The following is a 50,954-nucleotide window of genomic DNA, read 5'->3' as shown; positions in this document are numbered from 1 at the left end:
GGGAAGCCGAAGGAGTAGCCCTGCTCCTTGAGCCACGGCAGGACTTCGCGCAGGGCGGCCACGGTCTGGGAGCGGTCTCCGCCCGCGTCGTGGAAGAGGAGGGTCGGGCCGTTGGAGATCTCGTTCTTGACGGTGGCGACCATGGCCTCGGTGCCGGGGAGTTCGAAGTCCTTGGAGTCGATGTTCCAGCCGAGCGGGCGCATTCCGTGGGACGCGGCGAGGTGGCGGCTGTAGGGGGTGAAGGCCCCGCCGGGGGCCCGGTAGTACATCGGCCGTACGCCCCCGGACGCCTTGGTGATCATGCGCTCGGCGTCCAGGATCTGCTGCGACTGGTAGGCCTCGGACTTGCGGTCCATGGTGGTGTCGTGCGACACCGAGTGGTCGCACAGCCGGTGCCCGGCCGCCACCACGTCCTTGACCAGGTCCGGGTGTGCCTGGGCCTGCGTACCCACCATGCAGAACGTGGCCTTCACCCCGTACTCTCGCAGCACGTCGAGCACTTGCGGGGTCCACACGGGGTCGGGCCCGTCGTCGATGGTGATGTTGACGCCGCGCGCCCCCGCGTCCGACGCGTGCACGATGCTCACGTCGACCGGCTTGACGTCACCGCCCGGCGTGGCCGACGCGGTCGCCTTCGACGGCGAGCCGACCACGGCACCGGCCTGCGCGGTCCACGCCGCGGCACCGGCGGCGAGCAGGGTCACCCCGAGCGCCGCCCCGACCACCTTGCCGTACCAGCCCCGCCCGCCGCCGTGCCGTGCCATGTCCGCCCCGCCTTCGCGCAGTTCCGCACCGAACCTCGGCCGCCTTGCGACCACCTGGCAGGACGAGGGACGGCGGCCACCGGATCCGTCCGTTACCGATCACGGACAATCCCGGGGGAGTTCGCGGACAACTCGGCGAGCGACGGGCGGGATCGGACCGGTCAGCCGGGCCCGTCCGGGCTCCGGGAGAAGGCTGTGTCGCCGGCCGTCGCCACGATCGCGTCCTTGACGAGCAGCACGCGCGGCGGGGTGCCCTGCGCCCTGTCCCCGGGGTCGTCCAGCGCGGAGGTGCGCCACACCTCCGCTCCGGTGCGGCTGTTCAGCGCCAGCAGGCGGCCGAAGCGGTTGGAGAAATAGACCCGCTTGTACGTCGCCGACACCACGGGCGCGGACAGGCTCTCCATGTCCGTCGTCTTCTGCCAGAGCTGTTTGCCGCTGTCCGCCGACACCGCGGTGACCGACCCGTCGGACCGGACGAAGTAGACGACGCCGTCCACCAGGGTGGCCGCGCCGGTCAGCGGACGTGCCAGCGGTATCCGCCTGACCTGCCCGGTCTTCGGGTCCACGCGCAACAGCGCGTTGTACGGCCGTTCGTACCCGGCTTCGTAGACGTCCTTCGCGGTCTGGGGGGCGAGGAACAGGGGTTGCCCGCCGACGGCACCGAGCGCCAGCGCCTTCCGGGGCAGTGTGGCGGTCTCGGCCAGGTCGTCGGGTTCGAGCCTCATCAGGTCGATCGGGGCCTGGCCGGGCTCGGTGCCGGCCGAGCACAGGGCGTAGGGGACGCCTCCCAGCGCCGACGGAGTGCAGATTTCGTCCAGCGAAGGCGCCTGCCACAGTTCCTTGCCGGACTGCCCGTAGGCGATGAACCGCGAGTAGTCCGGAGACAGGGTCAGCAGTCCGCCGTCGTACAGGACCGGGTCCGCGGCCTTGTTGATGTCCCTCTGCCAGCGCCGCTCGCCGGTGGCGGCGTCGAGGGCCACCACGCGCCTGACCGTGTCGTCCGGATCCTCGTACGCATAGACCAGCCCGTCGCGAACGCCGATCGGCTGCACCCCCTGCGGACGGGTGCCGATCCGCCACAGGGTGCGGCCGGAGGCCGGGTCGATCCTGGCGACCGTGAAGCCCGTACCACCGCAGAACAGGGCGCCTCCGTCCGCCACGCACCCGAGGGTCCCGTAGTCGAGAGGGACCCCCTTCACGTCGTACCGCAGGGCAGCGCGCCACGGCCGCCAGCCGTCGGGCAGGGACGCGGCACGGGCGGTGGTCTCGGCGTCGGCGGTGGCGCCGGCGTTGGAGGCGGTGGTCGTGTCCCTGCCCGACACGAAGACACCCACCCCGATACTCAGCCCCGTGATGGCCAGCGCCGCGCCGAGGGCGGTGAGCGACATCCGGGTTCGGCGTCCCTTGCCGGTGCCGGACGCGGCGCCCGCGGAGACGGTGGCCGCGCCCCAAGGGGCGGGGCGGGGCCGGGGTTTCGCGGACTCCCTGGCCTTCGGGGCCGCGGTGGCGTCTGACTCCGGCAGTTCCGGCAGCGCCTGGAGCAGGCGATGCAGATCCGCCAGTTCCGGCCGTGCGGCCGGGTCCTTGTCGAGGCAGCGCTCGACGATGCGCAGGAACGCGTCGGGCACCCCGTCGAGGTCCGGGGACTCATACATCACCTGATAGCCGGTCATGTACGGGCTGTCGGCGTCGAACGGTCCCGTGCCGACGGCCGCGAACACCATCAGCGACCCCAGCGAGAACACGTCCGAGGCCGGGGTGACGTCCCGGGGAGAGCCGAGCTGTTCCGGCGACATGAAGGGCGGAGTGCCGATCACCCGCCCCGTCATGGTGAGGCTCTGGTTGTCGGCAGCGCGCGATATGCCGAAGTCGATGACGCGCGGCCCGTCCTCGGTCATCAGGACGTTGGCCGGTTTGAGGTCCCGGTGCACCAGTCCCGCCCGGTGGATGTCGCGCAGCGCCTCGGTCAGCCCCAGTCCCAGCGCGCGCAGTTCCCGCCGGTTCAACGGGCCGTTCTTCTTCACGACTTCGGCAAGGCTGAGCCCCGGCACGTAGAGCGTCGCCATCCACGGCTGGTCGGCGTCCGGATCGGCGTCCACGACGGGCGCGGTGAAGGCGCCGCTCACCCTGCGCGCTGCCGCGATCTCCTGCCGGAAGCGCGTGCGGAACTCCTCGTCCTGGGCGTACGCCCCGTGCACGAGCTTGACCGCGACCTGCCGTCCGGAGGCGGAGACTCCCAGATAGACGACGCCCATGCCGCCTGCCCCGAGCCGACCGAGAAGGGTGTACTCGCCTATGGACTCCGGGTCCCCGGTGCTCAGGGACGTCATCGCAGATCATCCTTCCCAGCGGCTGACAGCCTCACGGGGGTCAGCGTAGGGCCTGCCCCTGAGCGGTGTGTGGCAGGATCCGCTGCCATGTCGTCGATACGCACACACGCGTGGTGGTCAAGGGCCGGTCGCCGTCTGCTGGTTGTCCCGCTCGCCTTGCTCGTGGCGGCGGGCGCCACCGGAGCCGAAGCCGTCACGGCACCGGCACCCACACAGGCACCCGAGGCCGAGGCTCCGACTCCCGACCGGCTTCGCTACGACGTGTCCCTGCGCGGCGACTCCGACGGCTCCCACTGGACGGGCCGGCAGCGGGTGTCGTTCCGCAACGCCTCCGATCAGCCCCTGCGCGAGGTGTACGTACGTCTGTGGGGCAACGGCGACGACAAGTGCGGCACGCCGGGCAAGCCGTCCCCGGTCAAGGTGTCCCAGGTGCGCGGTGGCACCGCGGGCCGCCTCACCGTGAACTGCACCGCGCTGCGCATCACCCTGCCGAAGCCGCTCGCGCGCGGCGAGCGGACGGCCGTCTCCTTCGACGTGTCCATCAACGTGCCCCAGCGCAGCGACCGCTTCGGCCGCGAGGGCGCCTTCCGCTTCCTGGGCAACGCCCTGCCGGTGCTCGCCGTGCACGACGCGAAGGGCTGGCACCTCGATCCGTACGTGTCGATCGGCGAGAGCTTCTACGCCCTGGCGAGCGACTTCCGGGTGCGCATCGACCACCCGTCGACCCTCAAGGTTCCGGCGACCGGCCGCACTTGGACCAGCCACGGCACGTCCGGGCGCACGATCACGCACAGCGTCGCGCACCGGGTGCGGGACTTCGCGTGGGCGGCGGGCCCGTTCCGCACGGCGACCGAGACCTCGCCCGGTGGTGTGCGCGTGAAGTCGTACTGGGCGCCGAACACACCTGCGGCGGGTGTACGCCTCAACCGCAAGGACGGCGTCGCCGCCGTCGACCGTTTCGGCAAGGAGTTCGGCCGCTATCCGTACGGCGAGATCGACCTCGTGATGACCAAGGAGTTCGGCGGCGGTATGGAGTACCCCGGCCTGGTCATCCTCGGCACCACCGAGGAGGGCAGCGCCGTCGTCCACGAGGTGGCCCACCAGTGGTGGTACGGCATCGTGGGCAATGACGAGTACGGCGCGCCCTGGCTGGACGAGAGCTTCGCCCAGTACGCCAACGCGCGCTTCTACGGCTGGGACACACGCGACTGCTGGTCGGACGACGACTGGCCGAGCGAGGACACCGCGCTCACCAACTCGATGGCCTACTGGGCCAAGCACCCAGGTGAGTACCACCTCGTCTACACGGCCGGATCCTGCGCCCTGGCGAACCTGGAGCGCACCATCGGCGCCGACCCGATGGCCCGACTCCTCAAGCGGTACGCCCGCGACCACTGGTACGGCGTCTCCACCACCGCCGACTTCAAGAGGGCCGCACAGTCCATGACGGACATCGACCTGGATCCCTTCTGGAAGAAGCACCGCATCCGCTGACTTGTCGATTATCGATATGCTCCGCTACGGTGGACTTATCGAAAATCGATACGGGGAGATGAGATGAACACGCGACTCACGAGGGCCCTGGCCTCGGTGACCTGGGCGCTGGCGGTGCTCTGCGGGCTGGCCTTCCTCGGCACGGGGGTCACGCACATGCTCGACGACGGGGCGGTCTGTGTGCAGACGGACTTCTGGCGCAACGCCACACTGGCGGACTCGCTGCCGGTGCGCGCGGGCGTGGAGGCGTCCAGCAGTGCAGCGCGCCTGTGCCAGGACAGTCCCTCCGTGGGGCAGCGTGCCGCAGACCTCGGGGGCGAACTGCCCTGGCTGCTGTTCGGTGCGCTCGCGCTGCTGCTCTTCTCCCGCCTGCTGAAGGCCGTCATGGTGCAGGGCCCGTTCACCGAGGCGGTGGCACAACGGCTCTCCGTCCTCGGCTGGTTCGTCGCCGTGGGCACGCCGCTGGCCGGCCTACTTGAGGGCTGGTCGCGATCCTGGCTCGTCGGGAGCATGGCGCCGATCGTCGGTTCCGGGCCGACGATCTCCGGGCCGCTGGTGCTCGTCCTCGCCGGCCTCGCGGCAGTGATCATGGGGAAGATCATGCGTGAGGGCGTGCGCATGCGAGAGGACCTCGAAGGGACCATCTGATGTCCGAAGAGGAACCTCACGCGATCCGGATCCACCTCGACCGCCTTCTCGCCGACCGCGGCATGACCCTCACCGAGCTGGCCGCGCAAGTGGGCATCACCGTCGTCAACCTGTCCGTGCTGAAGAACGGACGGGCCAAGGCGATCCGCTTCTCGACCCTGTCGAGGATCTGCGATGTCCTCCGGTGCCAGCCGGGGGACCTGATCACCCACGATCCGGCCAAGCCGGGGCCGTAGCTGACCCGCGGCGCGCACGAGAAGGTCCCCTGCCCGCCGGTGTCGCGGGCAGGGGAGGGTCACTTCAGGGTCACTTCACCGGTCCGGGCTCACTTCACATCGACGAAGTCGGCCAGGCCGGACCTGGCCTGGGTGAGGGACGTACCCGCGAAGTCGTAGCGGTACTGGCCGTCCACGGTCGCCTTCACGGTGGTCGTGGCCCAGCCGTCCCGGTCGGTCTTGACCTTCTTCAGCGTGGTCCAGGCACCGCTCGTGCCCTTGCGGAACTGGAGCAGCACCTGGTGCCCGATGAGGGGCACGTCCTTGTGCTTCTCCCAGCTGGCGACGATCATCCGTGCCTTGACCGTGACGTCCTTGCCCTTCTTCACCGGCTCCGGGGTGGCGTTGGCCAGGGACAGGTGGGTCTTGCGCTTGATGCGTGCCAGGGGCATGTAATCCTCGCGGGTGACGTTGCCCTCGCCGTCGACGGCCACGAAGTTGATGCCCCAGGCACCGGCGAGGGCGTTGCTCTTGAGGTTCGTGTACGGGTCGGCGTACAGGAAGGCCTCGCACTTGGACCAGTACTCGTCGACCTTCACGCAGTGGCTGGAACCGACCTGCGCGATGCGCCCGTCGACTTCCGCCTCGGTCGCTCCGTGCTGCAGCTCGAACGACACGCTCTGGATGCCCGACGGGTCGCGGACCATCGCGGAGATCGGGAACTTGATCTTCCGTGCGGCCTCGACGACAACGGTGTAGTCGCGGTTCTGGTTGACCTCGATGTTCCTGATCTCTGTGGGCGTGTCGTCCTGCTCGGCCCCGGCGGCCGGGACGGCGAGAGCGGTGACGGCCAGCGCGGCGCTGAGAGCAGCGGCGGTGGCGGTGGCGACAGTGGCGCGTATGCGCATGGTCTGGTTTCCCCCACGCTTGATGAATTGGGTGGTGACTTCACCCGCATCAGACAGAGGGGGCGGGTGGGGGGTTGTGCACTCTTGCCGACCCGGAACATCACTTAACCCTGGCTTCTCCTTGGGTTGGTGGAATCATCGACCGCTGGCCAACTTCTCTACGCGCGAGATGAATTCGGGAGCACAAGCAGAAGCGAGGGACCTTGGCCGCATCGGTCTCAGTCCGCCACGGGCCGCTCGGGCGGCGCTGTGCCGTCGTCGCGTCGTTGTTCCAGTAGACGCTGCCCGGTGGGGATCTCGTCGAAGATCTTGCGGACCTCCTCCATGATGGGCAGCCCGTACGAGGCAAGTCCCTTGATCAGAGCGGGCAGGCCCTCCTTGTCGGAGCCACCGATGTACGTGCGCAGCTCGGGGAGGAGCTTGCCCTGCGCCTCCAGGACCTGCGGCAGCCTCTCCACGAGCGTGGTCCGCAGGATGATCTGCTCGTACTCGCTGCGCACCGCGTACTCCTGCTGAAGCTGCTCGGCGGCGAGCCTGGCCTGCGCCGCCTGGTGCTCCCGGTCCGCCTCGCGCTGGTGGCGGTCCACGTCGACCCGTTCGATCGACGTCTGGATGCGCTGCCGCTCCTCGTACCTCCACTGATCCGCGCGGGCCTGCGCCTCGCGATTCTCGCGCTCCACCTGGGCCGTGTGCAGCAGGTCCTGCTGGTGGATGTCGAGGCGGGTGGTCTCGATCTGTTGCCGCAGCGTCAGTTGCCGGGCACGGGCGGTCTCGTAGCCGTCCGGTAGGACCACGTCCACGCCCAGGGACACCAGACTCAATCCCACGCCGGCGAAGTCGGCGGCGACCGGCCCGCCCGTCCGCTCGATGATCAGGGCCGAGCCCAGCTCGGCCTGCTCGGTCGACAGCGTCTCCAGCACGGCCTGGAGATGCCGGGTGAGGACCGCGTCGACCTGCGGCGTCAGCTCGTTGCCGTCCTGGCCGAAGTTCCGGAAGAACTCCAGTACGTCCCGCTCCTCCCGGCCCACCTGGAAGGTGAGCCGGACCATGACGTGCAGCACCGCTCTGTCCTGAGTACGACACTGCACCTTGCACTCGGCGGAGCGGATGCCCAGCGAGATCAGATGCAGCCGCTCGCCGGGCAGGACCATCACCCGACCCCCCAGGACGGCCCGGTCGGGGCGACCGCCCCAGCGTCCGGAGATCACGGCCGCCTCTCCCGACCCCAGCGCTTGCGACAAACTGGCCAAGACCACCGACCCCCCGGTGAGTAGAAGTACGACGAAGAGCAGCAGGACGACGAACTGCTGGGTCATGCCGTCACCGCGCTCAGGACGGCGTGGGCCACCTCGTGTCCTGCCACATCGTGGTGACCGCTGACGAATGCGTCGGCGCGCAGGTTGTGCACCCGACCTGAGCGCCAGGTGTAGGGCTCGCCCACCCCCAGCAGCGTGAGACCGTCGGCCTCCGGAGTGCGCCGTGCCCCGTTGCGCCCGAGAGCTCCATAGGCACTGTCGGGGCCACCGAGGCCGACGCCGACATGCCCCAGCAGCAGGGAGGCCACTGCATACGGATAGCCGACGGCCCGGTCGTTGACCGTATGGGTGACCAGGAGCGGCCCGCTCACGAGCTGTTGGCCGATCAGGCCGCGGAATTCCCCGTCTGCGGTTCCGTCCCAGCGGTGGGCCAGTCCGTAGTGGGAGAACGCGGCCTGGAGCAGGCACAGGGAGCGCACCTGCCCCGGCCTGGCTGTGGCGAGGGCCGCCGTGGCGGCCAGCCGCGCCCCGAAGCTGTGCCCCACCAGGTGGACGGCGCAGTGGGGCACGAGGTCGTGGAGGCGGTCCAGCACCGGCGCCAACCCCCGGGCCCCGATCCGCCCGGCCCGGTCCCGCATGACGGCATACGTTCCGAAGTCCAGCAGCCTTACCGCGGCGCGGGAGTGACGGCCGGTCACCCCGCCGCCGGCGCCGACCGTACCGTCTCCCTCCTGGTCGGCGGGCGCGACCACGTCCGAGGACAGTCTGCGCACCACGTCCTCGGGGTCGGCGGCCAGGAGTCCGTTCTCGTCGTCGGGCTCGGATGCCCCGTCCAAGGCGCCGGCAGGTGCCTGCCTGCCGGGCAGCACGGTCTGGACCCAGCGCACCAGACGTACCCGGGCCGATGGCGACCGCTCGATCTCGAACGCCAGCGTCGTGCCGTCCGGCGCGTCCGCCCGGGCCTTGGGATCGAGCGCGCCGATGAACCGCTCGTACCCGTCGCGTACCTCTGCGGGGCGAGCGCCTCTGGTGCGCGGGACCCATCCCGCGGACGCGTCGGACGAGGGCTCCGTCAACGGGTCGGTCACCGGTGCGAAGTGCTGCGAGGGCCAGTGCACGCCGACGAGGTGGATGCGGCGGCCCCCCGCCCCGGGCACCCGGGGCAGCACGGCCCGCGCGGAGGCTGCCAGAGTGTCGTACAGCCGGTGCGCGGTGGGGGCGTCGTTGCGCCAGCCGTGCGACAGCAGCACCGCGTCGGTGGCCTGCCCGGCCGCCAGCCACGCCGCCAGGCCGTCGGCGTTCAGGCCGGTGCCGCCCGGCCCCAGGGCACCAGCGGCGTCGAACCGCAGCGGCGTGTAGGGAAAACCGCTCAGTGTCGCCGTCATCGGTCGCGCACCCCCTCCGCGTTTCGGCCGTGACTCAGACGGACTGGAGCGCCCTCATCAGGTCGACCAGGCCGCGCCCTTGGAACTCCGGCAGCCGACCCAGGTCCACCGCCGAATCGGTGAAGATCTCCCGCACCCGGTCGACCTGTCCGATGAACTCCCGTCGCACGGACAGGAAGGCCGCGATGGCGCCGGAGACGTGGGGCGCCGCGAAGCTCGTGCCGCTGAACTCCGTGTACGCGGGGTTGTCCCACTCCTCCTCGTCGGGCTGGGGGCGCAGACTCGCGGCGGACAGCACCCGCTCCCCCGGCGCGACGAGGTCGGGTTTGAGGCGGCCGTCGCCGGTCGGGCCCTTCGCGGAGAAGCAGGAGACGCCGTAGGTGTGCGGTGCCTCGCGGTGGGTGGAGCCGACGGTGAGGGCGTAGCGCGCGTTCCCGGGATCGGTGATCGTCAGCTGCGCCCCGAAGGCGCCCTGCGCGCCCGCCACGCCGCCGCCGACCGAGTTGAGCCGTACCAGGCCCGTGTTGCCCGCTGCGGCCACCACGACGACCCCGGACCGGGTGAGCCGGTCCACCTCGGTGCACAGCGGCGAGTAGCTGCCGACGAACCAGTCCGGGTCGATGGGGTAGCCGAGGCTCAGATTGACGCCGTGGATGCGCAGGTTGCGGCCGTGGTCGTTGACGCGCTGGATGTGTGCCAATGCGGCCAGCACCGTGCTGACGCTGCTCGGCCTCCGCGGGCTGAACACCTTGTAGGACACCAGTTTGCACTGCGGCGCGACGCCGCTGATGTGCTCCAGCGTCTCGGCCTTGGCATCAATGCCGCGGTCGCCGTCGAGCAGGGTGCGCCGGATCCGCAGCGGACCGTCCTCCCCGCCGCGTGCCTCGCCCCCGACGATGCCGGCCACCGCCGTGCCGTGCCCCACCCCCACTTCGTCGGTGAGCGGGGAGCGCTCACCGGTGAAGTCGATGTGCTCGACGTGTGTCGGCAGGTCGAGGTTGCGCCACGTGCGGAAGTGCGGATGCCGCTGGTCGATCCCGGAGTCGACGACCGCCCAGGTAATGCCCGCGCCGGCCGCGGCGAAGGCCGCCCGGGCGGCGTCGGCCTTGATCGTCGCCAGGGACCGGTCGAGCAGCGGATGGACCTCGAAGTCGGGCCACACCCTGCGGATCGCCCGCAGGCTCCAGTCGTCGCGCTCCGCCTGCTCCAGGTCCCGGCGCACGATCCACAGCAGCGCCTGGGGCGAGAGCAGAGCGGCCACGTAGGGCCCGCCCAGGTCGTGCGGTGTACGGGTCTGCTCCTCGGGATCGACCCTGCCGAACTCGATGGCGGCCTGCCCGAGCAGCACGCCGACCTCGGATGCGGCGCCCGTCAGTCCCCGCGGGTAGTCCGGGTTGAGATCGAAGATCACTCTCAGGGCGGAGTCGCCCGCGTCCAGGCACTCGTACAGCGCGGGGGAGATGACTGAACGGTCGGCCCGCACCCGGCCCGGCCCGCCTCCGGCAGCATCCATACGTTTCCCTCGAGACAGGCGTGCGTCAGGCGTCGCCCCCCGCGCACGGAACATGGACCGTCTCTGTCGGGGCCACCGACGCGTGGAATCCCCCCGGAGACCTCCCTGCACGCTAGGTGAGGTGGGGACGGGCGGGCAGCGGAACAGCGGAGTACGCGTCCGTCGCAGCGCGGCGCACGGACGTACTCGGGGGGCGCGTGCCATGCCGGTCCCACCACCAGTCCGCGCCACTACGGCCCACTACAGGCGTGGAGCTGACGTCCGCCTGGCCTTCCCCGACCGCAGCCTTGTCGCCCGTTGGCGAGTCTTGATCGTGCAAGCGTCCTCGCTTTCCACTTCCGTGGAGGAACCACATGGCCTGGCCGCAGCGGTCGAGAACCTCTCGGGCCGTTCCGCCCTGCCCGTCACGGTCGACATCCGTCTGCCGCGTCGGCTGCCGCTCTCCGTGGAGACCACGGCGTACTTCGTGATCGCCGAGGCCCTGACCAACGCCGCCAAGCACAGCGAGGCGAACCGAACGGAGGTGCATGCCCGCCTGCACACCGACATTCTCGCTCTGTCCATCAGCGACGACGGCGTCGGCGGAGCCACCCCGGAGGCGGGCACCGGCCTCATCGGCCTGGCCGACCGCGTTGCCGTGGCGGACGGCAGGCTCCGCATATCGAGCCCTCAAGGCGGGCCCACCTTGCTGCGTGTGGAGTCGCCGTGTCGCTGACCGTCGTACTCGCCGAGGACTCCCCGCTGATGCGGGACGGCCTGGTCGGTGTGCTCACCCGCTTCGGTCACCAGGTGCTCGCCGCCGTCGGCGACGCGAACGCCCTGGTCACCGCAGCGCGGGAACACGACCCCGACATCGTCGTCACCGACGTCCGGATGCCACCGGACCACACCGACGACGGCCTGCGCGCCGCTGTCGCCCTGCGCCACGAGCATCCCACCCTGCCGGTCCTGGTACTCAGCCAGTACATCGAGCAGTCCTACGCCGCCCGCCTGCTCGACCTGGGCAGCGACACCGGGGTCGGCTACCTCCTCAAGGACCGCGTCAGCGCCGTCGGTGAATTCGTCGCGCGGTCACCCAGGTCGCCGCGGGCGCGACGGTCGTGGACCCCGACGTGGTCCGCCAACTCCTCAACCGCCGCCGCGATCCCCTGCAACGCCTCACCCCACGAGAGCGCGAGGTCCTCGCCCTGATGGCCGAGGGGCGCACCAACGCCGCCATCGCCCGCGAGCTGTACGTCACCGAAGCGGCAGTCAACAAGCACGTCGGCAACATCCTCCAGAAACTGGAACTGCACCTGGACGGCCAGGGACACCGCCGCGTCCTCGCCGTCCTCACCTACCTCCGCACATGACCGGCGACGAGCGGTGCGCGAGGCGTTGGCGAGCGTCATGCCCGCCCGTACGCGCGCACGCGCGAGGTCATCGCGGGCTCAATCGAGGGTGGCGAGATGGTCGGCGTCGCCGCCTCGCCACTCGACCAGGAAGATGGTCGCGTCGTCACTCGTGCTGCCGCCACGTTCCTGCTTCAGGGCGTGGGAGAGCGCGCGCACCACTGCCCGTACCTCGGTGCGGCCGCGGAGGATGCGGTTGGTCCACTCGATGAGCTGCTCCTCACCGAACTGTTCCCCGCCGGTCTGGCGCTCCTCGAACAGGCCGTCGGTGAAGCACAGCAACCGGTCCCCGGGGCGCAGTGTGCGTTCGCTGACCACCGGGTCCTCACCGCCGAAGCCGACGGGCAACGTGGTCGGGCTGTCCAGCCGGTCCACCACAGCGCGGTCTCGGATCAGGAACGGAGCCGGGTGACCGGCGTTGACCCAGTGCAGCCGGCCTGTGGCGATGTTCAGAACCATCATCTGTGCGGTGACGAAGTGGTCGTGGCCGAACTGCTCATTGATGGCCCTGTCCATGAAGGCGTACACCTGGGACAGATCGGTATGGGCCCGTCGCGTGTGGCGATAGGCACCGATGGCCACCGTCGCCATGGTCGCCGCGTCCAGCCCGTGGCCCATCGCGTCGATCATGGCCATGTGAAGGATGTCGCCGTTGAGGGCGTAGTCGAAGCTGTCGCCGGCCACGTCGTAGGCGGGCTCCAGGATTCCGGCCACCTCGACCTGGGGAACAGTCATCGACAGCGGGGGCAGCAACGACCACTGGATCTCCGCGGCCACGCTCATCCGTGCGCTGCGGCGGGCCTGGAAGAACAGGTCGGTGTAGGCGTCCTTGGTGACGATCATGTCCGCGACCAGACCGGCGAGTCTGCGGAGCAACCGCCGGTCGTCGTCATCGACCCTGTCCAGGGTGACGGCCATCGCCCCGATCTGGTCGCTGCCGTCCAGCAGCGGCAGGTACATCCGCACACTGCCGTCCTGCGGCACCTCTACCGTTCTGCGGCTCAGGAACGCCTCGCCGGCCGGGGAGTCCTCGACCGGCTCGGGGCCGCCGACCCTCAGCCTCCGGCCCGGCAGCGGCACCAGCAGCACCTGTTCGTAGTCCTGCAGGAGGATGGAGACCTCCCGCCCCCCGACCCTGGCCACCTCTTCCGCGACGAGTGGGGCGATCAACTCCGGCGGCATCTCGTGGGCCCGGTCCAGCAGCACACCCAGCAGCCGTTCGCCAAACCCCTCCGACCGGTCCACCCCGATCCTGCCCGGCTTCCGCCCACCGCCCGTCATCGCTGATCTGCTTCCCTTCGTCCCAGGGGCCTGGGGAACTCACTGGGCGGCAGCGTCCACACGGTGTTCGCCAGACGACCCGGTGCCCCGGCTTCGTCGCACCGCAGCCGGTGCGGGGCGATGCCGACGGGAACGGCGCCGACACCATCAATGTCCCGACGGCGTATCCGACTACGTCGCCGCAAGAGGCTTGAGCCGACGGGGCATGGGTCCGAGAGGCCCTCCTCGCCCTCCGTAACGGCCCCGGCGTATGCACACCGGGGCCGCCCTTCCGGGCCCTGGCACGTGAGAGTGCGCTGGCCCATTTACTATCGTATGCCCTGATATACGCGAAATGCTCTCGCAATGGGGAAGAACTCCGGCTGGGCGCCGCGCTTCCCCCCAGTCCGCCCCGGAATTCACCGCGGCTGTCGTGAATGCCGGTTCGGGCGTCGACGCACAGTGAAGGCGCAGGCCAGCATGCCGAGGCCCCAGGCGATCAACAGGGCACCCCACAGCGGCATGGTCACCTCTGGGATGAGGAGGCGGATCTTGACGCTCGCGCGGTTCTCGAAGATGAAGATCAGAGCGACCGCGGTGATCAGAGCGAACGGTATGAGGCGGCGGACGCCGGGGCGGGAAAGGAACGGCGTGTGAGCCTTGTGGTCTGTGCTGGTCTCGGCCATGGGGTGCCTCTCCCTCACGTGCCCCCGCATCCAGCGTCCCCTTTCACCACGTGGCGCGCCACCGAAGGAACCGCGGGCGGCGGCTCCGTCCTGGTTTTCAGGAGAACAGCAGGCGCCAGGTCAGCGGTCCGGGGTTGCCGTCGGCGTCGCCGCGCAGTTCCTTCCGTGACTTCTGGAAGTCCCGCACGTTCAGCCGGTCCGCCTCGCCCCAGGTCCTGCTCGGGCCGACCTTGTAGTGGTCGCCGAAGCCGCGCTTCACCAGCTGCTTGCCGAGCTGCAGGACGTACGCGTTCGAGGCGCCGGCCGCGAAGTACTTGCGTCCCGGGAACGCGGGGACCTTCGGCTTGGCCGGTGTCGTCGTCTCCGGGGTGTCGTCGTCCACGTCCAGGTCGGCCTTCGCGTACTTCACGATCCTGGCGAAGTCGATCGCGCCGGGGTCACCGTGAACGTTCTCGGGCACATGCATGTGCCCGCAGACGCCCTTGAAGTCCGACCACTGCGCGCCTGTCAGCCGCTGGCCGCCGGCTCCGTACGACGTGGGGTACGCGGGCCACGTCTTCGGGCCGGACAGCGGTACGCCGTGTTCCTCGTGCATCCAGGCCAGGAAGCGGGCGACGCCCTGCAGTGCCCAGTCGGGGGCGTCCGGCCAGTAGATGTGCGCCTGGCCTGCGGCCTTCCACTTCGCGTGGGTCTTCGGGTCGCAGGTGCCGACCAGCTCGACCTGGCACACGTTCATGGTGTTCGTCTCGACGCCGCCCCGCAGATTGACCAGCGCTCTGGAGGAGGTCTCTATGTCGAAGTGCTGGTACCACTTCAGTTTCTTGGCGGCGAGGTCCGGGACCGCCGTCAGGTTCGGTGCGGAGGAGCCGCCGCCGTAGCCGGGGAGGGTGGGACCCTCCGTGGTGTGCAGGACGACGACGTTGACCTGCATCGGGTCACCGCCGAAGTCGTCCTGGTACCAGTTGGCCCGACTCGCGCCGGGGTATCGCTGCGGTCCCGTCTTGGTGCTCATCACGGACTCCTGAAGTGAGTGTGTCCTCGCTCGGTTGGGCGAGGAGGGAAGGACGAGAAGGGAAGGACGAGAAGGGGAGAACGAAAGGAAAGGGAAGAACGAAAGGAAGGGGAGAACGAAAGAAAGGGAGGTCAGTGTCCTTGTCCCAGGACGGAGGAACGGTCGCTCCGGGCGGGGCCCGCGACCGGGGCCATGGGGCCTGCCGCACGCAGATGCCGGGTCAGGCGGACCGGGTCGGCATCGTCACGTCCCGCCAGCTCGCGGGCGAGCGCGGCGTGCCGAAGCTGTCGGGAGGACGGGGTCTGGGTGCTCAGCACCACGTCGCGGGGCAGCTCGGGCAACCGGTAGCGGCCGGTGCCGACCGCGTCGGGGTCGGCGTCCCAGAGCAGGATGCGGGCGGTCACGGCGGCGTCGATCAGGGGCAGCAGCTCGTCCGGTGCCAGGCCCTGGACGTCGGCGAGCAGGCCGACGTCCAGCCATTCGCCGTCGGCGGCGGCGTAGGTGAGCATGGTCCGGGCCGGATCGGGCAGCTCGACCAGCCTCGCGTGGAGGATGTTGCGTACCGCGGCGGGCACTTGTGCCTGAGGCCCGGTGCGTCGGCCGGGTGGCAGCTTGAGCAGCTCGGCCAGGGCGAACGGGTGCCCCTCACCACGCCGGTGCAGTGCCGCCGCCGCCCCGGGCGGGACATCCTCGCCGCGCGCCGCGAGCAGCTCGGCCACGTCGTCGGTGGTCAGCGGCTCCAGGGTCAGCCAGGTCGCGCCGAGCGGGGCCAGCTCCGCAAGCAGCATGCTGGACACGGGGGCGTCGGGGTTGCGCAGGGTGCAGACGAAGAGGACAGGGGCCTCCCGCACCACCTTGGCGAGCCGCCGCAGCAGGCGGTGGAAGCCCTGCGGTGCCTGGTCGAGGTCGTCGACGACACACAGCGTGGGCACCCGCGTGAGCTCATGGACGACAGTGCCGAGCGGGTCCTTCTGCGCGACCTCGTCCTGAGCGGAGTCGGTGCCGTCCTGCCGTAGCGCGTCCAGGAGTTGGACGGTCGGGCAGGTCTGGAAGACCCCACGGTTCCCGCTGAGCGCCTGACCCCCCTTGGTGCGGGCGACGGTGAACCCGGCCGCCGTGGCCCGGGCGGACAGTTCCTCCAGCAGCCGGGTCTTGCCGGATCCCTGCTCGCCGTTGACCACGGCCCATTGGGGGCGGCCCGCGGCCGCGGCCGACAGCAGGGCGGCCAGCTGTGCGGTCTGCTCGCCGCGGCCCACGAAGGGTTCCGGGTCGGGGTGCGCGCACGCGGCGGTGAAGTCAGGGCCCGGGGAGAGCGTCGTACCGGACGGAGAAGGTCCGAGGACGGCGACATCGTGCCGCAGGACCGCGGTGTGCAGGTCCCTCAGCTGGGGGCTGGGGTCCAGGCCCAGCTCGGTGGCCAGCATGTCGCGGAACCGCTCGTACTGCCTCAGCGCCTCGACCGGCCGTCCCGCCGCGTACAGCGCCCGCATCAGCAGCGCACAGGACGTCTCCCGGTGCGGGTCCTTGAGTACGAGGCCCTCGGCGATGTCGATCGCCTGTTCCGTCTCGCCCTGCTGGACGAGGATCGTGGCCTGGAGTTCCTTGGCGTCCTGGAGGGCGCCGTCGAGCCGGGTGCGCTCGCGGATCGCGAAGGCGTGCTCGGCGGCCTCGGCCAGCGCCTCGCCGCGCCACAGTGCGAGCGCCGCGTCGATCTCCTTCCGGGCGCCCGGAAGTTGACGGTTTCTGAGGGCCTCGCGGGCCCGGGTCACGGAGTCCTCGAAGAGGGTCGTGTCCCGTGCCTCGCGGGGCACCTTCAGGGCGTAGCCGGCCGGGCCGCTGACCAGCATGGCGGACCGGCCCTGCCGTACCGGGTCGAGGACCGCGCGCAGTCGGCTGATGTGGGCGCGCACGGAGGAGGAGGCGCCCGTCGGCCGGTCGGTCGGCCACAGGTCACGGCAGAGAGTGTGCTGGGAGACGGGGCGGCCGTCCTCGATGAGCAGGCGGACGAGCAGCAGCCGGCGCTGCCGGGGCCCCAGATCGAGGGAAACGTCGCCGTCCAGTACCTCGACGGGGCCGAGCACACCGAATCGCATCGCGTGTCCGAGACGTGAGTTCAACTGGCGGGCCACCTCCTGGGGCATGCAGGGTACGCGATCAATGCGATCGTGTTTTCGAGTGGTTGGGCCGGTCTCAGTCGCCCGGCTTCCGCTTCCGGTACCCGCCTGCGGCGCTGCCGGGCAGCCCCGGAGGCAGTCAACCAATGGGGCGTTGCTCAGCTGTTGTCCGCGTGTTGTCCGCGGCGGCGCCCAGTGCGAGGTTGCGGTGCTCGCCCTCGGCCCCAAGCATGGCCTCAGGGGAACAGCGACAGAGCCCCTCGAAAGGGGCACGTCCCGGGAAGGCATGAGAGCCATGACGCTTCTTGCGGCCCGGCCCGCCGCCCGTCGATGGACAAGGCGCACTCGACCGGCATGCGTGCGATCGGCATGACCGACGACGACCGGCCACTGCGCTGTCTGGTCACCGGCGCCACCGGTTACCTGGGCGGCAGGCTGGTGCCGGAGTTGCTGGCGGCCGGGCACTCGGTGCGCTGCCTGGCCCGCTCGCCCGGCAAGCTGCGGGACCATCCGTGGGCAGGGCAGGCGGAGGCCGTGCGCGGGGACGTGACGGACGAGGCGTCCGTGCGCGCGGCCATGGAGGGAACGGACGTCGCGTACTACCTGGTGCACGCGCTGGGCACCGGGCGGGGTTTCGAGGAGACCGACCGGCGCGCGGCCAGGATCTTCGGTGAGCAGGCGCGTGCTGCCGGAATCCGGCGGATCGTCTACCTCGGCGGGCTGAGCCCTTCCGGAGTACCCGAGCACGCACTGTCACCCCATCTGCGGTCCCGCGCCGAAGTGGGCCGCATCCTCCTGGCCTCGGGCGTACCGACTGTCGTACTGCGGGCAGCTGTGATCATCGGGTCGGGTTCGGCCTCGTTCGAGATGCTCCGCCATCTGACCGAGCGGCTTCCCGCGATGGTGACCCCGAGCTGGGTGCGCACCCGCATCCAGCCGATCGCCGTCCGCGACGTGCTCCGCCTCCTCGTGGGGTGCGCGCGGCTGCCGTACGACGTGAACCGGGCCTTCGACATCGGCGGGCCGGATGTCGTCACGTATCAGGAGATGATGCGGCGGTACGCCGCCGTCGCCGGGCTGCCGAAGCGCGTCATCGTCCCCGTTCCGCTGCTCACCCCCCGGTTGTCCAGCCTCTGGGTCGGTCTGGTCACCCCGGTGCCGGGCGCTCTCGCGCGCCCCCTGGTCGAGTCGCTGAAGCACGAGGTGGTCTGCGCCGAGCGGGACATCGTCCGGTACGTGCCGGACCCGCCGGAGGGACCGGTCACCCTCGACCGGGCGATCCGGCTGGCTCTGCGGCGCGTGCAGGACGCGGACGTGGCCACCAGGTGGTCCTCGGCCTCGACGCCCCGCGCCCCCAGCGACCCGCTGCCGACCGATCCCGACTGGGCGGGCGGCAGCCTCTACACGGATCACCGCGAGCGTACGGTCGCGGCGTCGCCGCAGGCGCTGTGGCGGGTGGTGGAGGCGATCGGCGGCGAGAACGGCTGGTACTCCTCTCCGCTGGCCTGGTCCCTGCGCGGCTGGCTGGACACCCTGGTGGGCGGTGTCGGCCTGCGCCGGGGCCGCCGGGACGCGATCCGGCTGCGGGTCGGCGACAGCCTGGACTTCTGGCGAGTGGAGGAGATCGAGCCGGGCCGGCTGCTTCGGCTGCGCGCGGAGATGCGGCTGCCGGGCCTGGCCTGGCTGGAGATGACCGTCGACCCGGATCCACAGGGGCGCACGGTGTACCGGCAGCGGGCCCTGTTCCATCCGCACGGCCTGGCCGGGCATGCCTACTGGTGGGGCGTGGCCCCGTTCCACGCCGCGGTCTTCGGCGGCATGGCCCGCAATATCGCGGCCGCGGCCGAATCGGCGGCCCCTGAACCGGCCCGTACCCGCTGAGGCGGATCGAGGAACCGTGCGCGTCTGCGTCGCCTTGTTCACCGCGGACCTGCGGGTGCACGACAACCCTGTGCTCCAGGCTGCTCTGCGGGGTGCGGACAGTGTGGTCCCACTCTTCGTCTCGTCGTCGACAGCGGCATCCGTCGCACCGGGTTCGTGGTGCCCAACTGGTCCGGGCACGCCGTTTCGACCCCGACGGGGAGTACGTACGCCGCTGGCTCCCGGAGCTGCGGCATCTCCACGCCGGGACGGTCCACCGTCTCCCGCGGCTCGACGAAGCCGGCCGCGCGGGCCTGGAGGGCCTGGACTACCCCGCCCCGATCGTGGACCTGGAGACGGCCGCCGCCCGGTTCAGGGAGCGGCGAAGAGCCAGCTGACCGGACGAGAACAAACCCAGGCCACTGACCTGGAGTTTCAATCGGGAGCGGGTGACGAGAATCGAACTCGCGCTCTCAGCCGGCCCGTCAGGCACTCACTGCCGCTGGACGGTCAGCTCTGGAGGTCACGGAAGGTGCCGGGGGTCTGGCCGGTCGCACGGGTGAAGAACTTGTTGAAGTTGGTGGGCTCGGTGAAGCCGAGGCGGTTGCTGATGGCGGCGACGGGCAGCTCGGTGTGGGCCAGCAGACGCTTGGCCTCCAGGGTGACGCGGGCGTCGATGAGCTGCTTGGCGGTGTGACCGGTGGCCCGTTGGCAGGCCCGGTTGAGGGTCTTGAGGGAGTAGCCGAGCCGGGCCGCGTAGTCGTGGGCCTGGCGCAGGACGGCGAAGGATCGCTCCAGCTCATGCTGGAAGAGGCGGTACGGCTGCTGCGCGGCGCCCTTCTCCGGGCCGGTGTCGGGGGCGGGGAGGCGGGCGATACGCAGCAGGATCCCGGAGAGCAGCTGGCGTAGCAGCTCCTTGGTGATCTCCCGATCCTGGTCCGGAAGGTCGGCGTACTCGGCGGCGAGGTCGGCCAGTGCGCGGCGGAAGCGATCGTGGTCGTCGGGCCCGAGCTGCCAGGAGGCCGGGCCGAAGGGGTCGTCGGTCACCCGGACGGTCGTGGGCAGGCGGGGTGGGAAGTCCGGGGTGAACAGGACGATCGTGGCGTCCAGGTCGGCGGGGCCGCCGTCGGGCCCCGTCGGCAGACGCTGTACCTGCCCTGGACGGACGTGCAGCAGCGTGCCCGGTCGGCACGGATGGTCGACGAAGTCGACCATGAGGGTGCCCGTGCCGTCGTGGACGAGGGTGAGGTGATGGAAGTCCAGACGGTGCACCCGCCGGTACTCCTCGTGCGGCAGGCGCGGGGGAAGGTCGGTGAAGGTCAGGACCTCCAGGCGCAGACCGGGCCGGGTGGGGTTGCGGTAGCCCCGCTCGATCACCGGAGTCTGTCCCATTTCGACCATAGGCATGCCTGACTCTACCGTGCGCCCCAGTCGGGGGCGCGGGAGAGTGGAGGGCAGCCCGGTAGGCAAGGTGACGCCGGAACGCACAGATCGGATCCATGCACATGAGCAGCAAGGGAAACGTCCTCAAGGCAGCCGGTGAGCTTTTCGGGGACAAGGACCCCAGCGCCGTGGACCGCTGGGTGTCCGATGGCTACCGTCAGCACAGCAGCCTGGCTGCGGACGGTCCGGAGGCGCTGCGCCAGCTGGTGGCGGGTCTGCCGGAGGGCTTCCGCTACGAGGGCGCCCGGGTGATCGCCGACGGGGATCTGGTGGCGCTGCACGGCACCTACCACGGTTTCGGGCCCGAGCCGCTGGTCGCCTTCGACCTGTTCCGCGTCGACGCGGACGGCAAGCTGGCCGAGCACTGGGACGCGCTGACCCCGGTTGTCACTGAGACCGCCTCCGGCCGTACGCAGACCGACGGCGCCACCACGCCGAGCGACCTGGACAAGACCGAGGCCAACCGCGAGCTGGTCGCGGAGTTCGCCGCGAAGGTGCTCGTCGGCGCCGACTACTCGGTTCTGACCGACTACATCTCCACCGAGACCTACCTCCAGCACAATCCGGAGGCCGCCGACGGGCTGGACGGCTTCGGCGCCGCGGCCGCCAAGTGGGCCGAGCAGGGCAAGAACCTGGTCTACAGGACCGTCCACAGGGTCGTCGCCGAAGGCGACTTCGTACTGCTGCAGTCCGAGGGCGAGTTCGGGGTGCCGGTCGTCTACTGGGACCTGTTCCGGGTGGCCGACGGCAGGATCGTCGAGCACTGGGACGTCATCGCGCCCGTTCCGGCCGAACTGCCGCACTCCAACGGCCTGTTCTGAGGCGGGCCCGAGACATCATGAGTGAGCTGACCTACGCCGGCAAGAGATTCCGGTTCAGCGTCGACAACGGCGTCGTCTTCCACAACACGTACGCCGCTGACGGCACCGGCCTGCACGGGGAGTCCGTCGCGGGCGCCATGGAGGGCTCCTCCGAGGACGTGCGCATGCACGCCGCCGAGGTGACACCAGGTGTCTTCCTGGTCGGCTGGACGGAGAAGTCCGGCATGACCGTCACCCACGCCATGAACCTCAACACCCATACGGTTCACGCCTTCTGGACCTACGAGACCCCGGATGGCCGGGTGCCCGAACTCCACACCGGCACGCTCGAAGAGATGTAGAGGAGCACGCCGCCTACGAAGTGCCGTCGCGGCCCCACCCGCTCCCACGCGGAGGAGGCCCGGGGGGCGGTCAGACCGTGGGGCGGGCGTGCCCCCTTGCCGCCAGTACGACGCACACCACCGCCAGCGGCAGCTCCGCGCCGAATGCCATCGCCGCCGCCGAGACCTGGTCCACGCCCGGTGCCGCTGTCATCGTGTCGAACCAGGCGTCGACCACCAGCAGCGTGGCGGCTGCAGTGGCCGTGAGCGGGTACAGGCGGTGATCTCGTACGGCCAGCAGTCCCGTGGCGATCAGGGCCACCGCCTCCGCGGCGTCCAGGCCGATCCAGACCGTGCGCCAGTTCGAGGCGACGGCCGCTGCGGGCAGGCTGTCGGCCAACACGACCAGCCAGGGCAGCAGGGCCAGCCCGCAGGCGACCAGGACGTGCTCCATCCGGTACCAGCGGCGCACCCGCCGCAGGGCCGACCCGCCCTCGACACCCTGTGGCTGACGGGTGATCAGCGCACTCATCGGTTCGGACTCCTCGCGTTCGCGGTCCTCCTTCATGGCCTTCAGCCTCGACCGCGCGGCGATCACAGTCAGTAACGCAGATGTCCGTTCCGGGGTGGCACGCTGGTCATCAGACAGCAGTGGCCCGGTACTGCCGTACTGCTGCTCTCCCAGTACGTGGAGGAGCGGTACGCGGCCGATCTGCTGTCCGTCCACACGTCGGGGATCGGCTACCTGCTCAAGCAACGGGTCGCGGACGTCGAGGAGTTCGCCGACACACTGCGGCGGGTGGCCGAAGGCGGCACCGCGCTGGACCCGCAGGTGGTCTCCCAGCTGCTGGTACGCCGTCACAGCGACCCCCTGGACCGGCTCACCCCACGAGAACGCGAGGTCCTGGAGCTGATGGCGGGCGGGCGGTCCAACGCCGGAATAGCCGCGCAGCTCGTGGTCAGCGAGAGCGCGGTGGCCAAACACATCAACGGCATCCTCGCCAAACTGGACCTGCCGAAGGCCGATGCGGACCACCGCCGGGTGCTTGCCGTTCTGCGCTTCCTCGGCGTGGCCTGACGCGTTCCGGGTACGCCCCGACGACCCTGACAAGCGGCGGGTGCCCGGGGCTTCGGCCCGGGTGACGTCGCAGGTCAGGGCGGTTCCAGTGGATCGTCTGTCAGACCTGCCTGGGATGCTCCGAGCATGGAGATGACAGTGCAGCTGACGATCGACTGCTCCGATCCGCAGAGAATGGTGACTTTCTGGGCCGAGGCCCTGGGCTACGTGCCTGAGCCTCCGCCGGTCGGGCATGCCACGTGGCGTGCTTACTGGGCGGCTGTGGGGGTGCCCGAGGCAGAGTTGCCGGCCGGTGCCGGGGATATTCCGGAGTCGATCATCGATCCCGTGGGACGTGGACCGAGGGTGTGGTTCCAGCAGGTTCCGGAGCCGAAGGCCGCCAAGAACCGGTGGCACTTCGACCTGAAGGTCGGTGGGGGCCGTGACGTTCCACTGGACGTCCGCACACAGCGGGTCAAGGCTACGGTGGAACGGCTGGTCAAAGCCGGTGCCACCGTGCTGCGGATCAAGGATGAGCCGGACATGGGGCTCTACGCCGCCGCCATGCAGGACCCCGAGGGCAACGAATTCGACGTCGTCTGAGGGCCGTTGCGACGGTGCTGGTCACAGCCACTCGTTCACGGCTGCGACCTGCACAGTCGCCGCGTTCAACGATTCTCTCGGTACAGCTCGGGTGCGCCGAAGGGGGCGCGAACTCGCGGAACGCCGGATGGAGGCAAGGGTGTAGGTGCCCCGGCGTCCCTACGGGAGTGGTGGATGCTCCGCCACGATGCGTTCCAAGGAGCGTCGGCCCAGGCGACTCATGGGCGGGTTGCTCTCGATGTAGTACCAGACCAACCCCATGGCTTGGGCGAAGGCCCACGCTCTGCCCCGCTCCCATTCAAGGTCGTCGCACCCCAGGTGATCGCGGAGAACCCGCCGCGGCCCGGCATCGAGCAAATGCCACGCGCTCACGAGATCCAGAGAAGGATCAGCCGGCCCGAAGCCGCCGACATCAAGAATCCCCGCCAGCCGGCCGGCGGACACGAGCACGTTGCCGGGAATCAGGTCACCGTGTGTCATCACGTCCTCCGCGGCACCGCGCGGCAGTTCGCGCAGCGTTGCCCAGAGGTGGCGAAGCCGGGGAACATCCAGGAGCTGCTCGCTGCGTTCGAAGCAGGTCTCCATCCACGCGTCGTGAGATCGCAGGTCGCCTCCCCGGCCTGTGCCGGCAAAGGTGCGACCACGTGTGTCGATTGCGCGTAGGTCGCCGATGAGATCGGCCAAGTCGTGGGCGAACGCGACCGATTCGCCTGGGTCCTCGTCGTCGGCCACGATCCCGGGCAGCCACGTCTGTACCGACCACGGAAGGGGGTAGTCCGCCCCGGGCTTGCCCAGCGCGACCGGCTCGGGCGTGGGGAAACGCGTCCGCCCCGCCAACTCGCGAGCCGCTTCGACTTCGGATTCCAGTTGGCGCCGCATCGACTCGACGTCCGCGGACTCAAGAGGGAATCGAGCCGTGAACCGATCGCCGATGCGGAAGATGGCGTTGACCGTCCCGAAGGAGGCGACGCTCCTGATCGGCAGGCTCCGCCATTCAGGAAACTGCTGATCCACCAATATGCGCACTGTCTCAGGCGACACAGTCAGCTGGTTGGCGTGCATTTTCACGGTGGAAGCATCAATGCCACGATCTTCAACTGCAACCAGTTTACGCCTATCACTACGCCGGCGAGGGCGCCGAGACCGCCGCGAACCTCCGCGGCACCGTAGGCCTGTGGCTCCTCGGTCTCCAGGCCCGCGCCGCTGCCGTCCTGGGCGACGAGGAGACAGTGCGTGCGGCCAACCAACAGGCTGCCGACCGGCGTGAGCGCGTCGTCGCCGACGAGCTCGACCAGGGTAGACCCTTGGTGGACGCTTTAGAGGATGTAGCCCAAGAGGCCATCCTGTACGGGGACTTCGGGCTCGCCCAGCGCTTTCAGCGCTTCGCTGCCTACGCCCGAGGTGACCTGTTCCTCGACATCCTGGAGAACTACTACGACGAGGAGGCGAGGCAGCGCAGCGAGGAACACATGCGGAGGCCGGTCGACGCGCAGTCCGTCGACTGTCTGGGGCTCGGAACCGGCGAGGGCGGGATTCAGTTGTCCACCAGGGAAGTGAGACGTCTTCAAGTGCACGGGCACATGGAGATCGTTCTCCGCAACCTTCCACGGCAGGCCACCCCCGAGGCCGCGCGGATGATGAGTGACGTCCGGGCGGACATTGACGTCGGACTGCTGGCCCAACTGCTCGAACTGAAGGCCAGACGAGCCGGCCTTGCGGCCCTGCGTGCCGCGGTGGAGGATCCAGACAGTTCCGAGAGCGCACTCCATGCCTGTCTGAAAAACCAGGAATGGATCTTCGGCGGTGCCTACGTCGCCGAGCTGGCCCGTCGTCAGTACACCCCGGACACCATCCTCGACATCCCTCTGCTGCGCGGTGACGGCTCCCTGCACGTGGTGGAACTCAAGCGCGCCAACATCAAGGACCTGGTCATCCGGCGCAGTGGCCACCTCATGCTGGGTGCCCTGGCACATCGAGCGGTCTCCCAGGCGCAGAACTACCTGCGGGTCATGGACGAGGACCGCCATAGGATCCTCGCGGATCACGGCGTTGACACCCGCAGAGCCTCGGCGACAGTAGTGATCGGACACCCCCGGTACGTGAACGGGAAAGTCATACCGCAGGAGATCGCGGAAACTCTGCGGACCTACAACACACACGCGGCACGCATAGAAGTGATTACTTACGAGACTCTGATGGAGTCGGCGGAACGGATGCTGGCGCTCTCGTCGGCACAGCAGGGCCCAGGCCCCTCTGACCCGAGGGAGGAGCCGGCCGTATGAATCAGGCCCCTTCGGAGATCGAATCCATCCTGGCCCGCCTGTGTGGCGGCGCGATCACCGCCGAGGACTACGTCGGCTATTTCCAGAACGAACACGGTGAGGAACTCGTCTTCGCCCAACGCCGGGGCGAGGAGACCGCCCGGCTCTGGCACAGCGACGCGGACTGGGAGATGTTCCGCATCGGCGACCACTCGATACGACTGGACGGCGAGTGGGACGGGATGATCACAGTGGTGGATCTGATCATCAATCGCCAGGAGGCGACTTGGCTGTCCTCCTGCCTGGCCGCGTCCCGCCACCTGCGCCCGGGGCGTGCCTGACGAGTCCCTTGCGAGCCAGATTGCAAGGGAAATGCCGGTCCAGGGGGAGGCGGCCAGGCCGACGGGTCCCGTGGGACGAGGGGGAAGAAGCAGCGCTATACGCCAATCTGGTACATGGACTACTCTTGGTACATGTCCATGAAGCGCACGAACGTCTACGCCGACCCCGAGGATCTGGCGATCATCAAGGAGGCGGCCAAGCGGCGGGGCATAAGCGAGGCCGAGATCATTCGTCAGGGGATTCATCTCGCGGCGATGGCGAACCGTGTCTGGGACGAGCCGTTGTTCTCGCGTACGTTCGAGGGGTCGGGGCGCACGCCGGACAAGGCTGAGGTCCGTGACGCGGTCGCGGACGCGGTCCGCCGCGAGACGGACTCCGGAACTGTCGCGTGATCATCGTCATCGCGGATACATCCGGCCTCCTGGCCGCTCTCGACTCGATGCACCCGGAGCACAGGGGCGCGAACGAGGCGATCATGGCGGCCGGTCTCCTGATCATGTCCCCGCTCCTGCTGGCGGAACTCGATCACGTGGCCACGCGTGAGTTGGGCCGCGAGGCCGCCCTGAGCGCGGTCGACGACCTGCGGCGCTGGATGAGCCGGGGTCGTGTCGTGATGCCGGAGATCACGGAGGGCCACTTGGGTGCCGCCCAGTCCGTCCGAGTCCGCTACCGCGCGCTCGACCTGGACCTCGCCGACGCGGTGAACGTGGCGCTTGCGGCCGACTACGACACTGACGCGATCCTCACTCTCGATCGACGGGACTTCCGGGCCGTACGGCCATTGGGTCGCCACAAGGCGTTCCGGGTACTCCCGGACGACCTCCCGCTCTGACGCGAGATCCTCGGCGGCCAAGCGCCTGCTCCCGCAAGGAAGTTGTGTCCCCTCGTGTCGAGTTGGGCGATGAGCGGTAAGCGTCCGGCGCCGTTCGGGACGGGCAGGCTGAGTGCGCTCTCACCGCGCGAACCTGCTGATGGTTGACGTGAAGTCGCAGGTCAGTGCCGTGCGACAACGTGAGCGGGCTGCACCCGCAAAACACTCGTGCCCTCCGCGTGCCCAATCTTCGAGCGCGACATGTGCCAGAAAACGCGGGAGAGCCCCGCTCGCGCAAAAGCCCCAGGCCGTTGGCCTGGGGCTTCAAAGGAGCGGGTGACGAGAATCGAACTCGCGCCCTCAGCTGGGGAAGCGACAGCGCTTGGGTGGGCTCTATGGCTCTGACCTGCGCAATGCCTTCTCTCTGGGATGAAAGTGGTGTCGGATCCCACCGCTGTTGACCGTGGTTGTCCGCTCTCTTGGGCACGCTATGGGCACGACACCGTGCACAGGGACTCAGCCTTGGGCGGCCTGAACAGGCGAGCGTGACGGCGCTATGCCGGACCCCCCGAACGGCTCGCCAAGGCGCGACAGGTGCCGGGGGCGGGATTTCCATGGAAGACATGTCCCGACTCGACAGTGCATGCCCGCGCCCCCTTCGCTCCGCCGCGGCACTGGGCCTGGTAGCGGCACTGGCCGTCGGCTGTACCGGGTCCGATGCCGACACCACCGTCGCCGGGCGTGCGGCCGTCGGGACGTCGCCGCTGCCCACCGTCCCACCCGCCCAGCCACCGCCACAGCTCACCCGGGCGGAGGTCGAGACCGCGGTGAGCAAGCTGGACGACGTCGTACGGGATGCCATGCGCCGCACCGGTGTGCCCGGTGTCGCCGTGGGCGTGGTGCACGACGACGAGGTGCTGTATGTGAAGGGGTTCGGCGTGCGGAAGGCAGGCACGAAGGACGAGGTCGGAGCGGACACCGTCTTCCAGCTCGCCTCGGTCTCCAAGCCCCTTGCGTCCACCGTGGTCGCCGCGGCCGTGGGCGAGAAGACCGTCGGCTGGGACGACCCGGTCGTCGACCACAGCTCCGGCTTCGCGCTGAAGGACCCGTGGGTCACCCGCCATGTCACGCTGGCCGACCTGTTCGCGCATCGCAGCGGACTGCCCGACCACGCCGGAGACCTCCTGGAGGACCTCGGCTACGACCGCTCGTACATCCTGGACCACCTCCGCTACGAACCGTCGGCTCCCTTCCGTGCCCACTACGCGTACACCAACTTCGGACTGACCGAAGCCGGAGTCGCCGCCGCGCGAGCAGCGGGGACCAGCTGGGAGAAGCTGTCCGCCGAGAAGCTGTACCGGCCACTCGGCATGGACTCCACCAGCTCTTCCTTCGCCGACTACGAGAAGGCGGACAACAAGGCCGCCTTGCATGTGAAGACCGGGGACACCTGGCGTGCCGAGCATGTGCGCGACGCGGACGCCCAGAGCCCGGCGGGCGGGGCCAGCTCCACGGCCCAGGACATGACGAAGTGGCTGCGCCTGCAACTGGGCGACGGCACATTCGAGGGGCGGCAAGTCGTCGACGCCGACGCGCTGGAGCAGACCCACCTGCCGCGCATGGTCTCCGAGCCGCCGCACGCGCCCGCCGGCAGGTCCGGGTTCTACGGGCTCGGCTGGAACGTGAGCTACGACGACCAGGGCAGGCTGAAGCTCGGCCACTCCGGCGGCTTCGCGCTGGGGGCGGCCACCAACGTCGCGTTGCTGCCCTCGGAGAAGCTCGGCATCGTCGTCCTGACCAACGGCGAGCCCATCGGCGTGCCCGAGGCGATCGCCTCCACGTTCCTCGACACCGCGCAGACGGGCGGGCCGACCGTCGACTGGCTGACGTTCCTCGGGCCGATCTTCAAGCAATCCCTGCACGGGGAACAATCGCCGGTCGACTACAGCAAGCCTCCGGCCTCGCCCGCACCCGCCAAGGCGAACAGCGCCTACACCGGAACGTACGCCAATGATTACTACGGCCCGATGACCGTCAGCGCCCAGGGGGACGAACTCACCATGCAACTTGGGCCCAAGAAGCAACGGTTCTCCTTGCGCCACTACGACGGTGACACCTTCAGCTACCGCACCACCGGCGAAATGGCCGTCGGCCTGTCCGGCGTGACCTTCACCGTCGGGCCCGGCGGACGCGCCGACAAGGTCCGGGTCGAGAACCTCGACACGACCGGTCTCGGCACCTTCACGAGGAACGACTAGAGCCTGCGGGCAAGGCCGGCCGGATACGGCGCAGGAGGTCGCATTGCCGAGCGTCGCCTGCATCCGCTCCAGCATGATCTAGGCAACAAACAAACCCCAGGCCGCCGACCTGGGGTTTCAAAGTGGAGCGGGTGACGAGAATCGAACTCGCGCTCTCAGCTTGGGAAGCGACGGCGCTTGGAGGGCCACGTGGTCGCTGACCTGCACTCATGTGGCGTGCCGGTAGCGCTGTGTGAGTGCCGGCTCGCACCGCTGTCGACCGTTGCCGTCAGCTGTTACGGGCACGCTGGGGGCACGGCGCCGTAGCGGGGGAGTCCGACTGGTGATCTTCGCGGGCGTCAAGACGGCCGTCGACCGCGGAGGCGCCACCGCCCGCTGCCGGGAGGCTGACCCGCGGGGCACGAACTGCTGTCCCAGGCGGGCGCTCAGGGGCGATCGGGCGTCGCGCGTGTTCGAGCCGACCGGCGCGCGCCCACGTGATCAGCTGGCACCGGGAAGAGAGCTGTCGGGCGCTTCGTGCTCGGCACGGTTGCGGTACTCGGCGTTGATGCGCTGAGCTTCCTCGAGCTGGTCCTCAAGGATGACGATGCGGCATGCAGCCTCGATCGGGGTGCCCCTGTCGACGAGCTCGCGGGCGCGCGCGGCGATCCGCAGTTGGTAGCGGGAGTACCGGCGGTGCCCGCCCTCCGAGCGAAGCGGAGTGATCAGACGGGCCTCACCGATGGCTCGGAGGAAAGCCGGGGTGGCTCCGAGCATCTCGGCGGCCCGCCCCATGGTGTATGCGGGGTAGTCGTCGTCGTCCAGACGATCACTGAGGGGGATATCTGCTGTCATGTCACCTCGTTGTGCAACGCGTCGAGGGGCCCTGGTGCCGTACGGCACCAGGGCCCCGAAGGAAATTCAACACCATCTGTCGGCCCTATTGCTGTGCCGACCGTCTGTTTCCGCTACCAGCCCTGCAGAAGGGGGGTGCGGGGATCGCGGCTGCGTGACCGGGGACCACCTTCCAATCCTGGGTCTTGCGGTACCCGGCCGAGTGCTTCCCGGGCCGGGCGATCCTGATGGCGTCTGCGTCCTCCGTCCTTCCTCTGAACCAACCGCTTGGTGAACTGGTACTGCGGTACTGCTGTCGGCGGCCCCTCGACCTGCGGGCCGCCCAGTGTGGCCCTCAGCCCCGTCACCGTTCTACGAACACTTGGCTTCGGGACTCCAGAGCCGCACTGGCCTGCGAACTTCATGTACTGCAACCCGCCAGTTCGTGTCTGCCGGGTTTCGCTTGACCGGTTTCAACGAGAAAAAGGCTAACCGTGCCATGGCTCAATGTCTACTCTGGCAAGAGTAGGTTTCGGCTCTTTGGGGGAACAGATAGCCTGTCACCTGCAACAACGGGTGACGCAGGCCGTTGTGGCCGGCGGTTCAGTCGCGGAGAGCGGACGGCGAGACGGCCGTGAGGGCCCTGCCGACACATGTCGGCAGGGCCCTCACGGGGGATCCTGATGGCGGTTTGCCGCCCGGCCTCATACGTCCATGGAGGCGGCGCCGAGCAGTGTCGACGCGGTCTGGACCGGAGTCGGGACACGCACGGGCGCGGCGTCGGGGCGGGCATGGCAGGTGAAGCCGAGGCGGGTCATGGCCCGGATGACTTCGCCGCCGGAGAAGTCGCGGCGGTCCTGTCGGGTGATGACCTGGCCCACCTGCTTGACGGGGTAGCGGCGGCGGCCGATGGTCACGGACTCACCCGTGACGATCTCGGGCGGGACGCCCCTCATCGAGGCCAGCACTCCGCTCTTGGTCAGGTCGAACGGGTACCGGGCGATGACACAGCGCATGATGCCCTCACAGAGAGAAGGAGAACGGGCTGACCGGGGTGAGGCGGATCAGCGGGAGAGGGCGAGGACGCCCGGGGCCCGCCCGTGTTCCCCGACGGCGACGGGCCGAGGGGCGGGCGAGGTGAACGGTCCGTCGAGGACGTCCCGTAGACGGAGCCGGTCCGTGTACGTGGAACTGCGGCGGTGAACGGCGAGTTCGGCCCTGGTGATCGAGCCCGTGCACTCGTCGTCCCCGTCGCACAGGAGGAGGAACTCGACACCGGCACTGGCCACGACGGCCAGGGCGACCTCGACGGTCATGTCGTCCCGGACCCGGGGCCCGGCCGCGTCCATGTCGTCGACTGCGCTCCGGGGGGAGGGAACCGTTCGTTGCCGCCGCGTCTGCACCGGTGTCAAATCTGTCTCCTCAGGGATGGGCGAGCTTCTGATCGATGCATCTAGGCAGCCGGGTCGAAGGCGGGCCGCTGCGTCCTGCGCCGCCCCGCTCGTCCGGTGGCGTGCCCCTGGGCGGGGCGGGCGCGGCGGCCTCGGGGCGAGGAAGCCGCGGACGACCCGGCGCGGCGGGGGCGTTCCGCGGCGGGGGCGGTGATGACGACGGGAATTCCGGAAGGGGCCTGGGCCCCGGTGATGCGGCTCAGTTCCTCCTCACCCGAACGTACCGGGGTGATCTGGGGGGTGATGGCGGCCGAAGCCATCAGTCGGCTCATGCCGCGGCGCTGGCCGGGGGTGACGAGGGTGACGACGCTGCCGGACTCGCCGGCGCGGGCGGTGCGGCCGCCGCGGTGCAGGTAGTCCTTGTGGTCGGTGGGCGGATCGACGTTGACGACCAGGTCGAGATTGTCGACGTGGATGCCGCGGGCGGCGACGTTCGTCGCCACCAGTACCGTCACATGTCCGGTCTTGAACTGGGCGAGGGTCCGGGTGCGCTGGGGCTGGGACTTGCCGCCGTGCAGGGCCGCAGCGCGGATGCCGCTGTTCAGCAGGTGCTTGGTGAGCCGGTCCACGGCGTGCTTGGTGTCCAGGAACATGATCACCCGGCCGTCTCGTGCCGCGATCTCGGTGGTCGTCCGGTGCTTGTCCGCCTCGTGCACGTGGAGTACGTGGTGCTCCATCGTGGTGACCGCTCCCGCGGAGGGGTCGACGGAGTGGACCACCGGGTCGGTCAGGTAGCGGCGGACGAGCAGGTCGACGTTGCGGTCCAGGGTGGCGGAGAAGAGCATCCGCTGTCCTTCGGGCCGCACCTGATCGAGCAGGGCGGTGACCTGCGGCATGAAGCCCATGTCGGCCATCTGGTCGGCCTCGTCGAGGACGGTGATGGCGACGTCATCCAGCCGGCAGTCGCCACGGCCGATGAGGTCCTTGAGCCGACCCGGCGTCGCGACGACGACCTCTGCCCCGGCCCGCAGCGCCCCGGCCTGCCTGCCGATGGACATCCCGCCGACCACGGTCGCCAGCCGCAGCCGCACGGAGCGGGCGTACGGGGTGAGCGCGTCGGTCACTTGCTGGGCCAGCTCGCGGGTGGGGACGAGGACCAAGGCAAGCGGCTGCCGTGATTCCGCGCGCCGGCCCGCTGTACGGGCCAGCATCGCAAGACCGAAAGCGAGGGTCTTGCCCGACCCGGTACGGCCGCGGCCGAGCACATCCCGTCCGGCGAGGGAGTTCGGCAGGGTCGCTCCCTGGATGGGGAACGGTACGGTCACGCCCTCGTGCCCGAGCGCGGCCAGCAACGGCGCCGGCAGGGTGAGGTCGGCGAAGGACTCGACGGCGGGCAGCGCGGGCGTGATCGTCTTCGGTAGCGCGAACTCGCCCTGGGGTGCGGCCTGTCGACGTCCGTAGCTCTGGGAACGCCGCGGCGCTCCCGACAGCTGGGCGGCAGAACCCCGGGAGCGGTCGTAGGTGCGGGTCGTGCGTGCGGTGCGTGCGCGGTTCAAGCGGAACCTTTCCTCGATGTGAGCACGTGGGCACGTAGCAAGGAGATTCCGCAGCAAAATGAACGGCGCAGAGAATCGCGAGAACGGGCCGGAGGTGATGGGCGCCGATTCGGATCGACGGGGTAATGCGTCACCGCTCGGTGATGCGGTGAGGCATTCCCGTCATGCGCCCTGAAATGCAGCGAGCTGGGGCCCGCACCCCAAGGTGCGGGCCCCAGCTGCGAAGTATGCGTTGCTGCCGGTGTCAGGCAGGAACGATGTTCTCGGCCGTCGGGCCCTTCTGGCCCTGCCCGATGTCGAACGACACCTTCTGGCCTTCCTGCAGCTCGCGGAAGCCCTGGGTGGCGATGTTCGAGTAGTGGGCGAAGACGTCGGCGCCGCCGCCGTCCTGCTCGATGAAGCCGAAGCCCTTTTCCGCGTTGAACCACTTCACGGTGCCAGTAGCCATGTCATTTCTCCTTCGGAGACGATGTGCGGAATTCGCCCTGTGCGGATTCCGCGTCGCCGTGCTGATTAACCCGTCGGAAAATGAACCTTCTGGCAACCACACCTGCAACTGAGATCGACATTAGCATGCCGCGATCGACCCTGCGCGGGAAAATAATTCCGCCAGAGCCGGTGATCGAGGAATACTCGCTGTGTGCCGCACCTATTTCTCACTTCACGGATACAGATATTGATCCGCGCGGATGCAGTGTTCCTGCCGAGCGCTTCCGGCCACAGCGCCATGACCTCCGTCGATGAGCCATGCGCCGCTGCCATCGTCATCAGCGGATGGGGCAACGGGTACCCCGCCGAGACCCCACTATCGCGATGAAGGTCACATCGGCCAGAAGGGTACGACGCCGACGGCCGCAGCCACGGCGGCTCCCGTGAGCACCCGCGTCGTCAACCGGACGGGTGGCCGGTTCATCGGTCAGGTGCTTTCGCCAGGCTGCCGGCCGCGTTCCGCCCGTATGGCGACGACATCGTGCCGCGCCTGCCGCCACGAGAATCGCTGTGTCTCGCTCAGCCTCACCACCGGTGAGCACTGACCGCGGGTGGCGCGCAGGCGATGCCGGCGAGGGACGGTATGCAACCGCTCTCAGCCGGCGCGTGCGGCGGTCCAGGTGATGTGCGGGGGCTCGACGCGTCCGCACAGGGGCCCGCCCTGCGCGTCGGTCAGGCCGAGTCGTCCGACCAGCAGCCCGGCGCGTGCGGCGGCGGCGAGTACGTCGGCGGAGATGACGTCGAGCATGAGCTTGGCGCGGCGGAACATCGTGAAGGTGCCCGACTCGTCGACCGTGCCCCACGACAGGTAGATGAACCGTCGGCCCAGACGGTCCTGCACGGAGGGCCCTTTGACCTCGGTGCCGGTCGGCGAGGAACTCGTGGTGCACTCCAGGGTCCATGTCGCCGACGGTGCGTCGCCGGGCTGTGGCTCCAGGAGTTCTGCACTTTCACCGGCACCCGCGCGGTGGCCCACGGCGCCGGAACGTACACCTACGAGAGGGCGACCGGCAGCACCGGCGCCTCCTTCGGTGGCGCCCCGGCGGCCGACATCATGAAGTCCTGCTCCGTCGCGCCCCTCGGCAACCCGGGCCGGCGGCTGGGCCAAGTGCACTTCCCAGAACGGCACTTGTTCGACCGTCGAGGGACGGCCCGTGGTGTACGGCGCCTGCGGCGCGGTCAGCCCCATCACCGGGAGCGTTGGTACCGCTACAAGATTCCGCTGGCTGAGCAGCGCTACCGCGACAACACCGGCGACACGAGGTACTGAGGAGGGGGCATGCCCAAGAGGGTCGCGCAGGACTGGAAAACCATGGAGGGGCTGGTCCAGAGGGACGTGGATGCCCGCATGGGCGTCAGCATAGGGTCGCGCGGCAGGCTGAGGGCTCTCCACGTGATCTTGCATTGCTCGGGCGTGAAACCACAGGTCAGCGGTGTGCGCCGCTATGGGGGGCAGCCCCGGCATGGTCTCAACCAACGTTTGTGCCCTCCACGTGCCCAATCTTCGAGCGCACGCTGTGGTGAAAAATGCCGGAAAACCAGTGACAAAACGCAAAGCCCAGGCCGCTGACCTGGGGTTTCAAATGGAGCGGGTGACGAGAATCGAACGCGTGCTCTCAGCTTGGGAAGCGACGGCGCTTGCGCGGCTGCAGGGCTGCTGACCTGCGCGGATTCGTTGTGCTGGCGACGTTGCCCGGGCATGGTCGCGCCGCTGTTGACCATGGTTGGCCGCTCTTATGGGCACGCTGTGGGCACGGCTTCGAGGAACGGCGGGCAGAGTGCGTGCGGGAACGGGCTCTGCGCTTGGCTCGGCTGGTACGGATATCCGGTTCGGGCAGCCTTCGCGAGCGCACAGCCTCTCTGGCGAAGTGAGACCGACCCTGTTGCCGGGACGGGGCCGTCGTGGGGCTGTTCGTGCTGCGCGCTGGTGAGAGATCGGGGAGCCGGCGCCAGGGGTGTCGGGATGCCCGCGGCACCGCCCGCTGTACGGCGAAGAGGGCGCCTGGCCGGCATCAGCCCAGGTCGGGCGCCCTACTCGGGTTGCTGGAAGAAGCCGACTGCTATGCCTCGGTCGCCTCCGGCGCTGCCACTGCCGCCGTCCTCGCTGTGAGGGGGCTCTTGCCCCCGCTGAATGCGAAGTAGAGCACCCCGGCCACGACGACTCCGATGAACCAGGAGTACGGACCCAGCGTCGCCCCGTATCCGGACGGTCCGTAGACGGGGAGGATGCTGGAGAAGATGGCGCCCACCACCCCGGCGGCGAACGCCCGTACGTTCCAGCCGCCCTGGAAGCGGAACTCCCCGCCTTCGTCGTACAGAGCGGGCACGTTCAGCTGTGTCTTCCGGATGAGGTAGTAGTCGACGACGATCACACCGAAGATGGGGCCCATCGTCGAGCCGATGGCGTTGACGAAGCTAGGGGCGTTGTCCCAGGGGTGGAGCGGGTAGAGCAGGAGCGCGATGACAGCGGCGATGAGGCCGCCCCTGCGGAAGGTCACGTACTTCGGGGCCACGTTGGCGAAGTCGAAGGCGGGACTGACGAAGTTGGCGACGACGTTGATGCCGAGGGTCGCCACGGCGAAGGTCAGGGCGGCGAGCAGGACGAGGAACGCGCTGTCGAACTTGGCGGAGATCTCAGCCGGTTCCAGGAGGACCTCGCCGTACACCGTGCTGGCGGCGGCCGTGGTGACGGCCGCGACGAGGGAGAAGAGGATCAGGTTGACGGGCAGGCCCCAGATGTTGCCCTTCTTCAGGGCCTTCGTGTCCGGGGTGAAGCGTGCGAAGTCACCGAAGTTGAGGAACAGGGCGGCGAAGTAGGTCACCCAGGTGGCGGCTATCGCCGCGATCGCGGCGAGTGAGCCCGGGCTGACGTCGAGCCCGGTGGCGCTCTTGGCGAGTGCGGCAAGGTCGCCGCTCGGCATGTCGACGGAGAAGGACAGCGCCCCGGCCTTCACGGACAGCGCGATCGCGAGGATCAGCATCATCAGCCACACCGCCGGGCCGGCGAAGTCCTGGAAACGGCGGACCGTTTCCATCCCCTTGCTGATGATGAGCAGTTGGGCGGCCCACACACCGAGGTAGCACAGCACTTCAAGGCCGCTGTGGTCGAAGAGCCGGCTGGTCTCGTGCAGATGCTTGGGTCCGTCGTAGCGGACGAGGAAGGCCACGATGGCGCCGGCGGCGGCGCTGGTCTGGGCGCCGTACCAGAACGTGGCGACCACGGCCCGTACGAGAGCCGGGACGTTGGCGCCGAAGGTACCGAACGAGGCGCGGGCGAGGACCGGGTAGGGGACACCGGTCTTGACGCCCGCCTTGCCGATGAGGGTCATCAGCCAGTAGATGATCAGCGAGCCCACACCGATGCCGATGAGGAACTTGAAGGTGTTGCCCGCGACGAGGAACAGGCTGGCGGCCAGGAAGTAGCCGTACAGACTGTGCACGTCCGAGGTCCAGACGTTGAAGATGCTGAAGGCGCCCCACTTGCGTTCGGTGGCGGGGGCGAGGTCCGCGTTGTAGAGACGGGGGGAGTATCCGGGCGGGGTGGCGGTTCTGTCCGCGTCCGCGCTGTCCGTGGCCGTCATGTCCTGCTCCTTCTTGCTGTGCCCCATCCCCTACCGGCGTCGCGCCGGACGGTTGATGCGGCAGCTAACGGCCCGGATGTTGCACCGGCATGTCGGGGCTGTAGCAGACCCGTCAACGGAAAATCTCTTCCATTCCTGGATCGAGTCGCCGGTTGATCAGTGCCTGGGGAGCGGTTGGGCGAGGGGCGTGATCACAGGCGAGACGGACTCCCACGGAACGGTCGGTCGGTGACAGGAGCCCGAGGCGTGATGCGCGGTGCATGCTCGTGCCGCTCACTGCTGGTGACGACATCGATCGCATGCAATGGCGGCGATGCCAAGTCCCTTTTGCCGACAACGGAGTTGTTCTGCCGGCGGTCGCACGGCGACCGCGCCGATGGGCGACGCCACTCGTAGCGGAGCTGCTGGGATGCCGGGCTGCTCGCTGAGGTTGTGCGCGCAATTCTTCGGTGACCGGGGCGAGTCCAGGGTGCGGCTGTGGTCGGCATCCGGGTGGGTGAGCGGTGCCGGAACTCGGCGGCGGTGCGCCGTCCGAGGGGCCTGGTGCCCAGCGCCGGTGGCCAGGTCGAGGACGCCAAGAGCGTCCGTCGGCGGCTGGTTCCGGGGGCGGGCCCCGGTGACGGGCGCCGTGCAGGGGCCATGTGGCCCGTAGGCGCGGTGACGTTGCAGGTGGGTCTCGCCCCCGGCCAGGACCACCGAACCGCGCGGCAGGCCGGCGCACCGCCGCCACAGGGTGGCCAGGACGCGCGGCCCACTCGGATCGCCCCGGGCCGTCGGACGGGCCCGACACCAGGTGGCATGTGCACGCCGGGCGCCAGACCAGACCTGGACAACAAGGAACCCCCGGGTCCCTGACCTGTGGGTTTCTGCTGGAGCGGATGACGAGAATCGAACTCGCGCTCTCAGCTTGGGAAGCGACGGCGCTCACGTGGCTGCATGGTCACCGACCTGTGTGTATGCCGTGGTGTCGGCTGCGGGGGCGGGGCTGACGCACCGCTGTTGACCGTGGCTGTCCGGTCTTACGGGCACGGATTGGGCACGGCCTCGGCTCGTGTAGTTCTGCAGCGCTCTCATGAGTGAGGCGAGGTGCACCGGACTCCGGCCACGACCTGCGGCGTGAGATGGCCGCCGCTTGTCGGGTGGCTGTCTCACAGTTGGCTCTGCGGAACACGACGGTCCGCCTTGTGCTGTGACAGCCACAGGGCGACCGCCTCCGAGATCGGCTGCCCGGTCTCCAGTTCGACGAAGCCGAACTGGCCGCTCTGGTTGCACTCGAGGAACCACCAGACACCATCCTCATCCTCAGCGAAGTCGAAGGCGGCATACGCCAGGCCGGCAAGGACGACGTACTCGTACACCGATCTGCCGACACCTTCGGGAACCCTGACCGCTTCCCAGGCGTGCTCTGTGTCGCCGTAGCGCCCATCGACCTGGCCGGGTTCGGCCGCTTTCCGCGCGGCGAACAGCCGGGTGCCGACAGAGGTCAGACGAATGTCGGCACGCTTGGGCACATACCGCTGCAGCAGCGCAGGACCGGCCGCGACGCCGGAGAAGTCCGTGTCGCGGCCGACCAGAGTGGTGGGCAGAGCCAGAGCGGGGTCACCGGGCGGCGGCCCCGAGGCGGACTTCACCACCACGTTCCTGTGCTCGTCGGCGAACTGCCGTGCCAAGCGTGGGGAGGTGGTGATGACAGTCGGCGGTACGGCGAAGTTGCTGAGATGAGCGACTCTCAACTGCCATGGCTTCAGCCGGGCCCCACGGGCAACGAGTTCGCCGCCAACGCCACCGCCCGTACGGCCTGGTACGCCCTGTACGTCACGGTCGGCGCCCTGCTCCTCTGGTACCGCGTGCTCACCCCGGTGAGGCTCAACCTCCGGCACCGGATGCGGGTCGAGTCGGTCGTGCGGGAGGCTCCGGACGTGGTGTCGGTGCTGATCCGAGGTCGGCGGCTGCACCGGCTGGGCGCCGAGGCGGGTCAGTTCTTCCGGTGGCGGTTCCTCACCAGGGGGCTGCGCTGGAACGCCAACCCGTACTCACTCTCGGCCCCGCCCCGCCCCGACCTGCTGCGGATCACCGTCAAGGCCGTCGGCGGGCACAGCGCGGCGCTGGCCGGGCTGCGGCCGGGCACGCGCGTGTGGGCGGAAGGGCCGTACGGGGCGATGACCGCCGGCCGTCGCAGTCGGGGCAAGGTGCTGCTGCTCGCGGGCGGGGCGGGTATCACACCGCTGAGGGCGCTGTTCGAGACGCTGCCCGGCGCGCCGGGAGACCTGACGCTGCTCTACCGGGCCCGTACGGAGGAGGAACTGGCGCTCCGGGACGAACTGGAGGAGATCGCGGACGCGCGGGGGGCGCGGTTGCTGTACGCCGTGAACAGAGCCGACGGTCGCCGTGTGGCCGTGACCGCGAAGATGCTGCGCAGGATCCTGCCGGACATCGCGCGTCACGACGTCTACCTGTGCGGGCCGCCGGGGCTGGCCGCGGAGTCGTACGCCGCACTCCGCGAGGCCGGTGTCCCGCACCGCCGGATCCACCACGAGTCCTTCGAGTTCTGAGGCGGGCCTGTGACACCTCGTACGCCTGACGCGCTGGGACTCCCGTGAGGAAGAAGCATCCGTTCCGCCACGCGCTGCTGGCCACCGTCGGTACCGTCTCCGGCATCGTGCTGCTGCTCGCTCTCAAGCCGACCACGGACCCGTCGACGGCGCGGGCCGACGACATCGACGCCGGGGTCACGGCGGTGGCCTCCGCGTCCCCCTCCCACTCGGCGTCCCCGTCCGCATCGGCCTCGCCGTCGAAGAAGCAGACCCCTTCCTCGTCCACCACAAGCGCGGCGCCGTCGCACACGGTGTCGACCGCCCCGGCGAAGACGAGCAGTGCCCCCGCCGCGCCGAAGACCACGCCAGCCGCGCCGACCACCCGCTCCGTCACCGGCGCCACGGCCCAGACGAAGTACGGTCCGGTCCAGGTGCGGATCACGCTCACCGGCAGCAGGATCACCGGGGCGAGCGCCGTCCGGTCCCCCGACGGGACGGCGCGCAGCAGGGACATCAACTCCACGGCCGTCCCCAAGCTCAACCAGGAGACTCTCGAGGCGCAGAGCGCGGACATCGACACGGTGTCCGGCGCCACATACACCAGCGCGGGTTACAAGCAGTCCCTGCAAAGCGCCCTGGACCGGGCCGGCGTCTGAAGACCATCCACCTGAGGTAGGTACTGTTCGTGAGACATGCCTGTAGGGGGCACGGAAGATGTGGCCGCCGGGGCTCGACGGCATGATCCGCGGGGTACGCGTCCCGCCCGCAGCTCTGGACAACAAAGAACCCCCGGGTCAATTGACCTGGCGGTTTCACGTGGAGCGGGTGACGAGAATCGAACTCGCGCTCTCAGCTTGGGAAGCGACGGTGCTTGGGCACCCACATGACTGCTGATCTGCACGGATTCGTTGTACCGCCGCAGGCGTGAGCGCTTGGTGGCACCGCTGTTGACCGTGGTGCTCCGCTCTGAAGGGCACGTTATGGGCACGATCCCGCAGGGTGAATGAGTGAAGCGCCTGTCTCGCCTCTCTGCCCTCCCGGGCTGGTCGACGCGCGGGGCGAGTGAGCGGAGCCGGTGCGACTGCACACGAGTGTCATCTGCGGAGTGGCTGAGACCGGAAGGCTTCGCGCGGACAGCACATCACGAGCCCACGCCTCGGCCTCGGTGAGCTCGCGGACGCTGTGGTCAAGGGCTTGTCACTCCCTCGGCCGTGACCTGTCAGCGGCGGTCAGTACAGGGCCTTGTAGCCCTGCCACCCATTGGCGATCCCGCTGCGAGGACCGAAGGAGCCCTTGCCGTCGCCGTTGTTGCGCCACAGATTGCCGGAGGTGTCGCGGGAGACGAGGTCCGCCCTCCCGTCCCCGGTGATGTCGCCGACGCCCACCACGACGTTGTAGGAGGCACCCCAGTTGTCGGCCACCTTGACCCGCGCCCTGAACCCGCCGGTCGCCGTGCCCACATACCGCCACAGCCTGTTCGACGTGTCCTGCGCCAGCAGGTCTCCGTACCCGTCACCGTTGAGGTCGCCGACGCCGATGATCTTCTTGTAACCGGACCACTTGGAGAAGATCTTCACTCGTGCCGAGAGCTTTCCGCTGCTTGTGGCCTTGTACAGGTAGATGTCACCGGTGGACGCCTGGCGGGCGATCAGGTCCGCCCGGTCATCACCGGTGATGTCGCCCGGTGAGGTCAGCACGTTGTACTGGTTCCAGCCCGAAGTGCCCAGTGTGGTGTACGGCGTGGATGTCGTCAGGGCTTTGCCGCACCCCGGGCGGTACGCCCGCAGTGCACCGCTGCTGAACCGCACCAGCACGTCATTGCAGCGGTCACCGTTCAGGTCTCCGAACGGCACCACCGTGATCGAGGCCGGCCATCCCGAAGCCGAGGTCTTCGTCGAGAACTTCCCGGCGCCGTCGCCGCGATGGAAGGAGAGTGCGCCCTGGGAAGTGAGCGTGAGCAGGTCACCGATGCCGTCGGACCCGACATGGTCGCGTCTCACCGCGGCACCACCGGTCAGTTTCAGCGTGCCGGACGCCGTCGCCGACGCACCGAGCTCGTCGGCCGGGGCCGCCGTCAGCGTCCAGCTGTACGTGCCGTTCGGCACATACGCGCCCGTCGACGTCCTGCCGTTCCAGGACGTACGGACCGCGTCGTGCGCGGCGCCACCGGACAGGGTGCGCACGGTGGCCCCGGTCGCCTTGTTCCTGAGCACCAGCGTCCATGACGCGGCCGGTTTCGACAGCCACCACGTGCCGTCCCACGAGGACGACGAGTCCACCAGGCCGACCGAGGATTCCGTCCTCGCTCCCAGGACCGCGATGTCCGTGTCGGGGACGCCACTGCGTAGGACGTGGACGTCCTGGGAGGGCGGGTCCACGTAGGCGACCAGGCCGGTGTACGGATCGACGTCCCACCTTCCGGCCTTGGCCGCCAGGGTCCGGCTCACCGCGGAGCCGCTCGTGACGTCCGTGAGGGTCAGCGCTCCGGATGCGGAGTCACGCATGACCAGGAAGCCGTCGCCCAGGCGCGGCTCTCCGCCCGTGGGCACAGTGATGAGCGTCTTCCTACGGGTGTCGTACACGAAGGCCTTCCACACGCTGCCCTGGGCAGACTCGCACGAGCCGGACCAGTACACCCAGCGTCCCACCGCCTGGAAGCCACCCACCGTGCAGCCGCTCCCGACCACCCGGAACGACGTGATCGTGTTGCCCGAACGCACCTCCGTGGCCGTGACGGTGCCGTCCCCGGCCGCCGTCCACAGTGCCTCCCCCCACAGCGCGGAGGGGACCGCACCGGCCGCCCCCGTACGGGTGAGCACGACCTTCCGTGTATCCAGATCCGCCACCGCCAGGCCCTCTCCCGCGGGCGTGGGCCCATACCAGGCCGCATACCGGCCTGCGACCTCCACGAGGCCATGGTGGTCCTGGAGGCCGGAGGTCACCACGGTGCCGGGAAGAGGCTGACCCCGGTCCAGGACGGACACCTCCCCGGCCGTGTTCCTCATGACCGCCCGGCCGTCGCCCGTTCCCATCAGGTCGGGACAGCTCCCGTAGTCCCCGGCCATGACCCCGCACCTCGGGGTTGCCCCCCGGTCCGTGCGCGTGCCCACCGTCAGAGCGTCCGCCGTGGTCAGCGAGCGGCTGTACAGGTGCGTCGCCCCGTCGCCGGACTCGTAGGTCATCAGCTCACCGCCGCTCAGATCGAGCGACTCGATCCCGCTGGGAACGGGCGGAAGGTCCACGATCCGGCGGACCAGGGGCAGACCGTCGGCCCCCGCCTGGACCTTGGCGATGCCGTAGTCCAGCGAGGACTCTCCGCCGGCGAGGACCAGGCCGCCGTCGGGGGTCGTGACGGCAGCGGGATCGGACCGCTTGAACAGGGGCAGCTCCGCGGAGCCGTCGAAGGGCAGCGCTGACACACTCCAGACGGAGGAGTCGCTGCGCCGCGCGACCACGAGCGCGTCACCGACGACGCCGAGGATCTTGTTGTCAGAGGTGCGGGGGAACGCAACCTCGTGAGTGGGCGCTTCGTAGGCACCCTGGGCGTACACCCGCACCCGGGACGTGCCGTACCAGCTGACCAGATAGTCGGATCCCACCACGGTGTCCGTGCCCGCCACCAGCGATGGCAAGATCGTGGCGGCACCGGTCTCCGCGTCCACCCAGGCGTACTGGAGGCCCCGGTCCGGGCCGTAGTAGTTGACGAGGATGCCGGAGGCCGAACCCCTGGGATAGAAGGGGAAGACCACCCCGTCCGGGAGTCCGGTGACAGGCTTCTGCACCGTGCTGCCGTTCTCATTGCGCAGCAGGAAGAGCCGAGTCCGTTCCCCACCTGTCGATGTGCTGGTCAGGACAGTACGTCCGTACGTCTGCAGATAGCTCTGGCCCGCCGGGATGGCCACGGTCTCCGTCGTACCGGTTCCCATGTCCCGGAGCAGGACTTGCGCACCGCTGCTCTGGGACGGGCGAAGGGCGACGACGTCCGAACCGGTGCCGTACACGCCCGCGGTGCGCGGTTCGAGTCGCTCGCCGCCTTCCACGGGCTTGCGGCTGCCGTCGTAGCTGGTCCACCAGAGGCCGTACCCCTCGGCGGTGGAGCGGTACTCCAGGAAGCCGGAAGCCCCCGCGCTCTGCAGATACGCCGTGCGCGGAGTAGTGCGCATGGCGGCGGGAACGATGATCTCCGTTGCCGTCTCCGCGTGCGCGGGAGCCACCAGCGGCACGGCGGACACAGAGAGCGCCAACCCGATGAGCGTGACAAGGGAGCCACGCATGAAGGCATGACGAGTCACTTGCTTCCCCTCCCCGACGGAGGGCCCCATCCCCCCGAACAAGCGGGCGGATCCTAACACCTGTTCAAGGCGAATGACCTTGCCGCGCCGGTTGGCCGGCCCGTGTACGGACGGCGCGGCGCCCACGCGTACAAGCCGCGGAAGGTCCCCGCACTCAGAGTCGGCGATCGCCGCGTGTTCGCACCGGAAACTTCAAGTCGGTGGACTCGCAATGGGCCGAGGCTGCGCCAGAGAGGACGGATCGCGCCGCTGTTGACCGTGGTTCTCCGCTCTTAAGGGCACGCAGTGGGCACGGCGCCACACGTCCCTGCCCGGCCTCAAGAGCCCTGATCACAGTCAAGGTGTCGACGAGTGGCTGCCGGGATCTCCGGCTGCCCGCCTTCGTCGAGGCTTGTGCACAGGGTGTGGATCGTGGAAAGCGGCCCGACAAGTACGGCGATATCGGTGCTGCAAGGTGGTCGACGGGGCTGAGGGCTCCGGTTGATCCTCGGGGCGGAACCCTCACGTGCCGTTGCGATGCAGTCCACCAGCCACTCATGCAGAATTGCAAAATTTCGCAATTGGCTAGATGCTGAGTTGGCTGTGCACGTTGTCCGGTAGTCGCGGGCACAGACTTTGTGCCCGCCCCCGCGGGGTGGGGTTTGCAGGGAAGCCGAGGGGTTGTGTCTGTTCCGCTGTACCAGGCCAAGGCCGAGTTCTTCCGGATGCTGGGGCATCCGGTACGCATCCGCGTTCTGGAACTGCTGCAGGACGGGCCGTTGCCGGTGCGGGACCTGCTTGCAGCCATCGAGGTGGAGCCGTCCGGCCTGTCCCAGCAGCTGGCGGTGCTGCGGCGTTCCGGGATCGTGACCTCGACCCGGGAGGGCTCGACGGTGGTCTACGAGCTGGCGGGCGGGGACGTCGCTGATCTGATGAGGGCCGCGCGCCGGATCTTGACCGAGATGCTCGCCGGGCAGGGCGAGCTGCTGGAAGAGCTGCGGGAAGCCGAGGTCGCGGCGCGATGACTTCGGGGATCAGCCGGGCCGGGGCCCGGCTCACCGCACTCATGCCCACCCGCGCCGACCTGGCGGACATGCGACGCGATCCGCGCAGGGACCTGCTTGCCGGCCTCACCGTGGCGGTCGTGGCCCTGCCGCTCGCGCTCGGCTTCGGTGTCTCCTCCGGACTCGGTGCCGAGGCCGGACTGGCGACCGCCGTGGTCGCCGGCGCGCTCGCCGCGCTGTTCGGCGGGTCCAACCTCCAGGTGTCCGGGCCGACCGGGGCCATGACCGTGGTGCTGGTGCCGATCGTCGGCGAGTACGGGCCGACCGGCGTGCTGACCGTCGGGCTGATGGCCGGCGTCATGCTCGTGGTGCTGGCAGCGCTGCGGGCCGGCAAGTACATGCAGTACGTGCCCGCGCCCGTGGTGGAGGGCTTCACTCTCGGGATCGCCTGCGTGATCGGACTGCAGCAGGTCCCGAACGCGCTCGGGGTGCCCAAGGCCGAGGGTGATCGTGTGCTGGTGGTGACCTGGCGGGCCGTCGTGGAGTTCGCGAGGGATCCGAACTGGACGGCGGTCGGCTTCGCGGTCGCGGTGGCCGCGGTCATGCTGGTGGGCGCCCGCTGGCGGCCGACCGTCCCGTTCTCCATCCTCGCGGTCATCGCGGCTACGGCCGTCTCCCAGGTCGCGGGCCTGGACGCGGCGCAGCCGATCGGTGACCTTCCGTCCGGGCTGCCCGCGCCCTCACTCGGCTTCCTGGACCTCGGTTCGCTCGGCACCCTGCTCGCCCCGGCGGTGGCCGTGGCGGCGCTCGCGGCCCTGGAGTCCCTGCTGTCCGCCTCGGTGGCGGACGGCATGACGGTGGGGCAGCGGCACGACCCCGATCGCGAGCTGTTCGGCCAGGGGTTGGCCAATGTCGCGGCCCCGCTGTTCGGCGGAGTGCCCGCGACCGGCGCGATCGCCCGGACCGCGGTCAACGTCCGTACAGGCGCCGGCTCCCGGCTGGCCGCCCTGACCCATGCCGCGATCCTCGCTGTGATCGTGTTCGCTGCGGCGCCCCTCGTCTCCAGGATCCCGCTCGCCGCCCTCGCCGGCGTGCTGCTGGCCACCGCGGTCCGCATGGTGGAGGTCGGCTCGCTCAGGGCGATGGCCAAGGCCACCCGCTCGGATGCGCTGATCCTCGTCCTCACCGCGGTCGCGACCCTGGCATTGGACCTCGTGTACGCGGTGATCATCGGGCTGGTCGTCGCGGGTGCTCTCGCCCTGCGCGCCGTCGCCAAGCAGGCCCGCTTCGACCAAGTCCCGCTAGACCGGGGCGATCACAGTGCCGAAGAACACGCCCTCCTCGCCGAGCACATCGTCGCGTACCGCATCGACGGGCCGCTCTTCTTCGCCGCCGCGCACCGCTTCCTGCTGGAGCTGACCGAGGTGGCCGACGTACGGGTCGTCATCCTGCGCATGTCGCGGGTGTCGACCATGGACGCCACCGGCGCGCTGGTCCTCAAGGACGCCGTGGAGAAACTGAAGCGGCGCGGCATCCTCGTCCTGGCCTCCGGGATTCGCACCGGCCAGCGCCAGGTCCTGGACTCCGTCGGCGCGCTGGAGCTGCTGCGGCACGACGGCCGGGAGTACGCCACCACCCCCGAGGCGATCCGGGCCGCCCGCGACCACCTGGAGACGACCGGAGTCCTGACCGCCGTACCCGCCCAGAAGCCCCGAACCTCCAGCGAGGAAGCCGTCCGATGAGCACTGCCCCCGCCCCCCTGCGACTAGTGGAGATCTCCGGAGCGGAGGCCCTGTGGCTGCTGGAAGGCAGCAGCCTGGGACGGCTGGTGTACCAGCAGCGGGAGCTGACCGTCGTACGGCCGGCCCGGCATGTGTGGGAGTACGGCCGACTGATCGTCCGGGCCCCCGTCCAGGCGGCGGCGATGTCGGCCACGGTGACGTACCACGTGGACGAGATCCGGGCGGTGCACGGCACCGGCTGGACGGTCACCGTCCATGGTCCCGCCGACGTGCTCAGCGACGCTGACGAGACAGACCATCACCGCCGCACCTTGCCGGGCTGGACGCACGGCCCCCACGACACTCTGCTGCGCCTGAACCCCCAGAGCGTCACCGGCTTCCGCCTCGCCCGCCTGGAGACATGATGGCCCCCGTTCTCGATGTCCTTCCGTACCGGCACGTGCTCACCCTGCCCAACGAGCCGTCCGCCGTCCGTCTCGCCCGTGAGACCGCCGAACAGGCGCTGGTCGAGTGGGGGATAGATCTGCACCGGCCCGTCGTGGACGCGGCGCTGCTGATCCTCAGTGAGCTGGTGACCAACAGCGTCCGGCACGCCGCCGAGGTGTCCCCGCAGATCATGGTCATGTATGCGGCGAGCGGAGGCCGCCTGGCCTTCGCCGTCCATGACCGCCACCCCCACCAGCCCTCGCTGCACCCTGCCGCAACCGGCACCAGTGGCGGTCTCGGCACGGTCATGGAGCTCACCCGGCAACTCGGCGGCACCGTCGCCGTGCACGGCGACGCCGACGGCAAGAGCATCTGGACAACTCTCCCGCTCTGACCTCAACGGGCCGCACACGCAAGGAAGTTCACCGTCATGACCATCGAGTGGCGCTACACCGTCGAGGACGACTTCGGGGTGCTCTCCGTCGCAGGCTACCTGGGCCCGGCGGCGGTCCGTCGCTTCGACGGAGCGGTCGGCTGGGTCGTCGCCCGCGGCACCGGACCGGTCATCCTCGACCTGACCGAACTGCGCGGTTGGTCCGCGGAAGGCCAGCTGGCCATCACCGAGACCGCACGCCGCCTCGCGGCAACGGGTCGGAGCCTGGAACTGGCCGCCATCCCCGCCGACGGCTCGCTCGTCCCGTCCGGCGACTGCCCGGACATCCCCGTCCATTGCGACCTGGCCACCGCCCTCTCCGTCCACGCCCGGCACATGTCGCCTCCCGACGAGGCACAGCAGGCGTGGCGCACCGACGGCTGGCCCACCTGACCCCCGTATCCGCTCACCGACTGAAAGACACCTGTGCCATGAGTGACAACCTTCCCCCCCTGCCCCGGATGCTCCGGCGCCTACACCTACGAGATGGGTGCGCTCCTGGTCTGCCCGGAGTGCGGGCACGAGTGGTCACCGTCCGCCCAGTCCGCTGACGGCGCCTCCGGAAGCAGGGTGATCAAGGACGCGGTCGGCAACGTGCTCGCCGACGGTGACACCGTGACGGTCGTCAAGACGCTGAAGGTCAAGGGCAGCCCGAGCGGGATCAAGGCGGGCACCAAGGTGCGCAACATCCGCCTGGTCGACGGAGTGGACGGCCACGACATCGACTGCAAGGTCGATGGGTTCGGCGCGATGCAGCTCAAGTCCAGCGTCGTGAAGAAGGTCTGATCCGACACCCTGCTGTGCCGACCGCCCGGGACGACGTCCCGGGCGGGTTCCACGTGTGCCGGCCCGACGGCGCAGGCTCCTTCTCGGTGGCTGGAGTGGCTGGAGTGGCTGGATTCGAGCGGCTTTGGTTACTCGCATCCGGGTTCGGCGTGGCCGGTGCCGCAGGCGAGGATGGTCCGCATGTTCTTGACGAGTGGGTGGATGCGATGCGCCGTGCTCCGGCCGGAGGGGCCGTGCCGTTGTGTCGGGGAGGGGACCGCACGATGAGTACGCCGCTGTACCAACTGAAGGCCGAGTTCTTCAAGACGCTGGGCCATCCGGCCCGTATCCGGGTCCTGGAGCTGCTGAGCGAACGTGAACACGCGGTCGCGGAGATGCTGCCCGAGGTGGGTATCGAGCCCGCTCATCTGTCCCAGCAGCTGGCGGTGCTGCGGCGGGCGAATCTGGTCAAGACCCGCAAGGAGGGTTCGACCGTGTACTACTCGCTGACCAGCCCGCAGGTCGCGGAGCTTCTGCGGGTCGCACGGACCATCCTGTCCGGGGTGCTCGCCGGGCAGGCCGAGCTGCTGGCCGACCTGCAGGCCGCGCAGGGTGAGCAAAAGCCGCCGTCGTAGCGCCGGCCCTCAAACAGCGGCCGTCTCCCGGAGTTGGACAGCTGGATGGCCATCCGGGGGAGCAGGGGACACCCACGAGCACCCTTGACCGATAGACCCCTGCGAACTCTGTACCACCACAGCTGAGGTGCTGCCCCACGCTCGCTCGCCGCTTCTGGGCGTGCTCGCCGAGGCAGAACGGCAACTGCACGTCCTGACAAGGGGATCTCGAACCGGACGAGGACGACCTTCGCCCTCGTCCTCGAGCGCCGGACGGGCTGGCATTGAGCGAGCTCGGGCCGCACAACTTCGCGGGCGCACGTCACCCCGAAATGGCCTAGACAACAAACCCCAGGCCGCTGACCTGGGGTTTCAAATGGAGCGGGTGACGAGAATCGAACTCGCGCTCTCAGCTTGGGAAGCGACGGCGCTTCAACGGCGACACCGCTTCTGACCTGGGGATACATCGCTTGCGGTGCAGCTTCGAGGGCTGATTTCGCACCGCTGTTCACCGTGGTCGAGGAGGGCGGTGTCCACGACCGGATGGGTTTCCCCGGCGTTGCCCGATGCGACGCCGCGAGTCTCCACACCTGCCTGGGTGGCCGTCGTGGTCTCAGCCGCACCGGCGGCCACCGTCTCCTGACCCGCACCAGCCGTTGCCCCGGGCCGCGCTGGGCATCATGCCCACGCATGTCCCGCAGTCTCCCGGACCTTGCCCATGGACGGCCGGTCGGCGACAGGCGGAGCTGACAGCGGTCGGCCGGGACCACGGCCGAAGCCCGCAAGGGCGATCCCCTTGCGGGCCGGGCAGGCCGTCCAGGCCGGGGTGGGACGTGCAGGCGTCCCACCCCGGCAGGACCTCACCGGATGTACTTGGCGGGCTTGGTGGCGGTGTTGAGCAGGTACTCCAGGGGGCCGCGGCGGAAGAAGCGGGACCAGATGGTGGCGAACACGATCGCCCCGAGGACGAACATGATCAGGGGCACCCATGACTGCTGGGTGCTGGTCCCGGCGGGCACGGACAGCATGGACTGTGCGACGAAGTGGCCGACGTAGGCGGTCAGTGACATGGTGCCCACGGCGATGACCGGTTTCGCCAGGCGGCGCAGTCGGGGCAGGCGGTCCATCAGCACGGTCGCGCCCACGATCACGAGGATCGCGACGCCCAGGCTGCCGATGATGTCGAACGTGGTGCCGCTGTGCGGCCCGGCCGCCAGGAGCGACGACGCCGGCATATCGGGGAACGACCCGCCGTCGAGCGGCATCGACCCGGAGCCGCCGGACGACGGCATGCTGCCGAAGGACGCCGACCCGGAGCCGCCGGACGACGACCCGCCTTCTGCGGTGCTCCGCAACGCCCCGGGGCCGGCCAGCAGCAGGGACATGCCGTACGCGGTCGCGGTGAGGGCGGCACCGACCGCGGCCAGGCGCCGCTGGACAGTGCCGGAGGACAGGTCGAGGCGGCCCAGCGCCATGCCCGCGATCACGAACGACATCCAGGTGAGCGCCGGGTAGAAGCCGGTGAGCAGCAGATCGAGCACGCCTACCTCGCTGAGGTGGCGGAGCGGGTCGTAGGTGTTGATGCTCTGCTGGACCGACGGGGTCAGCAGCGAGGTCAGGGCGAACGCCAGCTGCGGTGTGGCCAGGGCGAACGCGGCCGCGATGATCGCGAGGGTCTTGGCGCGCAGGCGGACCAGGGGCAGGGCGAGCAGGAAGTAGACACCGTAGAAGCCGAGGATGATCACTCCCCCGTACTCCATTGCCATCGCGGTGCCCAGCGCCAGCAGGACCACGGCGCGGATCGCGATGCGGGCCTTCGCCTGCCGGCCGGCCAGGCCGGTCTTGGGCTCGCGGCGGCCGGCGAGCAGCATCAGGGAGAACCCGGCGAGGGTGGCGAACAGGACCGACGAGTGACCGTCCGATATGTACCGGATCCAGCTGGCGACGCCGCTCGTGGCGGACAGCGGGGGGCCGATGTGCACGACGTACATGCCGAACACCGCCAGCGCGCGGGCCAGGTCCACCCCGACGAGGCGTCCCATCGAGGGACCGGGCGAGGCCGGCGCGGCGGACTCGGGGGAGGTTCGGGGCGGCGGAGGCGAGTTCTCCTGGGGAGCCGACGTCTCCTGCGGCGGCTGTATCTGTGTCATACGGAGAATCTCGCGTGGCCGTCAGGAGACGGACCATCCGGCAGGCTTCGGTAACGCCCCCGCCGACCGGCCGGTACCGCCCCGCCGACCGGCGGAACAGCGCCGCGGCGGTCGGCCGGCGGGCCCGGACGGCCAACCGCCCTACTTGATGAGGGCGTTGGCCACCACGACCGTCAGCCCGAGCAGCGAGTCCACGGTGCCGATCTTCAAAGCGGAACTCCACGTGCGACCGGCAGCGCGGGCCGCGAGCAGGCCCCAGGCGAACAGCAGCACCACGTTCACGGCGAAGGCCACGTACTCGATGCCCGCCGAGGGCCACCACCCCCAGCCCGCGCCGAGCAGCAGGACCACCGTCGGCACCGTCGCCACCACCAACGGCCACTCGGACAGCAACAGCCGCACCACGGCGCGCACACCGTGATGGGTCCGGTCG

The 50,954-nt window shown here is 69.6% G+C and carries 45 protein-coding genes and 6 pseudogenes; 27 read left to right on the top strand and 24 right to left on the bottom strand.

Going from position 1 to position 50,954, the window contains the following annotated elements; genetic code table 11:
- Positions 1 to 764 (bottom strand): polysaccharide deacetylase family protein (locus tag BLU79_RS46380; protein ID WP_093912100.1); only part of this gene is annotated, 764 nt, incomplete at its 3' end.
- A 161-nt stretch (positions 765 to 925) separates the two neighbouring features.
- The gene (locus BLU79_RS46375; protein ID WP_093912099.1) at positions 926 to 3,094 is read right to left on the bottom strand and encodes a protein kinase domain-containing protein; all 2,169 of its coding nucleotides are present in this window, start codon (positions 3,092 to 3,094) and stop codon (positions 926 to 928) included.
- Between the two features lie 87 nt (positions 3,095 to 3,181).
- Here BLU79_RS46375 and BLU79_RS46370 point away from each other — a divergent pair, with 87 nt between their 5' ends.
- From BLU79_RS46370 to BLU79_RS46360, 3 genes are all read left to right on the top strand, one after another.
- Positions 3,182 to 4,588, top strand: coding sequence for a M1 family metallopeptidase (locus BLU79_RS46370; RefSeq protein ID WP_093912098.1), 1,407 nt, complete (start codon positions 3,182 to 3,184; stop codon positions 4,586 to 4,588).
- A gap of 63 nt (positions 4,589 to 4,651) precedes the next feature.
- Positions 4,652 to 5,236 (top strand): DUF2975 domain-containing protein, encoded by a 585-nt coding sequence (locus BLU79_RS46365; protein WP_093912097.1) that lies wholly within the window; start codon positions 4,652 to 4,654, stop codon positions 5,234 to 5,236.
- Positions 5,236 to 5,472 (top strand): helix-turn-helix domain-containing protein, encoded by a 237-nt coding sequence (locus tag BLU79_RS46360; RefSeq protein WP_093912096.1) that lies wholly within the window; start codon positions 5,236 to 5,238, stop codon positions 5,470 to 5,472. The genes BLU79_RS46365 and BLU79_RS46360 overlap by 1 nt, the downstream gene beginning before the upstream one ends.
- 89 nt (positions 5,473 to 5,561) lie before the next feature.
- Here BLU79_RS46360 and BLU79_RS46355 read toward each other — a convergent pair whose 3' ends face one another.
- The 4 genes from BLU79_RS46355 to BLU79_RS46340 all read right to left on the bottom strand — a co-directional run bounded on the left by BLU79_RS46355 (position 5,562) and on the right by BLU79_RS46340 (position 10,513).
- Positions 5,562 to 6,359 (bottom strand): hypothetical protein, encoded by a 798-nt coding sequence (locus BLU79_RS46355; RefSeq protein WP_093912095.1) that lies wholly within the window; start codon positions 6,357 to 6,359, stop codon positions 5,562 to 5,564.
- Between the two features lie 218 nt (positions 6,360 to 6,577).
- A complete protein-coding gene (locus BLU79_RS46350) occupies positions 6,578 to 7,675 on the bottom strand; it encodes an SPFH domain-containing protein (RefSeq protein ID WP_093912094.1) in 1,098 nt (365 codons plus the stop codon).
- Positions 7,672 to 9,000: a hypothetical protein gene (locus BLU79_RS48545; RefSeq protein ID WP_093912093.1), complete on the bottom strand. Its 1,329-nt coding sequence runs from the start codon at positions 8,998 to 9,000 to the stop codon at positions 7,672 to 7,674. Before BLU79_RS48545 ends, BLU79_RS46350 begins: the two co-directional genes overlap by 4 nt.
- A 34-nt stretch (positions 9,001 to 9,034) precedes the next feature.
- Positions 9,035 to 10,513, bottom strand: coding sequence for a S8 family peptidase (locus tag BLU79_RS46340; protein ID WP_177001465.1), 1,479 nt, complete (start codon positions 10,511 to 10,513; stop codon positions 9,035 to 9,037).
- A gap of 340 nt (positions 10,514 to 10,853) precedes the next feature.
- On the opposite strand from BLU79_RS46340, the gene BLU79_RS46335 reads away from it, so the two are divergent.
- Complete coding sequence (locus tag BLU79_RS46335; RefSeq protein WP_371132085.1) at positions 10,854 to 11,228, top strand: sensor histidine kinase; 375 nt, start codon at positions 10,854 to 10,856, stop codon at positions 11,226 to 11,228.
- Positions 11,219 to 11,865: pseudogene (locus BLU79_RS46330) on the top strand (response regulator). The gene BLU79_RS46335 and the pseudogene BLU79_RS46330 overlap by 10 nt, the downstream one beginning before the upstream one ends.
- Before the next feature lie 78 nt (positions 11,866 to 11,943).
- Here the strand turns inward: BLU79_RS46330 and BLU79_RS46325 are convergent.
- The 4 genes from BLU79_RS46325 to BLU79_RS46310 form a co-directional block, all read right to left on the bottom strand.
- Complete coding sequence (locus BLU79_RS46325) at positions 11,944 to 13,185, bottom strand: PP2C family protein-serine/threonine phosphatase (RefSeq protein ID WP_093912091.1); 1,242 nt, start codon at positions 13,183 to 13,185, stop codon at positions 11,944 to 11,946.
- Between the two features lie 398 nt (positions 13,186 to 13,583).
- Positions 13,584 to 13,850, bottom strand: coding sequence for a LapA family protein (locus BLU79_RS46320; protein WP_093912090.1), 267 nt, complete (start codon positions 13,848 to 13,850; stop codon positions 13,584 to 13,586).
- Positions 13,851 to 13,947: 97 nt separating this feature from the next.
- On the bottom strand, positions 13,948 to 14,862 hold the full coding sequence (locus BLU79_RS46315; RefSeq protein ID WP_093912089.1) for a peptidoglycan-binding protein: 915 nt from the start codon (positions 14,860 to 14,862) through the stop codon (positions 13,948 to 13,950).
- Between the two features lie 131 nt (positions 14,863 to 14,993).
- Positions 14,994 to 17,003, bottom strand: a complete 2,010-nt coding sequence (locus BLU79_RS46310) for an ATP-binding protein (RefSeq protein WP_093912088.1) — start codon at positions 17,001 to 17,003, stop codon at positions 14,994 to 14,996.
- 327 nt (positions 17,004 to 17,330) lie between these two features.
- On the opposite strand from BLU79_RS46310, the gene BLU79_RS46305 reads away from it, so the two are divergent.
- The 3 genes and pseudogenes from BLU79_RS46305 to BLU79_RS48540 all read left to right on the top strand — a co-directional run bounded on the left by BLU79_RS46305 (position 17,331) and on the right by BLU79_RS48540 (position 19,234).
- A complete protein-coding gene (locus BLU79_RS46305) occupies positions 17,331 to 18,857 on the top strand; it encodes an SDR family oxidoreductase (protein WP_256333756.1) in 1,527 nt (508 codons plus the stop codon).
- A gap of 16 nt (positions 18,858 to 18,873) precedes the next feature.
- A pseudogene (locus BLU79_RS50215) lies at positions 18,874 to 18,942 on the top strand (hypothetical protein); the annotation flags it as partial.
- Between the two features lie 16 nt (positions 18,943 to 18,958).
- Positions 18,959 to 19,234, top strand: coding sequence for an FAD-binding domain-containing protein (locus BLU79_RS48540; RefSeq protein WP_177001461.1), 276 nt, complete (start codon positions 18,959 to 18,961; stop codon positions 19,232 to 19,234).
- 112 nt (positions 19,235 to 19,346) lie between these two features.
- Here the strand turns inward: BLU79_RS48540 and BLU79_RS46290 are convergent, their stop codons facing one another.
- Positions 19,347 to 20,243 carry an AraC family transcriptional regulator gene (locus BLU79_RS46290; RefSeq protein WP_093912086.1) on the bottom strand — a complete coding sequence of 299 codons (897 nt, stop codon included), beginning with the start codon at positions 20,241 to 20,243 and terminating at the stop codon, positions 19,347 to 19,349.
- Between the two features lie 98 nt (positions 20,244 to 20,341).
- Between BLU79_RS46290 and BLU79_RS46285 the strand changes: the two genes are divergently transcribed.
- Together BLU79_RS46285 and BLU79_RS46280 are read left to right on the top strand one after the other, a co-directional pair.
- On the top strand, positions 20,342 to 21,100 hold the full coding sequence (locus tag BLU79_RS46285; protein ID WP_093912103.1) for a nuclear transport factor 2 family protein: 759 nt from the start codon (positions 20,342 to 20,344) through the stop codon (positions 21,098 to 21,100).
- Positions 21,101 to 21,117: 17 nt separating this feature from the next.
- Positions 21,118 to 21,441: a MoaF-related domain-containing protein gene (locus tag BLU79_RS46280; RefSeq protein ID WP_093912085.1), complete on the top strand. Its 324-nt coding sequence runs from the start codon at positions 21,118 to 21,120 to the stop codon at positions 21,439 to 21,441.
- Between the two features lie 70 nt (positions 21,442 to 21,511).
- Here BLU79_RS46280 and BLU79_RS46275 read toward each other — a convergent pair whose 3' ends face one another.
- Positions 21,512 to 21,988, bottom strand: a complete 477-nt coding sequence (locus tag BLU79_RS46275) for a hypothetical protein (RefSeq protein ID WP_256333755.1) — start codon at positions 21,986 to 21,988, stop codon at positions 21,512 to 21,514.
- 66 nt (positions 21,989 to 22,054) lie between these two features.
- On the opposite strand from BLU79_RS46275, the pseudogene BLU79_RS46270 reads away from it, so the two are divergent.
- Positions 22,055 to 22,498, top strand: a pseudogene (locus BLU79_RS46270) (LuxR C-terminal-related transcriptional regulator); the annotation flags it as partial.
- A gap of 126 nt (positions 22,499 to 22,624) precedes the next feature.
- On the top strand, positions 22,625 to 23,080 hold the full coding sequence (locus BLU79_RS46265) for a VOC family protein (protein WP_093912084.1): 456 nt from the start codon (positions 22,625 to 22,627) through the stop codon (positions 23,078 to 23,080).
- A gap of 159 nt (positions 23,081 to 23,239) precedes the next feature.
- On the opposite strand, the gene BLU79_RS46260 is transcribed toward BLU79_RS46265, so the two are convergent.
- Complete coding sequence (locus BLU79_RS46260; RefSeq protein ID WP_093912083.1) at positions 23,240 to 24,142, bottom strand: aminoglycoside phosphotransferase family protein; 903 nt, start codon at positions 24,140 to 24,142, stop codon at positions 23,240 to 23,242.
- Between the two features lie 167 nt (positions 24,143 to 24,309).
- Here BLU79_RS46260 and BLU79_RS46255 point away from each other — a divergent pair, with 167 nt between their 5' ends.
- The 5 genes from BLU79_RS46255 to BLU79_RS46235 all read left to right on the top strand — a co-directional run bounded on the left by BLU79_RS46255 (position 24,310) and on the right by BLU79_RS46235 (position 28,752).
- On the top strand, positions 24,310 to 25,362 hold the full coding sequence (locus tag BLU79_RS46255; RefSeq protein WP_256333754.1) for a Shedu anti-phage system protein SduA domain-containing protein: 1,053 nt from the start codon (positions 24,310 to 24,312) through the stop codon (positions 25,360 to 25,362).
- Positions 25,359 to 25,682 (top strand): hypothetical protein, encoded by a 324-nt coding sequence (locus BLU79_RS46250; RefSeq protein ID WP_093912081.1) that lies wholly within the window; start codon positions 25,359 to 25,361, stop codon positions 25,680 to 25,682. Before BLU79_RS46255 ends, BLU79_RS46250 begins: the two co-directional genes overlap by 4 nt.
- 132 nt (positions 25,683 to 25,814) lie before the next feature.
- The gene (locus BLU79_RS46245; protein WP_093912101.1) at positions 25,815 to 26,075 is read left to right on the top strand and encodes a ribbon-helix-helix domain-containing protein; all 261 of its coding nucleotides are present in this window, start codon (positions 25,815 to 25,817) and stop codon (positions 26,073 to 26,075) included.
- On the top strand, positions 26,072 to 26,515 hold the full coding sequence (locus tag BLU79_RS46240) for a PIN domain-containing protein (RefSeq protein WP_093912080.1): 444 nt from the start codon (positions 26,072 to 26,074) through the stop codon (positions 26,513 to 26,515). Before BLU79_RS46245 ends, BLU79_RS46240 begins: the two co-directional genes overlap by 4 nt.
- Positions 26,516 to 27,117: 602 nt before the next feature.
- Positions 27,118 to 28,752: a serine hydrolase gene (locus tag BLU79_RS46235; protein ID WP_371132083.1), complete on the top strand. Its 1,635-nt coding sequence runs from the start codon at positions 27,118 to 27,120 to the stop codon at positions 28,750 to 28,752.
- A gap of 480 nt (positions 28,753 to 29,232) precedes the next feature.
- On the opposite strand, the gene BLU79_RS46230 is transcribed toward BLU79_RS46235, so the two are convergent.
- The 6 genes from BLU79_RS46230 to BLU79_RS46205 form a co-directional block, all read right to left on the bottom strand.
- Positions 29,233 to 29,586, bottom strand: a complete 354-nt coding sequence (locus BLU79_RS46230) for a MerR family transcriptional regulator (protein ID WP_093912078.1) — start codon at positions 29,584 to 29,586, stop codon at positions 29,233 to 29,235.
- Positions 29,587 to 30,269: 683 nt separating this feature from the next.
- Positions 30,270 to 30,581: an SCO5918 family protein gene (locus BLU79_RS46225; protein WP_093912077.1), complete on the bottom strand. Its 312-nt coding sequence runs from the start codon at positions 30,579 to 30,581 to the stop codon at positions 30,270 to 30,272.
- 48 nt (positions 30,582 to 30,629) lie between these two features.
- Positions 30,630 to 30,914 (bottom strand): hypothetical protein, encoded by a 285-nt coding sequence (locus BLU79_RS46220; RefSeq protein ID WP_093912076.1) that lies wholly within the window; start codon positions 30,912 to 30,914, stop codon positions 30,630 to 30,632.
- 104 nt (positions 30,915 to 31,018) lie between these two features.
- Complete coding sequence (locus BLU79_RS46215) at positions 31,019 to 32,512, bottom strand: DEAD/DEAH box helicase (protein WP_093912075.1); 1,494 nt, start codon at positions 32,510 to 32,512, stop codon at positions 31,019 to 31,021.
- Positions 32,513 to 32,756: 244 nt separating this feature from the next.
- Entirely contained in the window at positions 32,757 to 32,960 is a 204-nt protein-coding gene (locus BLU79_RS46210; protein WP_093912074.1) for a cold-shock protein, read from the bottom strand.
- A gap of 636 nt (positions 32,961 to 33,596) precedes the next feature.
- On the bottom strand, positions 33,597 to 33,977 hold the full coding sequence (locus BLU79_RS46205; protein WP_256333753.1) for a DUF5990 family protein: 381 nt from the start codon (positions 33,975 to 33,977) through the stop codon (positions 33,597 to 33,599).
- Here BLU79_RS46205 and BLU79_RS47980 point away from each other — a divergent pair.
- Positions 33,969 to 34,271, top strand: a complete 303-nt coding sequence (locus BLU79_RS47980; RefSeq protein ID WP_143052603.1) for a hypothetical protein — start codon at positions 33,969 to 33,971, stop codon at positions 34,269 to 34,271. The two genes, BLU79_RS46205 and BLU79_RS47980, sit on opposite strands and share 9 nt — an antisense overlap.
- Before the next feature lie 790 nt (positions 34,272 to 35,061).
- Here the strand turns inward: BLU79_RS47980 and BLU79_RS46200 are convergent.
- Entirely contained in the window at positions 35,062 to 36,582 is a 1,521-nt protein-coding gene (locus tag BLU79_RS46200; RefSeq protein WP_093912073.1) for an NCS1 family nucleobase:cation symporter-1, read from the bottom strand.
- 1,148 nt (positions 36,583 to 37,730) lie between these two features.
- Positions 37,731 to 38,345, bottom strand: a pseudogene (locus tag BLU79_RS46195) (hypothetical protein); the annotation flags it as partial.
- Between BLU79_RS46195 and BLU79_RS46190 the strand changes: the two are divergent.
- Positions 38,340 to 39,134 (top strand): annotated as a pseudogene (locus BLU79_RS46190) (ferric reductase); the annotation flags it as partial. The pseudogenes BLU79_RS46195 and BLU79_RS46190 sit on opposite strands and share 6 nt — an antisense overlap.
- Before the next feature lie 44 nt (positions 39,135 to 39,178).
- Positions 39,179 to 39,772, top strand: a complete 594-nt coding sequence (locus BLU79_RS46185; protein ID WP_093912072.1) for an FMN-binding protein — start codon at positions 39,179 to 39,181, stop codon at positions 39,770 to 39,772.
- A 573-nt stretch (positions 39,773 to 40,345) separates the two neighbouring features.
- On the opposite strand, the gene BLU79_RS46180 is transcribed toward BLU79_RS46185, so the two are convergent.
- Positions 40,346 to 43,390, bottom strand: coding sequence for an FG-GAP-like repeat-containing protein (locus BLU79_RS46180; RefSeq protein WP_093912071.1), 3,045 nt, complete (start codon positions 43,388 to 43,390; stop codon positions 40,346 to 40,348).
- Positions 43,391 to 44,070: 680 nt separating this feature from the next.
- Between BLU79_RS46180 and BLU79_RS46175 the strand changes: the two genes are divergently transcribed.
- The 7 genes from BLU79_RS46175 (at position 44,071) to BLU79_RS46145 (ending at position 48,392) form a co-directional block, all read left to right on the top strand.
- Positions 44,071 to 44,412, top strand: coding sequence for an ArsR/SmtB family transcription factor (locus BLU79_RS46175; protein ID WP_093912070.1), 342 nt, complete (start codon positions 44,071 to 44,073; stop codon positions 44,410 to 44,412).
- Positions 44,409 to 46,133 carry a SulP family inorganic anion transporter gene (locus tag BLU79_RS46170; protein WP_093912069.1) on the top strand — a complete coding sequence of 575 codons (1,725 nt, stop codon included), beginning with the start codon at positions 44,409 to 44,411 and terminating at the stop codon, positions 46,131 to 46,133. The genes BLU79_RS46175 and BLU79_RS46170 overlap by 4 nt, the downstream gene beginning before the upstream one ends.
- Entirely contained in the window at positions 46,130 to 46,537 is a 408-nt protein-coding gene (locus BLU79_RS46165) for a pyridoxamine 5'-phosphate oxidase family protein (RefSeq protein ID WP_093912068.1), read from the top strand. Before BLU79_RS46170 ends, BLU79_RS46165 begins: the two co-directional genes overlap by 4 nt.
- The gene (locus BLU79_RS46160) at positions 46,537 to 46,953 is read left to right on the top strand and encodes an ATP-binding protein (RefSeq protein WP_093912067.1); all 417 of its coding nucleotides are present in this window, start codon (positions 46,537 to 46,539) and stop codon (positions 46,951 to 46,953) included. Before BLU79_RS46165 ends, BLU79_RS46160 begins: the two co-directional genes overlap by 1 nt.
- A gap of 36 nt (positions 46,954 to 46,989) precedes the next feature.
- Positions 46,990 to 47,385, top strand: coding sequence for an STAS domain-containing protein (locus BLU79_RS46155; RefSeq protein WP_093912066.1), 396 nt, complete (start codon positions 46,990 to 46,992; stop codon positions 47,383 to 47,385).
- 42 nt (positions 47,386 to 47,427) lie between these two features.
- Positions 47,428 to 47,778 (top strand): zinc ribbon domain-containing protein YjdM, encoded by a 351-nt coding sequence (locus BLU79_RS46150; protein WP_143052602.1) that lies wholly within the window; start codon positions 47,428 to 47,430, stop codon positions 47,776 to 47,778.
- A 263-nt stretch (positions 47,779 to 48,041) separates the two neighbouring features.
- Positions 48,042 to 48,392, top strand: coding sequence for an ArsR/SmtB family transcription factor (locus BLU79_RS46145; RefSeq protein WP_093912064.1), 351 nt, complete (start codon positions 48,042 to 48,044; stop codon positions 48,390 to 48,392).
- 839 nt (positions 48,393 to 49,231) lie between these two features.
- Here the strand turns inward: BLU79_RS46145 and BLU79_RS46140 are convergent.
- On the bottom strand, positions 49,232 to 50,521 hold the full coding sequence (locus tag BLU79_RS46140; protein ID WP_177001462.1) for a DUF418 domain-containing protein: 1,290 nt from the start codon (positions 50,519 to 50,521) through the stop codon (positions 49,232 to 49,234).
- A gap of 141 nt (positions 50,522 to 50,662) precedes the next feature.
- Positions 50,663 to 50,954 (bottom strand): annotated as a pseudogene (locus BLU79_RS46135) (hypothetical protein); the annotation flags it as partial.

Origin of the sequence: Streptomyces sp. cf386, from assembly GCF_900103585.1 — a bacterium.
In the GTDB taxonomy this organism is placed as follows: Bacteria; Actinomycetota; Actinomycetes; order Streptomycetales; family Streptomycetaceae; genus Streptomyces.
This window is presented reverse-complemented; position numbering and strand designations above follow the sequence as displayed.

What these genes read in the sequence shown, in the direction of transcription:
- BLU79_RS46315 (WP_093912089.1), bottom strand. Translation starts at nt 14,862, where the DNA reads ATGAGCACCAAGACGGGACCGCAGCGATACCCCGGCGCGAGTCGGGCC.
- BLU79_RS46275 (WP_256333755.1), bottom strand. Translation starts at nt 21,988, where the DNA reads ATGAAGGAGGACCGCGAACGCGAGGAGTCCGAACCGATGAGTGCGCTG.
- BLU79_RS46310 (WP_093912088.1), bottom strand. Translation starts at nt 17,003, where the DNA reads ATGCCCCAGGAGGTGGCCCGCCAGTTGAACTCACGTCTCGGACACGCG.
- BLU79_RS46290 (WP_093912086.1), bottom strand. Translation starts at nt 20,243, where the DNA reads ATGCCTATGGTCGAAATGGGACAGACTCCGGTGATCGAGCGGGGCTAC.
- BLU79_RS46225 (WP_093912077.1), bottom strand. Translation starts at nt 30,581, where the DNA reads ATGCGCTGTGTCATCGCCCGGTACCCGTTCGACCTGACCAAGAGCGGA.
- BLU79_RS46350 (WP_093912094.1), bottom strand. Translation starts at nt 7,675, where the DNA reads ATGACCCAGCAGTTCGTCGTCCTGCTGCTCTTCGTCGTACTTCTACTC.
- BLU79_RS46245 (WP_093912101.1), top strand. Translation starts at nt 25,815, where the DNA reads ATGTCCATGAAGCGCACGAACGTCTACGCCGACCCCGAGGATCTGGCG.
- BLU79_RS46200 (WP_093912073.1), bottom strand. Translation starts at nt 36,582, where the DNA reads ATGACGGCCACGGACAGCGCGGACGCGGACAGAACCGCCACCCCGCCC.
- BLU79_RS46230 (WP_093912078.1), bottom strand. Translation starts at nt 29,586, where the DNA reads ATGACAGCAGATATCCCCCTCAGTGATCGTCTGGACGACGACGACTAC.
- BLU79_RS46370 (WP_093912098.1), top strand. Translation starts at nt 3,182, where the DNA reads ATGTCGTCGATACGCACACACGCGTGGTGGTCAAGGGCCGGTCGCCGT.
- BLU79_RS46285 (WP_093912103.1), top strand. Translation starts at nt 20,342, where the DNA reads ATGAGCAGCAAGGGAAACGTCCTCAAGGCAGCCGGTGAGCTTTTCGGG.
- BLU79_RS46250 (WP_093912081.1), top strand. Translation starts at nt 25,359, where the DNA reads ATGAATCAGGCCCCTTCGGAGATCGAATCCATCCTGGCCCGCCTGTGT.
- BLU79_RS46155 (WP_093912066.1), top strand. Translation starts at nt 46,990, where the DNA reads ATGACCATCGAGTGGCGCTACACCGTCGAGGACGACTTCGGGGTGCTC.
- BLU79_RS46260 (WP_093912083.1), bottom strand. Translation starts at nt 24,142, where the DNA reads ATGCACGCCAACCAGCTGACTGTGTCGCCTGAGACAGTGCGCATATTG.
- BLU79_RS46170 (WP_093912069.1), top strand. Translation starts at nt 44,409, where the DNA reads ATGACTTCGGGGATCAGCCGGGCCGGGGCCCGGCTCACCGCACTCATG.
- BLU79_RS46220 (WP_093912076.1), bottom strand. Translation starts at nt 30,914, where the DNA reads ATGGACGCGGCCGGGCCCCGGGTCCGGGACGACATGACCGTCGAGGTC.
- BLU79_RS46145 (WP_093912064.1), top strand. Translation starts at nt 48,042, where the DNA reads ATGAGTACGCCGCTGTACCAACTGAAGGCCGAGTTCTTCAAGACGCTG.
- BLU79_RS46210 (WP_093912074.1), bottom strand. Translation starts at nt 32,960, where the DNA reads ATGGCTACTGGCACCGTGAAGTGGTTCAACGCGGAAAAGGGCTTCGGC.
- BLU79_RS46165 (WP_093912068.1), top strand. Translation starts at nt 46,130, where the DNA reads ATGAGCACTGCCCCCGCCCCCCTGCGACTAGTGGAGATCTCCGGAGCG.
- BLU79_RS46305 (WP_256333756.1), top strand. Translation starts at nt 17,331, where the DNA reads ATGCGTGCGATCGGCATGACCGACGACGACCGGCCACTGCGCTGTCTG.
- BLU79_RS46180 (WP_093912071.1), bottom strand. Translation starts at nt 43,390, where the DNA reads ATGCGTGGCTCCCTTGTCACGCTCATCGGGTTGGCGCTCTCTGTGTCC.
- BLU79_RS46325 (WP_093912091.1), bottom strand. Translation starts at nt 13,185, where the DNA reads ATGACGGGCGGTGGGCGGAAGCCGGGCAGGATCGGGGTGGACCGGTCG.
- BLU79_RS46320 (WP_093912090.1), bottom strand. Translation starts at nt 13,850, where the DNA reads ATGGCCGAGACCAGCACAGACCACAAGGCTCACACGCCGTTCCTTTCC.
- BLU79_RS48545 (WP_093912093.1), bottom strand. Translation starts at nt 9,000, where the DNA reads ATGACGGCGACACTGAGCGGTTTTCCCTACACGCCGCTGCGGTTCGAC.
- BLU79_RS46235 (WP_371132083.1), top strand. Translation starts at nt 27,118, where the DNA reads ATGTCCCGACTCGACAGTGCATGCCCGCGCCCCCTTCGCTCCGCCGCG.
- BLU79_RS46160 (WP_093912067.1), top strand. Translation starts at nt 46,537, where the DNA reads ATGGCCCCCGTTCTCGATGTCCTTCCGTACCGGCACGTGCTCACCCTG.
- BLU79_RS46340 (WP_177001465.1), bottom strand. Translation starts at nt 10,513, where the DNA reads ATGGATGCTGCCGGAGGCGGGCCGGGCCGGGTGCGGGCCGACCGTTCA.
- BLU79_RS46355 (WP_093912095.1), bottom strand. Translation starts at nt 6,359, where the DNA reads ATGCGCATACGCGCCACTGTCGCCACCGCCACCGCCGCTGCTCTCAGC.
- BLU79_RS46280 (WP_093912085.1), top strand. Translation starts at nt 21,118, where the DNA reads ATGAGTGAGCTGACCTACGCCGGCAAGAGATTCCGGTTCAGCGTCGAC.
- BLU79_RS46375 (WP_093912099.1), bottom strand. Translation starts at nt 3,094, where the DNA reads ATGACGTCCCTGAGCACCGGGGACCCGGAGTCCATAGGCGAGTACACC.
- BLU79_RS46360 (WP_093912096.1), top strand. Translation starts at nt 5,236, where the DNA reads ATGTCCGAAGAGGAACCTCACGCGATCCGGATCCACCTCGACCGCCTT.
- BLU79_RS46365 (WP_093912097.1), top strand. Translation starts at nt 4,652, where the DNA reads ATGAACACGCGACTCACGAGGGCCCTGGCCTCGGTGACCTGGGCGCTG.
- BLU79_RS46140 (WP_177001462.1), bottom strand. Translation starts at nt 50,521, where the DNA reads ATGACACAGATACAGCCGCCGCAGGAGACGTCGGCTCCCCAGGAGAAC.
- BLU79_RS46265 (WP_093912084.1), top strand. Translation starts at nt 22,625, where the DNA reads ATGGAGATGACAGTGCAGCTGACGATCGACTGCTCCGATCCGCAGAGA.